This window comes from Candidatus Protochlamydia phocaeensis, from assembly GCF_001545115.1.
Classification (GTDB): Bacteria; Chlamydiota; Chlamydiia; order Chlamydiales; family Parachlamydiaceae; genus Protochlamydia_A; species Protochlamydia_A phocaeensis.
The window spans coordinates 57,672-115,342 of sequence record NZ_FCNU01000031.1 but is presented as its reverse complement, the minus strand read 5'-3'; the positions used below and the strand labels follow the sequence as shown (position 1 = coordinate 115,342).

General features: G+C 41.7%; 53 protein-coding genes and 1 riboswitch (2 of these 54 cut by a window edge). Of the genes, 26 read left to right on the top strand and 27 right to left on the bottom strand.

All coding sequences use genetic code 11. The features are described 5' to 3' along the window. Positions 1–90: the 5' portion of a lipase maturation factor family protein gene (locus BN3769_RS12205; protein ID WP_068470995.1), read on the bottom strand. 1,323 nt of this gene lie to the left of the window's left edge; only the first 90 of its 1,413 coding nucleotides appear in the window; its start codon is at positions 88–90; the stop codon falls past the left edge of the window. Positions 91–175: 85 nt separating this feature from the next. Continuing rightward, a complete protein-coding gene (locus BN3769_RS12200; protein ID WP_068470993.1) occupies positions 176–1,081 on the bottom strand; it encodes an alpha/beta hydrolase in 906 nt (301 codons plus the stop codon). Between the two features lie 133 nt (positions 1,082–1,214). Here BN3769_RS12200 and BN3769_RS12195 point away from each other — a divergent pair, with 133 nt between their 5' ends. Together BN3769_RS12195 and BN3769_RS14825 are read left to right on the top strand one after the other, a co-directional pair. Beyond that, positions 1,215–2,060 carry an alpha/beta fold hydrolase gene (locus BN3769_RS12195; protein WP_195155581.1) on the top strand — a complete coding sequence of 282 codons (846 nt, stop codon included), beginning with the start codon at positions 1,215–1,217 and terminating at the stop codon, positions 2,058–2,060. Between the two features lie 599 nt (positions 2,061–2,659). Next, positions 2,660–2,848 carry a hypothetical protein gene (locus tag BN3769_RS14825; protein WP_154017911.1) on the top strand — a complete coding sequence of 63 codons (189 nt, stop codon included), beginning with the start codon at positions 2,660–2,662 and terminating at the stop codon, positions 2,846–2,848. A 765-nt stretch (positions 2,849–3,613) separates the two neighbouring features. Here the strand turns inward: BN3769_RS14825 and BN3769_RS12185 are convergent. After that, a complete protein-coding gene (locus BN3769_RS12185; protein ID WP_068470987.1) occupies positions 3,614–4,015 on the bottom strand; it encodes a hypothetical protein in 402 nt (133 codons plus the stop codon). 489 nt (positions 4,016–4,504) lie between these two features. Here BN3769_RS12185 and BN3769_RS12180 point away from each other — a divergent pair, with 489 nt between their 5' ends. Together BN3769_RS12180 and BN3769_RS12175 are read left to right on the top strand one after the other, a co-directional pair. Continuing rightward, the gene (locus BN3769_RS12180; protein ID WP_068470984.1) at positions 4,505–5,293 is read left to right on the top strand and encodes a hypothetical protein; all 789 of its coding nucleotides are present in this window, start codon (positions 4,505–4,507) and stop codon (positions 5,291–5,293) included. Between the two features lie 56 nt (positions 5,294–5,349). Next, the gene (locus BN3769_RS12175) at positions 5,350–6,096 is read left to right on the top strand and encodes a DUF8085 domain-containing protein (protein WP_068470982.1); all 747 of its coding nucleotides are present in this window, start codon (positions 5,350–5,352) and stop codon (positions 6,094–6,096) included. 194 nt (positions 6,097–6,290) lie between these two features. Here the strand turns inward: BN3769_RS12175 and BN3769_RS12170 are convergent, their stop codons facing one another. Both BN3769_RS12170 and BN3769_RS12165 read right to left on the bottom strand, forming a co-directional pair. Further along, complete coding sequence (locus BN3769_RS12170; protein WP_068470981.1) at positions 6,291–6,965, bottom strand: SOS response-associated peptidase; 675 nt, start codon at positions 6,963–6,965, stop codon at positions 6,291–6,293. Positions 6,966–7,076: 111 nt separating this feature from the next. Continuing rightward, positions 7,077–7,652 (bottom strand): lipocalin family protein, encoded by a 576-nt coding sequence (locus tag BN3769_RS12165; protein WP_068470978.1) that lies wholly within the window; start codon positions 7,650–7,652, stop codon positions 7,077–7,079. A 127-nt stretch (positions 7,653–7,779) separates the two neighbouring features. On the opposite strand from BN3769_RS12165, the gene BN3769_RS12160 reads away from it, so the two are divergent. The 4 genes from BN3769_RS12160 to BN3769_RS12145 all read left to right on the top strand — a co-directional run bounded on the left by BN3769_RS12160 (position 7,780) and on the right by BN3769_RS12145 (position 12,938). After that, the gene (locus tag BN3769_RS12160) at positions 7,780–9,216 is read left to right on the top strand and encodes an FAD/NAD(P)-binding protein (RefSeq protein WP_068470976.1); all 1,437 of its coding nucleotides are present in this window, start codon (positions 7,780–7,782) and stop codon (positions 9,214–9,216) included. An 84-nt stretch (positions 9,217–9,300) separates the two neighbouring features. Continuing rightward, positions 9,301–10,698, top strand: coding sequence for an MBL fold metallo-hydrolase (locus BN3769_RS12155; protein WP_068470973.1), 1,398 nt, complete (start codon positions 9,301–9,303; stop codon positions 10,696–10,698). 38 nt (positions 10,699–10,736) lie between these two features. Next, positions 10,737–11,408: a peroxiredoxin gene (locus BN3769_RS12150; RefSeq protein ID WP_068471110.1), complete on the top strand. Its 672-nt coding sequence runs from the start codon at positions 10,737–10,739 to the stop codon at positions 11,406–11,408. Between the two features lie 228 nt (positions 11,409–11,636). Continuing rightward, complete coding sequence (locus BN3769_RS12145; RefSeq protein ID WP_068470971.1) at positions 11,637–12,938, top strand: hypothetical protein; 1,302 nt, start codon at positions 11,637–11,639, stop codon at positions 12,936–12,938. Positions 12,939–13,017: 79 nt separating this feature from the next. Here the strand turns inward: BN3769_RS12145 and BN3769_RS12140 are convergent, their stop codons facing one another. The 4 genes from BN3769_RS12140 to BN3769_RS14535 all read right to left on the bottom strand — a co-directional run bounded on the left by BN3769_RS12140 (position 13,018) and on the right by BN3769_RS14535 (position 16,819). Further along, complete coding sequence (locus BN3769_RS12140) at positions 13,018–13,572, bottom strand: HdeD family acid-resistance protein (protein WP_068470969.1); 555 nt, start codon at positions 13,570–13,572, stop codon at positions 13,018–13,020. 87 nt (positions 13,573–13,659) lie between these two features. Then, complete coding sequence (locus tag BN3769_RS12135; RefSeq protein ID WP_068470967.1) at positions 13,660–14,955, bottom strand: SLC13 family permease; 1,296 nt, start codon at positions 14,953–14,955, stop codon at positions 13,660–13,662. Between the two features lie 59 nt (positions 14,956–15,014). Next, positions 15,015–15,965 (bottom strand): ABC transporter substrate-binding protein, encoded by a 951-nt coding sequence (locus BN3769_RS12130; RefSeq protein WP_068470965.1) that lies wholly within the window; start codon positions 15,963–15,965, stop codon positions 15,015–15,017. Further along, the gene (locus BN3769_RS14535; RefSeq protein ID WP_079989560.1) at positions 15,962–16,819 is read right to left on the bottom strand and encodes an MC/SLC25 family protein; all 858 of its coding nucleotides are present in this window, start codon (positions 16,817–16,819) and stop codon (positions 15,962–15,964) included. Before BN3769_RS14535 ends, BN3769_RS12130 begins: the two co-directional genes overlap by 4 nt. Before the next feature lie 118 nt (positions 16,820–16,937). Then, positions 16,938–17,057, bottom strand: a riboswitch (TPP riboswitch). A 123-nt stretch (positions 17,058–17,180) separates the two neighbouring features. Here BN3769_RS14535 and BN3769_RS12125 point away from each other — a divergent pair. Then, complete coding sequence (locus tag BN3769_RS12125; protein WP_068470963.1) at positions 17,181–17,903, top strand: SDR family oxidoreductase; 723 nt, start codon at positions 17,181–17,183, stop codon at positions 17,901–17,903. A 158-nt stretch (positions 17,904–18,061) separates the two neighbouring features. On the opposite strand, the gene BN3769_RS12120 is transcribed toward BN3769_RS12125, so the two are convergent. Beyond that, positions 18,062–19,588: a serine hydrolase gene (locus tag BN3769_RS12120; protein WP_068470961.1), complete on the bottom strand. Its 1,527-nt coding sequence runs from the start codon at positions 19,586–19,588 to the stop codon at positions 18,062–18,064. A 251-nt stretch (positions 19,589–19,839) separates the two neighbouring features. Here BN3769_RS12120 and BN3769_RS12115 point away from each other — a divergent pair, with 251 nt between their 5' ends. Continuing rightward, positions 19,840–20,745 carry an NAD(P)-dependent oxidoreductase gene (locus BN3769_RS12115; protein WP_068470959.1) on the top strand — a complete coding sequence of 302 codons (906 nt, stop codon included), beginning with the start codon at positions 19,840–19,842 and terminating at the stop codon, positions 20,743–20,745. Between the two features lie 94 nt (positions 20,746–20,839). Here the strand turns inward: BN3769_RS12115 and BN3769_RS12110 are convergent, their stop codons facing one another. Next, on the bottom strand, positions 20,840–23,098 hold the full coding sequence (locus BN3769_RS12110; protein ID WP_228840693.1) for a nitric-oxide reductase large subunit: 2,259 nt from the start codon (positions 23,096–23,098) through the stop codon (positions 20,840–20,842). 407 nt (positions 23,099–23,505) lie between these two features. On the opposite strand from BN3769_RS12110, the gene BN3769_RS12105 reads away from it, so the two are divergent. The 3 genes from BN3769_RS12105 to BN3769_RS12095 are packed head-to-tail and all read left to right on the top strand — an operon-like array spanning position 23,506 to position 26,203. Continuing rightward, positions 23,506–24,507 (top strand): ROK family protein, encoded by a 1,002-nt coding sequence (locus BN3769_RS12105; protein WP_228840692.1) that lies wholly within the window; start codon positions 23,506–23,508, stop codon positions 24,505–24,507. 9 nt (positions 24,508–24,516) lie between these two features. After that, positions 24,517–25,143, top strand: a complete 627-nt coding sequence (locus BN3769_RS12100) for an HAD family hydrolase (protein WP_068470953.1) — start codon at positions 24,517–24,519, stop codon at positions 25,141–25,143. 7 nt (positions 25,144–25,150) lie between these two features. Continuing rightward, a complete protein-coding gene (locus tag BN3769_RS12095) occupies positions 25,151–26,203 on the top strand; it encodes a class I fructose-bisphosphate aldolase (protein ID WP_068470951.1) in 1,053 nt (350 codons plus the stop codon). Between the two features lie 234 nt (positions 26,204–26,437). Here BN3769_RS12095 and BN3769_RS14820 read toward each other — a convergent pair whose 3' ends face one another. Beyond that, positions 26,438–26,575 carry a hypothetical protein gene (locus tag BN3769_RS14820; RefSeq protein WP_154017910.1) on the bottom strand — a complete coding sequence of 46 codons (138 nt, stop codon included), beginning with the start codon at positions 26,573–26,575 and terminating at the stop codon, positions 26,438–26,440. 137 nt (positions 26,576–26,712) lie between these two features. On the opposite strand from BN3769_RS14820, the gene BN3769_RS12090 reads away from it, so the two are divergent. The 3 genes from BN3769_RS12090 to BN3769_RS12080 are packed head-to-tail and all read left to right on the top strand — an operon-like array spanning position 26,713 to position 29,251. Further along, positions 26,713–27,696 carry an ABC transporter substrate-binding protein gene (locus tag BN3769_RS12090; RefSeq protein WP_068470949.1) on the top strand — a complete coding sequence of 328 codons (984 nt, stop codon included), beginning with the start codon at positions 26,713–26,715 and terminating at the stop codon, positions 27,694–27,696. Beyond that, on the top strand, positions 27,693–28,559 hold the full coding sequence (locus tag BN3769_RS12085; RefSeq protein ID WP_068470947.1) for an ABC transporter permease subunit: 867 nt from the start codon (positions 27,693–27,695) through the stop codon (positions 28,557–28,559). The genes BN3769_RS12090 and BN3769_RS12085 overlap by 4 nt, the downstream gene beginning before the upstream one ends. Further along, complete coding sequence (locus BN3769_RS12080) at positions 28,553–29,251, top strand: ATP-binding cassette domain-containing protein (RefSeq protein ID WP_068470946.1); 699 nt, start codon at positions 28,553–28,555, stop codon at positions 29,249–29,251. Before BN3769_RS12085 ends, BN3769_RS12080 begins: the two co-directional genes overlap by 7 nt. Before the next feature lie 140 nt (positions 29,252–29,391). Here BN3769_RS12080 and BN3769_RS12075 read toward each other — a convergent pair whose 3' ends face one another. Further along, complete coding sequence (locus tag BN3769_RS12075; RefSeq protein WP_068470944.1) at positions 29,392–29,871, bottom strand: YkgJ family cysteine cluster protein; 480 nt, start codon at positions 29,869–29,871, stop codon at positions 29,392–29,394. A gap of 211 nt (positions 29,872–30,082) precedes the next feature. Next, entirely contained in the window at positions 30,083–30,664 is a 582-nt protein-coding gene (locus BN3769_RS12070) for a GNAT family N-acetyltransferase (RefSeq protein WP_068470942.1), read from the bottom strand. Positions 30,665–31,076: 412 nt separating this feature from the next. Between BN3769_RS12070 and BN3769_RS12065 the strand changes: the two genes are divergently transcribed. From BN3769_RS12065 to BN3769_RS12055, 3 genes are all read left to right on the top strand, one after another. Continuing rightward, on the top strand, positions 31,077–31,832 hold the full coding sequence (locus BN3769_RS12065; protein WP_068470940.1) for a gamma-glutamyl-gamma-aminobutyrate hydrolase family protein: 756 nt from the start codon (positions 31,077–31,079) through the stop codon (positions 31,830–31,832). Continuing rightward, complete coding sequence (locus BN3769_RS12060) at positions 31,829–33,142, top strand: APC family permease (protein ID WP_068470938.1); 1,314 nt, start codon at positions 31,829–31,831, stop codon at positions 33,140–33,142. Before BN3769_RS12065 ends, BN3769_RS12060 begins: the two co-directional genes overlap by 4 nt. A gap of 249 nt (positions 33,143–33,391) precedes the next feature. Further along, positions 33,392–33,874, top strand: coding sequence for a cupin domain-containing protein (locus BN3769_RS12055; RefSeq protein ID WP_068470937.1), 483 nt, complete (start codon positions 33,392–33,394; stop codon positions 33,872–33,874). Positions 33,875–34,021: 147 nt separating this feature from the next. Here BN3769_RS12055 and BN3769_RS12050 read toward each other — a convergent pair whose 3' ends face one another. Beyond that, positions 34,022–34,987, bottom strand: a complete 966-nt coding sequence (locus BN3769_RS12050; protein WP_068470935.1) for a deoxyhypusine synthase family protein — start codon at positions 34,985–34,987, stop codon at positions 34,022–34,024. Between the two features lie 155 nt (positions 34,988–35,142). Further along, positions 35,143–37,035: a biosynthetic arginine decarboxylase gene (gene speA, locus BN3769_RS12045; protein ID WP_068470933.1), complete on the bottom strand. Its 1,893-nt coding sequence runs from the start codon at positions 37,033–37,035 to the stop codon at positions 35,143–35,145. A gap of 534 nt (positions 37,036–37,569) precedes the next feature. Here speA and BN3769_RS12040 point away from each other — a divergent pair. The 5 genes from BN3769_RS12040 (at position 37,570) to BN3769_RS12020 (ending at position 40,095) form a co-directional block, all read left to right on the top strand. Further along, complete coding sequence (locus BN3769_RS12040) at positions 37,570–37,998, top strand: hypothetical protein (protein WP_068470931.1); 429 nt, start codon at positions 37,570–37,572, stop codon at positions 37,996–37,998. Between the two features lie 37 nt (positions 37,999–38,035). Next, positions 38,036–38,476: a hypothetical protein gene (locus BN3769_RS12035; RefSeq protein ID WP_154017909.1), complete on the top strand. Its 441-nt coding sequence runs from the start codon at positions 38,036–38,038 to the stop codon at positions 38,474–38,476. Positions 38,477–38,589: 113 nt separating this feature from the next. Beyond that, complete coding sequence (locus BN3769_RS12030; protein WP_068470926.1) at positions 38,590–39,003, top strand: hypothetical protein; 414 nt, start codon at positions 38,590–38,592, stop codon at positions 39,001–39,003. Between the two features lie 39 nt (positions 39,004–39,042). After that, positions 39,043–39,549, top strand: coding sequence for a hypothetical protein (locus BN3769_RS12025; protein WP_068470924.1), 507 nt, complete (start codon positions 39,043–39,045; stop codon positions 39,547–39,549). Between the two features lie 192 nt (positions 39,550–39,741). Continuing rightward, the gene (locus BN3769_RS12020; protein ID WP_068470922.1) at positions 39,742–40,095 is read left to right on the top strand and encodes a hypothetical protein; all 354 of its coding nucleotides are present in this window, start codon (positions 39,742–39,744) and stop codon (positions 40,093–40,095) included. Between the two features lie 64 nt (positions 40,096–40,159). Here BN3769_RS12020 and BN3769_RS12015 read toward each other — a convergent pair whose 3' ends face one another. From BN3769_RS12015 to BN3769_RS11985, 7 genes are all read right to left on the bottom strand, one after another. Continuing rightward, positions 40,160–41,056 (bottom strand): DUF2156 domain-containing protein, encoded by an 897-nt coding sequence (locus BN3769_RS12015; protein WP_068470920.1) that lies wholly within the window; start codon positions 41,054–41,056, stop codon positions 40,160–40,162. Positions 41,057–41,089: 33 nt separating this feature from the next. Beyond that, positions 41,090–42,613 (bottom strand): hypothetical protein, encoded by a 1,524-nt coding sequence (locus BN3769_RS12010; RefSeq protein ID WP_068470918.1) that lies wholly within the window; start codon positions 42,611–42,613, stop codon positions 41,090–41,092. Between the two features lie 48 nt (positions 42,614–42,661). Then, complete coding sequence (locus BN3769_RS12005; RefSeq protein WP_068470916.1) at positions 42,662–43,099, bottom strand: host attachment protein; 438 nt, start codon at positions 43,097–43,099, stop codon at positions 42,662–42,664. 609 nt (positions 43,100–43,708) lie between these two features. Beyond that, the gene (cheB, locus tag BN3769_RS12000) at positions 43,709–44,761 is read right to left on the bottom strand and encodes a chemotaxis-specific protein-glutamate methyltransferase CheB (protein ID WP_079989551.1); all 1,053 of its coding nucleotides are present in this window, start codon (positions 44,759–44,761) and stop codon (positions 43,709–43,711) included. Positions 44,762–44,777: 16 nt separating this feature from the next. Next, on the bottom strand, positions 44,778–47,060 hold the full coding sequence (locus tag BN3769_RS11995; protein ID WP_068470913.1) for a hybrid sensor histidine kinase/response regulator: 2,283 nt from the start codon (positions 47,058–47,060) through the stop codon (positions 44,778–44,780). Further along, positions 47,061–48,899 carry a methyl-accepting chemotaxis protein gene (locus BN3769_RS11990; RefSeq protein WP_068470911.1) on the bottom strand — a complete coding sequence of 613 codons (1,839 nt, stop codon included), beginning with the start codon at positions 48,897–48,899 and terminating at the stop codon, positions 47,061–47,063. Between the two features lie 136 nt (positions 48,900–49,035). Beyond that, complete coding sequence (locus tag BN3769_RS11985) at positions 49,036–49,539, bottom strand: chemotaxis protein CheW (RefSeq protein WP_068470909.1); 504 nt, start codon at positions 49,537–49,539, stop codon at positions 49,036–49,038. A 514-nt stretch (positions 49,540–50,053) separates the two neighbouring features. On the opposite strand from BN3769_RS11985, the gene BN3769_RS15310 reads away from it, so the two are divergent. Then, a complete protein-coding gene (locus BN3769_RS15310; protein WP_068471108.1) occupies positions 50,054–50,581 on the top strand; it encodes an HD domain-containing protein in 528 nt (175 codons plus the stop codon). 125 nt (positions 50,582–50,706) lie between these two features. Here BN3769_RS15310 and BN3769_RS11975 read toward each other — a convergent pair whose 3' ends face one another. Continuing rightward, on the bottom strand, positions 50,707–50,985 hold the full coding sequence (locus tag BN3769_RS11975; RefSeq protein WP_068470907.1) for a translation initiation factor: 279 nt from the start codon (positions 50,983–50,985) through the stop codon (positions 50,707–50,709). A gap of 327 nt (positions 50,986–51,312) precedes the next feature. Here BN3769_RS11975 and BN3769_RS11970 point away from each other — a divergent pair, with 327 nt between their 5' ends. After that, positions 51,313–51,660, top strand: a complete 348-nt coding sequence (locus BN3769_RS11970) for a two pore domain potassium channel family protein (protein ID WP_068470905.1) — start codon at positions 51,313–51,315, stop codon at positions 51,658–51,660. Positions 51,661–51,704: 44 nt separating this feature from the next. On the opposite strand, the gene treS is transcribed toward BN3769_RS11970, so the two are convergent. From treS to BN3769_RS11955, 3 genes are all read right to left on the bottom strand, one after another. After that, on the bottom strand, positions 51,705–55,028 hold the full coding sequence (treS, locus tag BN3769_RS11965; protein ID WP_068470903.1) for a maltose alpha-D-glucosyltransferase: 3,324 nt from the start codon (positions 55,026–55,028) through the stop codon (positions 51,705–51,707). A gap of 6 nt (positions 55,029–55,034) precedes the next feature. Further along, positions 55,035–57,014, bottom strand: coding sequence for an alpha-1,4-glucan--maltose-1-phosphate maltosyltransferase (locus BN3769_RS11960; RefSeq protein ID WP_068470901.1), 1,980 nt, complete (start codon positions 57,012–57,014; stop codon positions 55,035–55,037). 174 nt (positions 57,015–57,188) lie between these two features. After that, on the bottom strand, positions 57,189–57,671 hold the 3' portion of the coding sequence (locus tag BN3769_RS11955) for a class I SAM-dependent methyltransferase (protein WP_068470899.1). 144 nt of this gene lie beyond the right edge of the window; only the last 483 of its 627 coding nucleotides appear in the window; its start codon lies beyond the right edge, outside the window; its stop codon occupies positions 57,189–57,191.

The following is a 57,671-nucleotide window of genomic DNA, read 5'->3' as shown; positions in this document are numbered from 1 at the left end:
GAAAAAAGCGCCAATGGCCCAAAAATAAACAAAACCAAGCAGGCGGGGAAATAGGGATGAAATGATAGTATAGGATGATGGATCAAGCATGCGCATGTCCCTTAAATGATTTTATTGCCATCAAAAAATGTTTTAAGATTTTTGACAAGCCTTCAATCGGCAAAGCGTAAGCGGATTAATTTTTCTCCCTTCCATCGTTTAAAGATCGCGAGAAAAGGCGCGTAAGAGCGATCAGGCCTTTGGGCAAGGTCTGCCGCCAGCATTCGTACTCATGCCCTCCTTCAAATTCTGCGTATGAAACAGAATATCCGCGCTCTTGCAAGAGATCGCGTATGCGGCGATTAATAGAAACCATGCTTATTCCATCTTTGTCCATACCGGTTTCTCGATTGCCGACATCCATATAAAAGCGAATGGGAAGACGCGGGTTGGCGGTTAATTGCTGGACAAGCCAGGGCTCTTTTGTGTCCTTGATTGTCCAATAGAAGGCTCCCGATTGCGAAAGGACATTTCCAAATAAATGAGGATAGTTGACAGCTGCATAAGCTGCAGCAAGCCCGCCATAGCTGGACCCTGCTAGAATCATTTCAGCTGACCGATCAGTGACTGCATAGTTTTTTTTTACCCAAGGCAGTAATTCTTTAGCTAAAAAGGCTGCAAAAGGGGCATGGCAAGGCAATTCGCGATTGCGGGAAGGTTGATCAATACTGCTCACGAAGACAGCGATAAGAGAGGGAACGGCTTTATTCGCAATTAAATTGTCTAAAATGGTGGGGGTAGGAATCAGATCGCTTACATAAGCTTGGCCATCAAAAACAATCAGCAAAGGATAAGTGCGTTCTTGAGGAGAATAAGCAGCAGGCGTATAGACCCAGATGTCCCGTTTATTTTTTAAGAACCGGCTTTTTATTTGATAACGCGCCAGCCGGCCTTGCGGAATGCCTGTTCTTTGCAGGCTCCAATCAGAGGGTTGCGAAGGGTCTATTTGAGCGAACAGAAAAGCTGAATGAAGAGAAAAAAGAGAGGAAACAAGGAGCCATAAACTGAAGAATGGACAAAACAGGCTAGGGATTTTTCGCATAAAAACTTAAAACAAGCATAAAAGAATAATTTAAAAATATAGGCAAGCTGAAGCATTATCTAGCTTTATATATGAGTAAATTAAAAAATTGCAAATACCCTGGTTTATGCTGAATTCTTTTGAAGAGAAACTTTTGCGTAAAGGACGCTCTTTTTGGGAGTGGCCAGCTTCTTTTGGCAAACAAGCCATTCATTATATCGAACAAGGCGAAGGTGAGAAGCATATCCTTCTCCTTCATGGCTTTGCTTCCCATACTTATACATGGAGATATCAAATTCCATTTTTAGCTGCCGAAGGCTATCATGTCTGGGCTTTGGATTACATGGGCCATGGGCTAAGCGATAAACCTGCGATTTCTTATCAATTTAAGCACTTTTTGGAATTGATCAAATCCTTTATGCAGGCGCAAGGGATTTCTAAAGTCCATGCTATCGGCAATTCAATGGGGGGCAGTCTAGCCTTAGCCCTGGCAGCAAACTATCCTCAAATGGTCTGTTCATTAACTTTGCTCGATGCAGTCGCCTATCCGTTCAATATGCCTTTTATAGCCCATGTTGGAAAAATAGGAGGAAAGCTCCTCTTTCCTTTTATTAATGAGACCGCCATCCGCTTATTCTTACGGCAAATCGTCTCTGATCCTTCTCATATTACTCAAGAGCAAGTACAAGCCTACTTGCTTCCCTTTCATCTCAAGGGGGGAAAAGAAGCCCTGATTGAAATGATCAAACATTTTGACTTCCAAACCATGATGCAGCTCTATCGCAGGTTTTCCCTTGTTGTCCAGCCACTTCTTGTTATATGGGGAAAAGATGATGCTTTTATTCCACTTTCGCATTTTCACCGCTTCGGAGAAGATTTTCCATATGCCCAATCGCAGCTTATCGCTCAGGCAGGGCATATTCCTCAAGAAGAACAGCCTAAACGTGTTAATGAAATTCTTGGCGAGTTTTTAAATTCCTGTAATAAGGGACTGCCCTAAGAATATACCCTAGGTTATCAGTGGGGCTAATTCCTCTTTAAAAGGAAGGAAAGATTGGGTCAAAGTCCATTTTTTATTTGGGAAAAATAGTAACTTTGGTGAATCGGTAGATTTTTTAATGGATTTAAATTCCTAAAAATAAATAGTTTGCGGTTTTTGAAATTCTTATTTCAATGCTTGAAGGATACTATTTTATTATTCAATTCATTGATTTTTAATTGATTATGAAAAAATGGATGAGTGTTTTTGTAGGGGCGGGAATTTGCTTTAGGATGAAAGGACGAATTTTATTTAGCGGGAATTGACTGTAGAATTATCTCGTCTATTTGCAGTTTTTGATCATAAAGTAAAGATTTTTTTTGATAAAAATTCAAAAAAAATTCAGATTAAAGTTAAAGGAATTTTTTTAAGCATGGGTTGGGTTTGCTAATCCAATGTGAAAAATAATGATCCTTACGATAGCGGCCATATTGGCTTTCTATTCTGACCATTAGCGATGGCCTCTATCAAAGTTTGATCCAAACCGCACTGAAAGGAGGTTGTTATGAGAAAGATGTGTTTATTCTTTTCTCTCATATTGTGTTGTTTTGTGACTTCTTATGGATTTGCCCAGCCATATGAAGGTGGCTACGGTGGACCAGAATATGGTGGTGAGTATGCAGGCGGCGGCTACGGCGGCGGCTATGGTGGTGGTGAGTATGCAGGTGGTGGCTACGGCGGCGGCTATGATGGAAATTGTGGCCAACCATGCGAGCAACCATGCGCACAACCATGTGAAAAGCCTCTAAACGACTGCTACTGCTTATATTGCAAGTATTGCCCTCAATACTATAACAAGTGGCACTGCCACTATGAACCAAAGTACTGCTATAAGAAGTGCTGCCGTTATGTTCCTCAGTACTATGAAAAGTGCTGCTGCCGTTATGTTCCCCAGTACTACTCAAAAACATGCTGCCGTCAAGTTCCTCAGTACTACTATACTTGCCAATGCCACTATGTGCCTAAGTATACATGTGAGCGTTGCTGCAAATGGGTACCAAAGTACTACTACAAGCATACATGCCAACCAACATGTACACAAGATTCTTGCGTAGAAACACGCTAAGATCAATTTTTAGACAGGTAGGGCTCTCTCTCTACCTGTCTTTTTTTTCCAGCAACGCTACACATCTAATTTAGCAAAATTCGTGCCAATTTCTTTGAAAATAATTCGAATAGGGATGCATCGGTTAGTAGACGGCATGCTCTAGAGATTAAAGAAAATGAGGCATGTAGAATTTATGGAGAGTGGCGAGGCTTTTCAGCCTCGGCTGGTAATGCCTCCTGCTTGCTCTATTCAAAAAAACAAGCCGTTAATTGCTTGCGGCTATGGAGTTTCCTGTCATTTATTTGACAATCAAAATTGAGAGCAGAGGCCATCGGATAGGAATTAGCGGATGGTCGGCTAACAGAGGTTCTAAGAGGGGAAGCGAAATTCATAATGCCTATATTCAAGATTGTTTCTCAGTCAGGACCTTTCTCTTCTTATTCCTTATCTGAGGATAGATATTTTCCTAGATTCTTTCGTTAAACCTTTCCTCCATTCGAATGGGAATAGGACTAGGAGGGGTGACGGGAAAGAAATGTCGAATCGCATATCTGATAATGCGCTCGCATAGATCATAAATTATCCCTGCCAATAAAGCTGCTGAAAGGCGCACAGCCCAAGCTGAATACCATTGGACGGTGGGCATGGCAGCCCCTACGCCTATATATCCAACAAAATAGCGTAAAATGCGAATAGCAATTCTGTCGATTGCTGCCATGAGCCCAATATCATAAGCAAATCCTAAGCTGTACAATCCAGCTACGCCAGCCACAACAGCTCTGGGCGTCCAATGCAAAATAAAATGGGAAAAATTATCACAGGAACAAAATTGATTATTGAGGCTTTGCAGGGAAGAAGAGGGGCTCATATTGTGTTTCTCTTGGAAAATTTTTTGTTAATAATTATTAACCTGAGCGTTGCGTTTTTCTGTCTTTCGGACTGATGCGAACGCTCTCTCTGACTTGCCTTTTTATTCCTATTCCAGGCTTTGGCAGAGGTGCAAGGGCAAAAGCTCGATGCTCAAGTTATTGGTTTTAAAATACGCTATCTTAAGAATTGAATGAATAAAATGTATCCATTTCTGTGTTTTTGCTTATTCCTCCATTAATCCTAGCTGTTAGCGGTGAGGAAGAGAAGGGGGATGGCTAAAATAAGGGGAATGCCTCTTTCCAATTTCTCGAATTTCTTTCTCAAATAGTTGATTGACAATTAATAATCTCTTGTCAAAACTGCAATATCTTGGCTAACAAATCGAATTTTAGATGGTCTGAGTTGGAATTTATAGCAGATTGTAAATCAGATGAAAATGACTTCGTAAGAATACTTATTAGAACGAACTTAAACATGGCTGACATTTATGAAAGGATTTTGGCTCTCTTGCTTGATTTATGTGGGTGTTTTGCTAGGAAGTTGTCCCCTTCAAGCCAGCTTCTTATGGATGACTGGAGGAAACCAGGTCTTTGTCGGACCGGAAATTTACCATGTAAAAAGAACAAAAGAAGGAGGCGCTGCACAGCATGGCTATCTTTATGGCGTACGAGTGGGCTATGAACGAGTCAAAAGATATAAAGTCTATTGGGGCTTAGATGGACTATATGCGACAGGGTCATTGAAAGGCAAGTTAGATGGGCAGCACTTAAAATCTAATCTAACAGATATCAATTTAGAAGAGAGGGTGGGCTATACTTTCCAAGCAAAATGTGACTGGAGACCCTCTTTAACGCCATTTATTGGGATTGGGTATTTTTGGGAGAAGAATAACTATAAGCATCCGTCTGACATGCAGATTCATTTTCATAATCGGTTTTCTTATATTCCTGTCGGATTCCTGTCTTCCGTACAGTTTGGACCTTATTTCTCCATGGGGGTTAACTTTAAGGCAAGAATCATTTTAGAGGGCAAGAATGAGGTGTCCAATGATCCTAAATTTGATGATGTTACTCAAAATTATGAGGAAAAAATCCACTATCGGATTGAGCTCCCTTTTACTTATGAAAGATGTTACTGGGGAAAAGAACTAGGAATCAGCTTGGTTCCTTTTTATGAATATCGCCAGTATGGGCATCGTCCAAATTTTCCTTTTGATTTTCTGGAAACAAAGTTCAAGTTGTATGGAGTTACTCTTAAGTTCCTCTATTTCTTCTAAAGGAAGAAGGCAGAAAAGAATTGAGTCGATGAGAGCTATAAAGGAGATAAATATTTATGTCAAAGTGGATCAATATTGTTTTTGGAGCGCTTGCCATTTTCAGCAGCGTTCCTCATTTTGGATTTAGCGCTAACTTAACGCTAATTGATGCGTCGGGGCAATCAACGGAAGTTTATATAGACCCATCCGATCGTTTTCAAGATGTGATGCAATTCGTAGGAAATTATTTTCAAGAGGGCGTCGAATCGGATGAGGAAGTTGCTCTTCCTATCTGCTACACAGGGTTAAATCAAGAACCCACCGCGCTGACCTTTATTGTATCAAATTCGGATATTACAATCCGAAAGAAGTCGGCGGGACGCAATTATTCTCAACCAGTCTCTAAGCAAGAGAAAAAAGACATCGCTTATATCGTCAATACGCTTGCTAAAGAGTCTTTAATCAGTATAGCCAATGCAAAATCGTCTTTAAAAAAAGCTGGTGAGCGCATTGATCATGTTCATCCTCTTCGTTTTCTCATGACGATTTTTACCGATGAGGAGCTAAAGGCTGGCGTACACGCGATTCGAGGCCGCACGTCTTGGATTGCCGATGAGTTTTTTTCTGGCATTGTAGGAAGCTTAAGTGAAGAGGCGTCTAAACAGAACCTTAAGCCTGAGTTTATTCAAGACTTTGCTGGGCAAGTCAATATTTCTACAGCATTGATTTTACCGCCTATTCAACAAGCGAGATGGAAAGATTTTGTAAATGTTCTGATTGATAATATTCCCAGAAGCAATGATCCCAACCGCTACAATATGTAATTCAACTATTTCCATTTTGCCCGCTTGAAGAAGCGGGCAATGATGGCTAGTCCTCCTCTATACTCTTTAAGCTAAAAGAAACGATTTCTTTGCATTCTACGAGAGGGATTGGAAAGAAATGCCAGATGAGAAAATGTGGGCTTTTTGCAAAATTGCCGTCAACCTATGCTGACAGATAAAGGCCATCCTTCTTTTTAATTCGCTTTGGGTTCAATGCACTCAGGAGTGTCGTTCTTCCAGGAGTTGACCTTAGGAGAGACTTCATAGACTTCCATGCGCTTGGCTGGATAAGGATGCAATAAAGGCTGCAAATGAGCGCCCACTTGAATGGAGGGATCCAGCCATTTATCTTCTTCATCGGGAAGCAATATAACTGGCATACGATCGTGGATAGGGCGAAGCAAGTCGTTGGCTTCTGTTGTCAAAATAGTGAAGCAATAGGCCTTGCTGCCATCTGGTTGCGTGATAAAATCCCATAGGCCGGCAAAAGCAAAAATAGGCTCTTTTTTAACAATAGCTCGATAAGGAATTTTTTTTGTTCCCGCTTTTTTCCATTCAAAGAAGCCATCGGCTGGGACTAAGCAGCGTTGGTGTTCGAAATAGCGCTTGAATAGAGGCTTTTCCGTCAAGCTTTCGCTTCTAATATTGATGAGGGTGTAGCTTGATTTGGCCGATTTATTCCAATGAGGAACGAGTCCCCAAAGCATGGGGATGAGCTGCCTTTTCCCTTGAACATGCGCGACAGTTAATAAAGGCTGGGCCGGAGCAATATTATAGCGTGGTTGAACGGATGTATCAGGAAGCGGGACATGAAAGCGCAGGGCTAAATCTTCAATATCATCAATCGCAAGTGAAAAGCGACCGCACATCTTCCACCTCCTTCCGATTCGATTTTCCTTATAACAAATTTTAGGATTATCCGCCTGTCCGTTCGCATGGCTTAAAATGATTTGTTGCGCCTACACCCATGCCAGCGTCCTCTATCTAGAATCCAGGGGATCTTGCTGGGTTTTCAATAAATTCAGAATATTGAGATTAGGCATTTGCAAAACCAATTTGTCTAAGATGTTCTGGTAGACATCTTCTGATAGAAAGGGAGTGCGGCTCAAAATGACCACGTGGGTCTGAGTCGGTTCGCTTACGACAGCATAGCTGTAATCATCGGCCAGTTGAATGATCCAATACTCTCCGCTAAATACCCAGTTAAAACGCTGAAAAGGAGGAAAAATCAGCTTTAGTTTAGCATTCGACGCTTGATCCATCACGACAGCCGATCCTTCCGCTCTTTCTACTTCATGAGGACTATTGCCTGTTTGGCATTGAGTGACAATGTGAATGGACCCATCTGCTTTTAAGGTATAAATAGACAGGGTATTGTGCGCGCATGCCCATTTCCAAGGATCACGCAAGCGGGCAATTTCATACCATGTGCCCATATAACGATGTAAGTCGACATGGGCGACAGTGTCTAAATGGGGCGTGTCCGATCCCGATACTTGTCCGCAAATGAGCAGGCAAAGAAAAGTAAAGGAAAGTAGAAGCTGCTTAGCGAGCATAAACCTATTCCTGTTTTTATGTGAGGGTTGAATTATCCTGTGAAATTCACCATAGCCCCTGTTTTAAGTTGAATCAAGAAAATTTTTATAGTAAATCTTAAATAATTTCTAAATCAAATGGCCATTCATGTTCACACGCGGACATCGACCTTCTATTGCAATTATCGGCGGCGGATTTTCCGGCCTGCTTGTTTTGGATAACTTGATTAGGTTAGCTTATCAAGCTTTTGATATTTTCTGGATTGAGAAGACAGAAAATTGGGCGCGAGGAGTTGCCTATTGTACGCAAGAAAGCTGCCATCTTCTTAATGTTTCAGCAGCTCAGATGGGTGCTTATGCTCATCAATCCTATGATTTTTATAAATGGGTGATCGAACATGAAAAAGAGTGGCGCCTTGACCCAACTTTAGAGTCTGTTCACTTATCACAACAAGCTTATTTGCCGCGCAAGTTATATGGCCTTTATTTAAATGATATCTTTGCCAAAGCCCGCCAACAGGCAAAGAAAAAGGGCATTATTGTCCATTGCTTGCAAGGGGAGGCTTGCAATTTAGAAGAGCTTGGCAATAGGCAAATGAGTTTAGCATTAACAAACGGACAAAAAATTACTTGTGATATTCTTGTATTGGCAATAGGCGCGCCAACGGCTAAGCAACCAAATTTTCTTAAAAATTTACCGGTTGATCATCCTTTTTACCTAGCAGATATTTGGTCAAAACATGCATTCGATCAGCTCCTCTCCGTAGAGAATAGGCGATTGCTTAATTCTCAAGCCTCTATTCTCATTTTAGGAACGGGCTTAACAATGGTGGATGCTTGCCTGAGTTTATTTACTCGGCATTTTCCAGGCCGAGTCTTTGCTTTATCTTCTAGTGGTCTCTTGCCCGAAGTGCATCAAGAAGCCCTCTCCTTGTATCCAATTCCTCATTTTTGGAAGCGCGGCTCATTGACGCTGTTAAGCTTACTTAAAGAGATAAGAAAGGAAATTAAGGCAGCCGCTCAGATTGGATATAATTGGCGAGCCGTCATTGATGCTCTGCGTCCGGCTATCCCGCATGTGTGGCATCATCTTTCGTTAAAAGAACGTTCGAAATTCCTGCGTCACTTGTTTAGTACTTGGAATAAACATCGGCATCGCATGGCTCCTAGTTGCGGAGAGTTAGTGGAAAATCAGCAAAAGCAAGGAAATTTGATTGTATTATCCGGCAATATTCAATCCATTGTTTATCAAACCGACCAAACTTTCTTAGTAAACTATAAAACGGGAAATGAATCCCATATTTTAACTGTACAAGCCCTCTTAAACTGCTTAGGGCCAGAACTGAATATTAGCCAAAACACGAATGAAATTCTAAGAAATTTGCAAGCCAAAGGATACATCAAATTTGATGGTCTAAATAAAGGGCTTGAAGTCAATGCTTCTTATCAATTGAAAGGTCTTCTAGAAGACCGCTTATATGGAATAGGCAATTTATTGTTTGGGGAAAGGTTAGAGACTACGGCTGTACCAGAACTGCGCTCCCAAGCAGATGAGATTGCGCGCCATATTTTAAAAATTATTTGATAAAATCATCTTTGCTTTATTTTAAAAACCTTCTATTACTGTTAACCATGCTATTCATTGATTAAGATCGTTATAAGGAACAGTATGTTTTTTCAAAGAATTTTTACGCCTGGATTGTCCATTTATTCCTATCTCATTGGAGACGAGAAGACCAAACGCTGCGCAGTTTTGGATCCTACGCGATTGGTCGCACCTTATATTTTAGCTGCAGAAAATGCTGGTTTAACCATTACGGATATTATGGAAACGCATGTTCATGCGGATTTTGTATCGGGAGCCAAAGAGCTCAAAGATCAATTAAATGGCAAGCCTTGCATTCACGCCTCAGGTCTAGGGGGGAAGGAATGGATTCCGGCCTATGCCGATCATATTGTTGCTCAAGGAGATCAGGTTAAATTAGGAAGCATCCGCTTATCTGTTTTGCATACTCCTGGGCATACACCCGAGCATATCATGTGGACTGTATATGATGACACACGAAGCGCAATCGTGCCTTGGTTTACTTTTTCGGGAGATTGCCTATTTGTAGGAAGCGTTGGACGTCCGGACTTGCTAGGACCGGAGCATTTCAATACGCTTGCAAAACAGCAGTATCATAGCTTATTTAAAACCTTAGCCCCTTTGCCCGATTTTATGGAGATTTTTCCTTCCCATGGGGCGGGATCGCTCTGTGGAAAGTCATTGAGCGGATTTGCTACTTCCACTCTTGGCTATGAACGAAAATGCAATCCGTATTTGCAACGGCAATCAGAAGAGCAGTGGGTACAAACGGTGAAAAGTGAAGCTCTTCCCATCCCTCCTTATTTTAAGCGTTTAAAGAAAATTAATGTAGAAGGCCCGTCTTTGCTGCGGGATTTGACGGTGAAAGCCGTGAAAGAGCAGAAGGAATTGGAAGGAATGTTTTTATTGGATGTTCGTCATCCTGAGCACTTTGCCCGCTGTTATTTAGAAGGCGCAATCAATATTCCGTTAACCTCTTCTTTTTGCCAATGGGCTGGATGGCTCGTTCCTGAGGCTGTACCCTTGGCTATTATTACGGGAAGGGAAAATCGCATTTCGGAAGTCATCGATCAGTTGCGCCTAATTGGTTTTGATCAACCGATTTACACGTTTGCCATGAAGGAAGAAGAGGAATGTACTGCCCAGCATCTCTCTTGTTTTGCTTATATTTCGGCTGAAGACCTGATGCAAAGACAAAAGGAAAATGAAGCCAATGTGTATATCTTAGATGTGCGTACTCCTGCCGAGTGGAATGCCGGACATATTCCCACTGCTCATCATATTGAGTTAAATAAGCTTTATGAATGTATGCATCATATTCCGCACGATTGTCTTGTTGTCGCTCTTTGCCGCACTGGGTTTCGGGCTTCGACTGCCGCTTCCCTATTAAAAAAATATGGATTTAGTCAAGTCGCAAATGTAAAAGGCGGAATGCAAGCTTGGGAACAAATGAAATTTCCCATGCTGCCGGCGGAAAAATAATAGAAAATGCCTTTTTAACCATTAACAAAGGATTATATATGAATGCGGATACGCAAACTCCATCCCTTCACTTGGGAGATATCGCTCCTGATTTTGTCGCTGATACGACGGAAGGGAAATTTGATTTTCATGAATGGTTAGGCAATTCTTGGTGTGTATTTTTTTCGCATCCGAAGGACTTTACACCTGTTTGCACAACAGAGCTTGGGATGGCTGCTCGCTTAAAAACCGAATTTGATAAGCGGAATGCCAAGCTGATCGCTTTAAGCGTAGAAAGCGTCTCTTCCCATAAAGAATGGATAAAAGATATTAATGAAATTCAACGAACTAATCTCAACTTTCCCATTATTGGAGATGAAAACAGCTACATTGCCCATCTTTATGGAATGATCCATCCCCGGGCTAATGATACCTTTACAGTCCGTACTGTCTTCATCATTGATCCAAATAAGAAAATCCGCATGATGATGACTTATCCCGCTGCAACAGGCAGAAATTTTGATGAAATTCTTCGGGTATTGGATGCCATTCAACTCACGGATCAATATAGCGTGGCCACTCCTGCTAATTGGAATCAGGGGCAAGACTGCGTCATTCTTCCAAGCATTACCGATGCTGCAACGTTGACTAAATTGTTTCCCAAGGGATACCGCGAAGTCAAACCCTATTTACGCTTTACTCCACAGCCAGGATCAAATCCTTCCAAATAAGAGAACTGAAGAGGGATTTCCCTCTTCATTTTTTAACACACCTTTCAACTCGTCTTCGCTCGATTTCTTGCAGAGAAAAATTAAAAAAATGCAAGCAACTTTATAGAAAATTAACTTGAAATTAATAGATAAATGAATTATTTTTTTAAATCTATGGGGATATTGTTTTTTGCTTTATAATATAATTAAATAGATTTGATATAATAAGGTTATCTTAAAGAGGTTATTATGGGCCTGGAACGACCTAGTTTCTTTGAAAGTATTATGATGTCAGCCGCTTATGCAAGAATTGACACAAAACTCGGAGAAAAGAAACCTAAAGATTTATCTTTACGTCAAAAAATTACAAATTTGGTTGATACTATTTTAGCTAAACTATCTTCCAGCTATGCCAATCGCCGAACGGAAATTGCTCATCTCGTCATGCAGGAGCATGCCCAGAAACACTATCCGGTTATTAAAGCAGCTAATGACATTTTAAAGCCTACTCCTTCTAGTCCGATCAATCCGCCTCCTGTGATCAGCCAAGAACCACCTGTTGTTGAAAATGAAAAGCAATCGTCAGAGACCGAGCAGCTTTTTGAAGAAAAAGAAGGTGATTTGGGCACTATAGCTAAAGAGGAGAAAAGCCAGGATCCCATCGAGCAGACTCTTTCACAGCCAGCTCAAGAAACAGACGCTGTTGTCGATTTAGAAGAGAAGAAGGTCGAAGAGAAGAAAACGGAAGAAGAACCCATTCCTCTCCCTCCCGTAGTGGAACATAAAGATTTGCCTCCACCTCCGAGTGATAAAGAATTAGAAGCCTTAGCAGAAACCGAAAAAAAAGCAGCGGCTCCCCATCCCGCTCCTCTTTATCTGCAGAAAGAAGAAAAGATTACTGTTATAGAAGAGACGCCAGACCATATCATCATTGATATTCCAGACATTCCAATTACGGAAGAAGAAATTATGGAAATAATGGAGGATATTTGGAGTTTTGATCAGGAAAAACTGGAAGAGACAGATAGATATAAGATGAAGCAATTTGTTGAATATCTATACGAAAATCCGGGCGCTTATTTGGCTCTCATTGTAGGCCTTCAATATCGGCTAGCCTTAATACAGCAACTTCAGGAGCTTTTGCCAGAAGCTGCAAATGAATTAGATCTCGTGGAGGGCAAGCTGGAAAATATCTTAAAAGATGCGGAAGGTTTGGATGAAGAAGGTATTGATATGCAACGCTTATTCCAAGAAGGGGCAGAAGATACTGAGATAGAGGAAGCCGCAGATAATAAAGAAGAAGTGCGCCAACAAGAGGAAATGTTAAAAGAAGAAGCGCTGCAAAAAGACGAGCAGAAGCCGGCAGGCATGATGGCTCAAGCGCAGAATTTCTTGAGTTCCCTCTCTAATTACTTGGGTGTCTTTTCTGGATTTGCCAGTATTTTTCAAGCTGAAGCCAATGTGGGTAAACTGCCCAAGGAAGAACAAACGGAAGGGCGGCTGGCACAAGAAATCGGCAAAATTGATGAGGATCTTCGTCAAATTCTATAATTTCAAATAAAAAGCCTATATTGCAAAAATCGATATAGGCTTTTTTTATTTTAAGGTTTTACATTTCCGTTAAGAACTGTTATGAACCTGTTTTGACTTTGGGAATTCCCAAGGCCAAGAAAACAAGGGAAATTCCAAAAAAGATCATATTAATTCCCACTAGCAAGCCAAGTGCCCAGAAAGCGGTACCCGGCCATCCCGCCCATATAATCACAGCCATTGCCAGGGCTAGCACGCCATTTAGAATAAACCATCCCCATCTTCTGAAGGGCTTTAATTGAAAACCCAAGATAATTTTAGCTATTCCTTCTAAGGCAAAGAAAAAAATCAGCAAGAGGGTGAGGGAAATAATTCCCGCAACCGGAAAAATCACCATCAACAAGCCGAAGATAATATACAGAATGCTTGTTAGAAGCGAACCCCAAAAGCCTGGCGCTTGCCGTGCTATAAAAGTGCGATAAGCTTGAAAAATTCCTCCAAATAAAATTAACCATCCAATAAAAAGTTCTGTACTCAAAGTCGAAATGCCAGGCATCGCCACGGCTAAAAAGCCGAGCAGAGCAAAAAGAATTCCTTCAATTAATAATAAATTGCGGCTCTTTTGCAATAAATCAATGGGTGTGTCTTCTTCCACCGTGTGCTCCTTGTTAGGATTTTTTTTAATTTGTTATATAAAGCCTTTGATTTGTTGTAAAATAGCAAGTTTTATTTAATGAATGCTTTAAGCGCTAACGGCTGGATGGAATAAGCTGCGCATCATGAAATAGATTAGTATTCCAAAAGCATAAGTAGCTAAGGCTTTCCAGGTTATATAACGAAGATACCATCCAAAAGTGGCTCTTTCTAATGCCATTAAAGCAACGCCGGCAGCAGATCCGATGATGAGAATGCTACCGCCTGTTCCTGCGCAATAGGACATCAATTGCCAGAATTCAGAATCTGTTCCGAAGGTTTTTAAAGAATACATTCCAAGCGTTGCAGCAACAAGCGAAACGTTATCGACCAGAGCTGAGGCTAGTCCGATGGCTATTACAATAATGAAGGGATTGGCGATATGGCTATTGAGCCAGAGAGCTAAAGCCTGTAAGAGGCCTGCACTTTCTAGGGCCATAATGGAAAGCAGCAAACCTAAGTAAAAAAGGATGATGGAGACATCGATGTGTGGAAGGACATTGGTGACGCGTGGAAGAGAAAGCTGCGGCTTAATTGCCGCTAAGAAATCAGTGACAAGCCATAGCATGGCTACCGTCAGCATCATGCCGATAAAGGGAGGCAAGTCTGTCATGATTTTATAAATGGGAACAAAGATTAATCCCAAAACGCCCAAGATTAAGACGAGGACTCCATAAGGTTTAGGGGACGGTAGGGACTCCTTAGGGGTAGCCAGGCTTCCGCGAAGGGCAAATTGATTTAAAAATAGAAAAAAAATCAGGCTAAGGAAGCAGGGAAGGAAAAGATCTCTTACAAGCGGCACTGTTGTGACGCGCTCTCCAATCCATAAGACGGTAGTTGAGACGTCGCCAATAGGAGTCCAGGCCCCTCCGGCATTGGCTGCTATCACAACTGCGCCGCCTATTAGTAGGCGATCTTCATGCTTGTCCAAGAGCTTTTGAATAATTGAAAGCATAACGATTGTTGTCGTCAAATTATCCAAAACACTCGAAAGAAAGAATGCTAGGATGCCGGCCATCCACAATAAAAGAATTTTAGACTGGACGAGCAAGTAGCGAGAAATGATTAAAAAGCCGCCATAGGCATTGACCGTTTCAACGGTAATTAAAGCCCCCCAAAGGAAGAATAAGACTTGGCAGACTTTGAACATTTGTATTTGCAACAAATCTAAGTGCTGGCTAGTCGTTTCTCCGGGCTCCAAAAAGAGAATAGTCCAGCAAGCGACAGCCATGAAAAGAGCGGTTGTCGTCTTATTAATATGAATGATCTCTTCTAAAACAATACTGGCATAGCCCAGAAGGAAAAGGGTTAGGATCCAATGGGCATGAGGAGTCAAGGCGTCCATTCAGATATCCTCTGTTTGTCTTCTGCTATAGCGCAGTTAAAAGCAGAGGCAAAATAAAGTCAATTCTCCTTTTTTGGCATTAGTTCGAGAAGCAAATTGAGCGTGTGGGCGTCTTTAATTAAACCTTCTGCCTTCATCCATTCCATAAACCCGTGCCATTTTTCGCGTTTAATGACTTGTTCGGAGGCAAAAAGAAGATGGGTCTGTTTCCAAGACGCTTCTTGCCAAGGCTCTTTTTCCTGCAAAGCGGAAAATAAAGAGCTGTAAATGTCAAAAGCAAGCCCGGGATGCTCTCGACAAAAGGCTAAGCTTTTCTGTAAGGCTGCCTGAAAACGATAAGCGAAGCCAGATCTGGATTCAATCCAGTCGCTACAGCAAATAAAGACTAGTTCATCGTAGCTAGGCCCTGCACAATCGGCAAGTTTAATGAAGCGCATGGGAAATCCTTGATGGACATATTGAATAGGTTCGATATTCCAAAATACGCCCAATACAGCATCAACTTTCTCAGCTGAGAGATCTGCCAAGGTTGAATGTTTAATAAGCGTAATTTCTTTAAATTGAATGCCTTGTTTGGCTAAAAGGGATGAAACATAATGAGTGGTCAGGCCATGATGTGGGACTCCTAAACGCTTCTGATGCAAGTCGCAAAGTGTATAGATTGGACTTTCTTCTTTAAAGAGAATGGCTCGTAAAGGTTGATCGACCAATAGGCCGATAATTTGGATATCGCCGTGCGCGCTTTCCCGGATGACATTTGGCATATAAGAAAGAGCAATGTCTATCTTCTTCTCTCGGAGGGCTGTAAGGGTATTGATTTTCTCTGCATTCTCTTGGATAGCAAGATCAATGCCTTGTTCCAGAAAAAATCCCTGTTGCTGTCCAACATAAAGAGGAAGATGGAGAGGATTGCGCGTCCAATCAAGCAGAAGAGAGGCTGATTCGTCTGCATAAGTAAAAAAGGGAATAGTCAAACCCCAAAAAAAAGCCATAATAAAATAAAGATTCATTCATTTACTCCTTCGTTTGCCTGTTTAAAAAATAGATCGACACGATAGAGGATGGTTTGGGTTAACGCTCCGGCAAGCAAAAGGCGAGGCAGGTTGACTTGAAAAAGGCCGCGGATTAGGCTGCTTGGCCCTTCTTGTTTAATCATATTTAAAGCAATGCGGTAAAAAGTGTAACGAGAGGTGCTGCATCTTTGCCTCTTTGCAATGACATCAAGCGGATAGCTAACAGACGTGGCGGCCAATCCGCCTAGACTACCCGAACAAGCCGCCGCCAGTGTGCTTGCATGAGTGGAAGAAGAAAAATGCTTCTCAAGATGATTTTGGGCAGTTTCAGATACGAGAAAAAAGGTGGGCCAATAAGCCGCATATTTAAAGGCCGTTACTGAAGACCCTGAGAATAAGGCAGATAGCTTTTGACCTCTCGGAATAGATAAAAGAACAGCCCGGATGGTTTTCTCTTCTTGTGTATAAAGCCTTGCTTTCAAGACTTGTAAAGGGGAAAGAACATAGCTCATCGCAGCCGCCGAGCAGATAGTTGCCGTTAGTTTGGAGAATTGAGCGTCCGCTATGCATGAATCGGTCAGCTTGCGGAAAAAGGGGATGAATCCAAACAGGCAGACATTTTTGGACAGTCCGTTTGCAATAGAAACGCTAACGCCTTTAAAGGGGGTCACCCTAATCGCTTTTATCACCTTTAATTTGTTGGTTGGGCTAACTTGAATTTGCGTATTTATTTTCTCTAATGGATTGAGAACAATCGGAACGATCGTTCCGACCAAAAAGCCTTTTAGAAGACTTTGAGGCCATTCCGGAGTGCTTTGCATAAACGAGTGAAAAGAATGTGAAATTCCCATAAGGCTCCCGAGGTAAATAATGATGAGAGAAAAGGGAATAGCGCGGCGAGGAAAAAAACAAGCAGCAATCAAAGAATGGCAAAGGCTGGCAGAAGGCAGTCTTTGATGTCTCTGAATTTTGATTGCGTGATGACATCCCTACGCTGGTATAACCCAGATCAGGTAATGCGGGTATCATTTCAGCCTGAAATAAATCTTGAAGACAAGCGTTTATGTTCAAGCACCCCGTGCCATTACTTGGCTTGAATCATAAAGTGAGAATAAAATAATGTCAAACCTCTGCTTTCAAAAAGGAAAAGGCCTGGCCAGATAAGCAAAAGGAATATATAAGAAGGTTAAGAGATAACAACTAGGAGCAGAGATGAAAGAAAAACGTTTAGCTTTAGTGACAGGAGGAAATCGAGGGTTAGGCTTGGGAACATGCCGTGAGCTTGCGCAGGCTGGTTATCAGGTTATTTTAGCTAGTCGGGATGAGGAAAAAGGACGGATCAAAGCCCAAGAATTAAATCGAGGGGGATTGTCTGTAGAGGCAATGCTTCTGGACATATCCAATTCGGACAGCATCGCTTCTTTGCATCGGCAAATCGAACAGCGATGGGGACGTCTAGACGTTCTTGTGAATAATGCAGCCATTCTGATTGATAAAGACGATGCCCATCAAGCAGAAGAAGACGCATTTAAGCAAAGACGGCGCGTTTTGGAAGAGACGTTGAATGTTAATGTGGCGGGAGCGTACGATCTGTGCAATCGTTTTGTGCCTTTAATGTTAAAAAATGGCTATGGACGAATTGTGAATGTCTCCAGCGGCCTTGGCCAGCTTAGCGATCCGCATAGCAATTTTGCTGCTTATAGTATTTCCAAAACAGCCCTCAACATGGTGACGTGCATATTTGCCGCTCAAACCAAAGGATCCAACGTTCTTGTCAATTCTGTTTGCCCAGGTTGGGTTAAAACGGATATGGGGGGAGAGCAAGCTCCACGCTCTATTGAAGAGGGAATAAGCGGAATTGTCTGGGCTTCTACTCTGCCCGATCATGGACCAAGCGGGGGGTTCTTCCGCGATGGCAAACCGATTGATTGGTAGCCGAAAAAGAAAAAGAGTAAGGCAGCCCATTTGCCTTCTCTTTTTTAGAAGATGCCTTAAACTGCTAATGGCCTAGATTTGAGGCTTTTCTCTTTTGGATTTTTAAAAATCCTCTAAGCAATCGATGTCGGATCAATGTTTTGAACGCATGGAGACATTTATAAGCGCTTGAAAGCTTCCCCTTCCATTAAAAGGGGAATGCTCAATTGATCGGCATATCCTTTTGAATCTATGCAAAAGTTTACAAAAATCGTTTCCGATTCTTTGAGAGCCGGCCATATTAATTCAAAGGTATCCCTGTTCCAGTGTTCTAGATTAAAGCGCACACGGTCCGGGCCTATTGTAATGATTAGCTGCTGGTTAACTGATTCGACTTCAACTTTCCCAAATAGCTCATGAAAATAAATGCCTGTATAGTGGTCTAGAGGAAGCGCTGGTTTCGGTTCACTGGGCGGTTGGAGCGCTTTAGCTTTCTGGCTTTCGGCTAGAATGTGTTTTTCCAATAGCTCGGTATTCCAGTTTTTTTGGGACTTATTAAAATACAAATCAAAGAACTGCCAAGCAAGCGCATGACTGAGACTTGTCCCGCTTGTGTTGGTTAAAATGACAATCCCTATATTGGCCTCGGGAATAAAGGCGACAATATTGGCAACCCCTGCAGTGACGCCATCATGCCAAATAATGGGATAAGGCGCATAATCTCTGATGGCCCAGCCAAGGCCATAATAATTTTCCGCTTCATGAAATCGGCCAACATAGATATAGCGGCGAAAAGTACGGGAGAGATTAGAGGAGCTAATTAAGGGTGCTCCATTGAAAGATCCCTCATTGATGAGCAGTTTTAGCCAATTGGCCATATCTATCGCTGTGGAATTAATTCCTCCTGCAGGGCCAAAAAGGGTATAGATATAGCGATAAGGAAGATCTTCCGATAATTTTTCGACTTTTCCCTCTAAACGTTTGTGCAGGGCGCTGGCATTTTTAGATGCCTTATATTTTTCGATAGAGGTGCTGCTATCTTTCATGCCTAAAGGCGCAAAAATGCGCTGTTGGATCAGCTGTTCCCACGATAGACCGGTAATAATCTCGAGCATTTCGCCTGCGACCAAAAAGAAAGAATTCTGATAAGCATAGGCAGAGCGAAAGCTGCTAATTGGTTTAATATAGCGCAAATTATGAATCATCTGCTGGCGTGTAAAGCCAAAATAGGCTTGTGTATCTCCGGCATGCGAAGGCAATCCGCTACGCTGGGACATAAGGTCTTGAATTTGAAATTCACGTGTGACCCACGGGTCATAAAGCACGAATTCGGGCATATATTTAATAACAGAATCTTCCCAAGTTAATCTCCCTTCATCGATCATAATGGCCATCAGGGCCGAGGTAAAAGATTTAGAAAGCGAACCTATTTCAAAGAGCGTGTGAGGGGTGACTGGCTGGTTTCCCATCAACTCCGTTACGCCAAATCCCTTAGAATAAATCGTCTTGTCGCCTTTGACAATGGCGATCGCCATTCCCGGCACATTCCATGCTTGGAGGGTTTTTTTGGCTTCAGATTCAAAAGCCGTCAGTGTAGCGGCAAGTGAGGATGAGGACGTTTCAGGAATCTCATCCAATTTTTCGGCTTGAAGAGGAAAAAAGGCGAGGCTTAAACAGTAAAAATAAACAAACTCTTTTAGTCGCATAAGCTGCCTAGGTTGGTAAACAAATAAAGACTTCTAATCCATGTGTTATAGCGGCTTCAGATAATTTTACGCTATTTATAAACAATAAATTTTAAACGCTTTTAAATTCGCCTTGTTAAGTCTAGAGATTAGAGGATAAAGAAAAGGTTGAAAGCAAGGTGCCCAGAATTTCTCTTTTGATAGATATCCTTAATTGTATAAATTAAAATTTTGAATAATTTGTGCAAGATGCACGAATCAAAGGAGCAAATATGAAAGAGAGCGTATCTTTTATTGGCCTTGGGAAAATGGGGTTCCCTATGGCGCACAATTTATTAAAAGCCGGTTTTCCCTTAAAAGTATATAACCGCTCAATTCATAAGGCTGATCCTCTTTTAAAAGAAGGAGCGCAGTTGCTTAACTCTCCTAAAGAAGCCTTTGAAACATCTTCTCTTTTAATGACAATGTTGGCCAATGACGATGCTGTTGAAGAAATTGTCTATGGCCCTCAAGGAATCGGTGAACGCCTAAAAGAAGGGTGCATCCATCTTTCCATGAGTACAATTTCTCCGGAAACAAGCCGAAAGCTTCAAGAGTTCCATCAAAAAAAAGGGGCCATTTACCTTGCCGCTCCTGTTCTAGGACGCCCGGAAGCTGCAGAAGCTAAAAAGCTTTGGATAATAGTGGCGGGAGAAGAGCAGGCGAAAACGCGCGTTCGGCCTCTCCTTGATTGCCTAGGTCAAGGGGTGTTAGATTTTGGAGAAGATCCAAGCCAAGCCAATATTGTTAAATTGCTCTGCAATTTTCTCATTTTTTCAACCATTGAAGCGTTAGCTGAAATATCTGCCCTGGCTAAAAAAAATCAAATTTCCCAAGAGCCTCTCTGGGATCTTATTTCAAATAAGCTCTTTGCCTGCCCGGTCTATCAGACGTATGGAAAAATCATTGCTTCTCAAAATTTCGCGACAGGGGATTTTAAAATGAAGTTGGGCCTCAAAGATATGCGTTTAGTGCAAGACTTGGCGAAAGCAAGTCAAGCTCCCATGCCATTGGCCAGCTTATTGTGTGATAGATTACTAGTGGGACTGGCCAAAGGAAGAGAGTCATTGGATTCTTCCGGGCTTGCTTTGGTTGCATGGGAAGAAGCGGGCCTTCTACAGGAAAAGGAAACGATCTGAAAAAAAGCCAGCCTATTCCCCATCTATTAACCGGAGTTTGGCAGAAGATAGGGGTGTGAAAAAATAGCGCGCTTAGAATGTAATTTCTTATCCTTTACCTTAAGGAGGCTGGCTGCTTTTCTAGTTTATTGAATGAGAATCCTTGAGGAAGGAAAGTAATAAAAATAGCAGATACGATGGGAATGACTCCAACCAAGATAAAAATTAAATCTCCAATGAGGCGGATCCATTCGAGAGTATGGAAAGTTCCGGACATTAAATAGGACAGTTCTCTTGCGTGCCAATATCCATTCTCAATTGCATCCCATAGTTGAAGCACTCCTGCTGGAAATAGATCTAAAATGACCATGAGCGCCATTCCAATATTTAATCCAAAAAAGCCGACTTTGATAAGCGTCTTTGTACGTCTCCATAACGCTTCATTTTGCATAGCACGCATGCAGAACATGACGACTCCAAGCGCAAGCATTCCAAATACGCCGAACATGGCCGCATGCCCATGATTGGGCGTCAAATTTGTTCCGACTTCGAAGTAGGAAATAATCGGGAGATTAATTAAAAAACCAAATATTCCAGCCCCAACGAAGTTCCATATGCCAACTGCAATGAGAAAATAAATTGTCCATTGTTGCTTTTCTGCTAAATAGTGGCCGCATTTGGTGCATTTTGTTTGTGAAACGCGAATGAAATCGCGCGCTTCCATTGTTAAAAGTGTTAGAGGAACGACTTCCATAGCGGAAAAGCAAGCCGCCAAGGCCATGTTGACATTGGTTTGCCCTGTGAAATACCAATGATGTCCCGTGCCTACCACTCCTCCTGCTAAATAGAGAATGGCATCCAAATAAATAATGCGTAATGCTGTAATGGCTCTAATAATTCCCATTTGTACGGAAATAATGGCCACGAGGACTGTAGAGAAAACTTCAAAAAATCCTTCGACCCAAAGATGAATGATCCAAAATCGCCAGTTATCAATCAAGGTAAAATGGGTATCATGATTATAGAAAACGGCCGGGACATAAAAGATAGGAATTGTCGCAGCCGTCAAAAAAAATAAAATAGACAGCTCACGCCTAGCTGGCCTACGAAAAGCGGGCTTTAAGGCTTGAAAAAGAAGAAATAGCCAGAAAGCAAATCCCGCTATAAGCAAATACTGCCAGAAGCGTCCTAAATCTAAATACTCGGATCCTTGATTGCCGATCCAAAACCACCAGTCATCTTGAAAAAAGTTTTTACTGCTTAAATATTCTCCTGCCATGCTTCCTACTACAACAAAGAGGAGGGCTCCAAAAAGACTATTGACTCCAAGCTTTTGGTAGCGCCACTCATTCTGGCTAAGTAAAGGGGCGATAAATAGCCCGCCTGCAACCCAAGCTGTAGCAATCCAAAAAATGGCTAATTGCAGATGCCATGTTCGCAGAAGATTGTAAGGAAAATAATCGATAATAGGCAGCCCATAAAAAGAGGATTCGACCCGGTAATGGGCCAATGCTCCGCCAGTTAAACTTTGCAAGAGAAATAAAAGAGCCGTGATGACTAAGTATTTCGCAATGGCTTTTTGACTTGCTGTAAGAGGCGGAAGGGTTAAATGGGTTTCGCAGACATGCCTTTGCCCGCTTCCACCCCAGCCTAGGCCAAATTTGCTGACGATAAAAAGCACAAGGCCTGTTGCGCCTATAATAAAGACTAAGCTTAAAGCGCTCCATAAATAAGCATCAGCGCTTGGATAATTGCCGGCAAGAGGATCGTAAGGGAAATTGTTTGTGTAGGTGAATTCTTCACCCGGGCGATTTGTTACAGCTGCCCAAGCTGCCCATGCGAAAAAAGAGGTGAGCGCACTTAAATCTTCCGGATCAGAAATATAATTTTTAGGCAATCCCGGAGCCTCTCCCGAGGTAAAATAATTTTTCCAAAAATCAAGGCTGTGCTCATAGGCTTTGCTTTCTTCATCTGTAAGAGTCAGAATGCCTGTTTTAGCGTCATAGCGATTATGTTTTAAAATTTTGATGACTTCTTGCAAAATAGATCCTTGCTCAAATTCTGTTAGTTGAGCAAAAGGCTTTCCATAAATTTTAGTGGCCAAAAGTCTTTGCATGGTCAAGGTTTGTTCATGAAGATGCGAGGCGCTGTAATCAGGGCCTAGATAAGCGCCATGGCCCCATAGCGTTCCATGCTCCATTAAATTGTTTTTCAGGAAAACTTTTTGTCCGTGGGCAACTTGTTTTCCAGTGAAGAGGACTCTTCCTGTTGGGCTAATAACTTGTTCTGGAATAGGAGGGATATTATCATAGGCAAGGCGTGTCACTAATCCTAAAATACTAAAGCCTATAACCATGATGAGAATAGTGGTCATTCTCCATATAGGTGAAAGCTTTTCATTTTTCTCAAGGTCAAAAGACATAGGGAAGGGGTTTATTTAAGTTGTAGGAAGTCATACCCTGCTAAATTTTTTTAAAGAGACTGCCCTCGAATTCATAATAGCCTAGCTTCGTCTTTCCTACGGGAAGAACGTGAATCTAGGTCATTAGTAGTTTTAATACATCCTTTAAAAGGCAATATAAGGCGGCCATGCTTTAAGGGTGGCTTGATTTTTTTCGCTTAATAAATTTTTTTTTGTTTTTTTAGTCAAGGAGTAAATACTTTTTGCCAAAGCCGGACTCCTTCTGCAATTTCATTTATGTCGCTTAAAAAACATTGAAAGATTATATATCTTTTTAAATTAATCTTTTGATCTCTAATATTTTTGGCAGTGATAAAAAAATGATAGTTTCAAATCACATGCATACGATTGGAATCGATTTAGGCGGCACTAAAATTGAAGCGGGCCTTGTTCATTCTTCCGGAGTAATTAAAGACCATATCCGTTTGGCGACTAATGCGGCAGGCGGACCGGCAGCCGTTGAGAAACAACTATTGGAAGCAATCGATGCCTTGCGCAATAAAGAAAATCTTCCTATAGCCGGAATCGGCATTGGTGTCGCAGGACAAATTGATGCACAATCTGGAACGGTCTATTTCGCTCCTAACTTGCCAGGATGGCGTAATGTTCCTCTACAGGAAAATCTTCAAAGAATTCTGGGGATACCCGTCAAAATCATCAACGATGTACGCGCCATTACTTGGGGGGAATGGGTTTATGGCGCTGGCAAGGGGTGCAAAGATTTGATTTGCGTCTTTATTGGCACGGGAATCGGCGGGGGGATCATAAGTGGGGGCAAGCTTTTAACTGGATCTAGCAACACCTGCGGTGAAATCGGACACATGACAATCGATTTTCACGGTCCGCTTTGCACCTGTGGAAATAAAGGATGTTGGGAAGCTTTTGCCGGGGGATGGGCAATAGCTAAATATGCGAAAGAATTGATTCAAACACATGGCCCAGAAGGCGTGCGTTTGTTGGAATTAGCTGATAATCAATTGGATGCTGTAACCGCCAAAACTGTTTTGCAGGCCTATAAGGAAGGAGATGTGCTTGCGACATCTATTGTCGAAAGAATCAAGCAGGCTTTAATTGCCGGGTGCATCAATTTAATTAATGCCTTAAATCCTTCACGCATGATTATAGGGGGAGGGATTGTGGACGGTTGGCCTGAAATTATTTCATTTATTAATGCTGGAGTAAGGGAAAAAGCATTAAAAGTCGCGACGCGGGATTTACAAATTGTTCCTGCTAAGCTTGGCAAGGAAGTCGGGGTTATTGGATCAGCCGCGATGGTTTTAGATTTTTTAAATAGCCAAAAGACCAAAACCAATTCAGATTAATGGAGAGGAATGAGCGTGAATATTAAGGCTTTATTTTTAGATATCGGTGGGGTTTTGCTGACCAATGGCTGGGATCATCGTATGCGTGAAAAAGCGGCTCATATTTTTGATTTAGACTTTCTAGAAATGAATACTCGGCATGCTCTTACTTTCGATACTTATGAAATTGGCAAACTATCATTGGATGAATATCTTAAGCGCGTGGTTTTTTATGAACCTAGGAGCTTTTCTCTTGAAAATTTTAAAGATTTTATGTTTTCACAGTCGCAGCCGTTAGGAACGATGCTGGAATTGATGAAAAATATCAAAAAAGAGCATGGATTGAAAGTGGTAGGCATCAGCAATGAAGGACGCGAACTGATGTTAAACCGCATTGAAAAATTTAAGCTGAAAGAGCTGTTCGATATGTTTGTTTGTTCTTGTTTTGTGCATCTGCGCAAGCCGGATCTTGAGATTTATCACATGGCTCTAGACCTAGCGCAAGTAAAACCCGGCCAGATCATTTATATAGATGATCGCTCCATGCTAGTCGAAATTGGCCAGCAATTGGGGATGCAGGCTTTTCAACACATCAATGAAGACAGGACAAAACAGACGCTAGAAGATCTATTAAAAGTTACCATGACAAAAGGATAGTTTATTTATGAGTTCGTCCATTCAATCTTTACTTGGCGATGAAGCCCAATCCTTGCTTGGGCATCAATGTAAAACAATTTCTAAAGATAAGATTTATTTACCGGGACCAGATTTCATTGACCGCGTAGTCAGCCAAACTGATCGACGTCCTACCGTTTTACGCAGCCTCGCGCAAATTTTTAATTTTGGACGGCTTAGCGGGACAGGATATCTTTCTATCCTTCCGGTCGATCAAGGCATCGAACACTCTGCTGGCGCAAGCTTTGCCATCAATCCTGATTATTTTGATCCTGAAGGAATTGTCAAGTTGGCGATTGAAGGAGGATGTAATGCGGTTGCTTCGACATTGGGCGTGTTAGGTGCTGTTGCCCGTCGCTATTCGCATAAAATTCCCTTTATCGTGAAACTTAATCACAATGAATTGCTTAGCTATCCCAATAGTTATGATCAAATTTATTTCGGGCAAGTTGAACAAGCGTGGGAAATGGGGGCTGTTGCAATTGGGGCGACCATTTATTTTGGCTCAGAGGAATCGCATCGCCAAATTCAGGAGACAAGCAAAGCTTTCCAACGCGCTCATGAGCTGGGAATGGCTACTTTCCTGTGGTGCTATTTGCGCAATTCAGCTTTTAAAAAAGATAAAGATTACTCTTTAAGCGCAGATTTGACAGGTCAAGCGAATCATTTGGGGGTCACAATTGAAGCAGATATTATCAAACAAAAGCAGCCTGTCAATAATGGAGGCTATAAGGCAATTCCTAACTTCGGAAAAACTAGCGATTTGGTTTATGAAAAATTGACGACCGACCATCCCATTGATCTCACTCGCTATCAAGTTGCCAATTGCTATATGGGAAGAGCCGGGCTTATTAATTCTGGCGGAGAATCCGGTAAAAATGATTTAGCAGAAGCCGTGAAAACTGCCATTATCAATAAACGCGCAGGCGGAACGGGCGTTATTTCCGGAAGAAAAGCCTTTCAGAAGCCATTCAAGGAAGGTGTTGAACTTTTGAACGCCATCCAAGACGTCTATTTAGATCGATCCATTACAATCGCTTGACGAGGGCAATAGATTAAATCATCTCGTGTATTCAATTTAAGGATGCACGAGATGGTTTTTAATGCCTTTCCAACATGATCTATCAAGCTTCAATCAATTAAAAGTAGAGAAGGCATAGGAAGAAAAATTGATAAGAGACTGTCGTCGAATGTATAATGGCTTGGTTTAAAGCAACGGCCTTATCTCAAGAATTGCGCCTTATCTGAAATAATGGATTAAAAAGCTTGAATTTTTTTATTTCTCATTTATAAAATAAAGAGAAATCCAAATTAATTGAAAAATCATGAACGCAGGAAAGCCTCTTTCACTTTCTTTTGCTTTATCCAACAGCCTTGCTGTTGCGCCTGCGCCTGCCTGCCAATCTTTTTCCAACTATTATTACTGCTATTATTACCTTGACAGCTGGGGATGACCCTACCTGCTAACGGATGGTAGTGGCTTGACGTTTAAGCCCCAGCTGAGATTCAGCTGGGGCTTTTTTTTTGCTCAAAATTTTTTATGGAGAATGTATGTTAGAAAATTGGATCACACGGATGAAAAAGGTAGGAGCTTTTCTGTTGCTTGCTGCTTTAGCAAGCTGCTCCTCCTCTCAAGAACAGTCTTCTGTTTTGACAATCGGCATTTTGCAAACAGCTTCGCATCCAGCCCTTGATCAGGCTCGCGAAGGATTTATGCAAGAATTAAATGCTCAGCTGGATGGCAAAGTGCGCTTTGTCGTGCAAAATGCAGAGGGATCGATCGCACAAGCGCGCAGCATTGCGCAGCGATTTCATGCCGATAGCCACATAGACGGCATTTTTGCCATTGCCACTCCCGCCGCACAGGCCGCAGCTTCTGTTGAGAGGCAAAAGCCAATTTTTTTTGCAGCCGTCACCGACCCGGAAAAAGCCGGCCTTAAACAAGCCAATCACTGTGGAACAAGCGACATGATTAATGTGCCAAACGAGATCGAATTGCTTATTGATCTTGTCCCTCAAGCAAAACGGGTGGCAATTCTATTTAATCCCAGTGAAATCAATTCGGTAACAGTTAAAGACAAAATGAAAGATGAACTGGAAAAGCGGGGCATGCAAGTGATTTTAGTCGGTGTTTCCCAAGAATCGGAAATGGCGATGGCGGCCACGTCGGCTATGCAAAAAAGCGATGCCATTTTAACTCCAATTGATAATACGGTCGCCATGGCATTGCCGACATTGGCCAAGATTTCTCGTGCGCATCATAGGCCCCTAATCGTAAGCGACAATTTATTAGTCGAAAAAGGAGCGTTAGCGGCAAGGGGAGTGGATTACTTTCAGTCGGGGGAAAAAGCGGCTGCTTTAGCGGTGGAAGTTTTTGTAAAAGGGAAAAAGCCCGGCGATCTTGCACTTGCCCAATCATCCTCTTCGCTTGCCGTTATCAATCAAGAAGTTCTAAAAGAGCTAGGATTATCCATGCCTGAAAAATGGATTGGAGAAGCTATAATTGTTAACCAACAAGCAGGAAAAAAACCATGAATATGCTACTAGAAATGATTCAAGAGGCCGGCTTGCAAGGTTTGATTTTTGGATTTGTCGTCATAGGGGTCTATTTAACTTCCCGTGTGATTCGATGCGATGATCTGTCCATTGAGGGGAGCTTCGGTTTCGGCGGAGCGCTTGTCGCTGCCGGCCTGCTTGCCGGTTTCCATCCCATATGGAGCATCCCAGCCGCCCTGGTGGCGGGCGCTCTTGCAGGATGTTTGACGGGTTTGCTGCATACCAAACTTCACATGCATCACCTCATTGCCGGAATTGTCGTGACAACCGCCCTTTACTCTATCAATCTTAAGATGGCTGGAGCAAATGTGTCTTTAATGACCACCGCATCTTTATTCGATTGGATGCCTTTTTCTCATCCAGCAATGAATCAATTGATCTTGCTTGCCGGCTTGGCCAGCCTAATCTTTTGGCTTCTTAAAAAGTTGTTGGCTACAGAAGTGGGTATCTTAATTCGAGCGGCCGGATGCAACCCGCATTTATTAGCTAGTTTGGGAAAAAGCGTCAATTTTTACAAAGTTTTAGGATTTAGCTTGGCCGGCGCTTGCTCAGGCCTGGCCGGGGGGTTGTTCGTTCAGCTGACGGCTTTTTATTCCATTACTGGCAGCATGGGAATGATGATGATGGGGCTGACAGGCCTTATTATTGCCGAAATGATGACAGCACGTTTCAGTTTGATTTTAGTTTTGGGAGCAATGATTTGCCAAGCTTTTTTTGCCATGACAATTGCTCTGGGGGTTGATCCTTCCTGGAATTATTTAATCAAAGGTATCTTGATTGTCTTTTTTCTGCAATTGAGCCGCTCTCCGCTTTTAGCTGCAGAAAGGAGGGTGGCATGCTAGCCGATCCTGTATTGCAAATCGAACAATTAACGGTTGAAAGGCAAGAAAAAGCTATTCTAAAACATTTGTCATGCCAAGCATATCCCGGAGAATTAGTCATTCTGAAAGGAGTGAATGGTTCAGGAAAAAGCACTTTGCTAGATGCCATTGTAGGCCGCATTCAACCCCAAGAAGGGCGCATCAGCTTAAAAGGGGAAAATATGGTCGGTCGGACAGAAAAGGAGCGTTCGCGCTGGATCAGCCGCATGTCGCAAAATACTCTTGCAGGCTGCTTTCCTTCTTTAACTGTGCAAGAAAACCTTGCCATTGCTTCTTTAAAAGGTCAAAAGGCAACTTTGAAGAATTCCCATGCCCGTTTTTTGAGGCAAGCGTTAACCGATCAGCTGGCTTCTGTGGATATTGATTTAGATCCGCTTTTGCATCGGCCAATGGGATGCTTGTCAGGGGGGCAGCGCCAGATTCTAACATTTGTCATGGCTACATTGATGCATCCGGCACTGCTGCTGCTAGACGAGCCAACAGCTGCACTAGATCCGGATTCCGCATCAAAATTAGTCCATCTGATGTTAGATTTTATCAAGCGCACGCAAGCAGCCACCATCATGATCACGCACGATATGACCTTGGCTAACCAGCTGAAGGGTAGGCAATGGTATATGTTCCAAGGGCAGATTGTAGAAGAGAGCGGTTAATTCCAGAGGGAAATTTAAATCGGCATTTGGATAGTAACAAAGCCCTGCGTTAAACGATCGTAAGCGGGTCCGTATATGGGGTCGCTTACGATCATTTAATCGCAGGAGCTTTCGCACTAGTCGAAATGTTAGTTTAATTTTTAGGTATAATTGGCTTCTGGAGAGGCTGGCACATAGTGCTCATTTTGGTCGCTGATCTGTTGCTTAAGTTGTTCTTGAATAGATTCAAAAGAGATCAAAGGAGCCTCAGGACAAATGCCCTCGCAGGTTTGAGCAGCTTCTTCCCAGCTTTGAGGCGAAAGAAGATTTTCTTTCCAAAATGGGTATGTCCGGCATTGGCTTGGCCGCGCTTGATAAACCTGGCATTTGCGGTCTTTATAAAAGACACAATCATGGTTTTGAGATTTTTTCTCTACCAGCAAGTAACGGTTATGAAGGCGCCTGACATACAGGCGCTTAAAGTCTTTTATGGAAATTTTCAGGAACTGCGCCATTTCAGCCATTTCTTGCTCGCTGACCCAGACAAAGCCCGGAGACCCCGTGCAGCATTTTCCGCATTGCGTGCAACTGAAATGCAAACCGTCTTTATACCAAGGAAAGGAGGGATGAGATTGAGTCATAAAAAATTGATTTTTTTATCTTTAATTTTAATACTTTGTTTAAAATGGATCAATAAACAAAATAAGATTTTTCTATTAAAAATAGAAATTATTTAAAAAGGAACTAGGAAATGCAGAGTCATTGAATTAGATTCAAAATCATCTTGAATATAAGTAATTCGACGCTTTCTGAAGAATGAGATTGTAAAGGAATACGCGTATACGGCTCCTCTTAGGGGTGCCAATTGACATTTGTCAAAGAAGCGAGTACATGATCTTGCCAGCATCCATCGATTAAGAGGTAATTTTTGGCATAGCCTTCAATGACAAAATGAAGGCGATCCAAAAGCTTGGCGCTTCGTGTATTGGAGGGGATATAATTGGCCATGATGCGATGAAGATTCAAAGTGGTAAATACATATCCTATAGAAGCCCGAAGAGCCTCAAACATGAGTCCTTGCCCTTGGAAATGTTGATCCAGCTTGTAGCCGAGATAGCAGGCTTGAAAAGCTCCTCTAAAAATTTGCGTAAAATGGCAAGAGCCAATCATAAAATCGGGATTTTGCTCTTGAAAGAATAAAAAACGCAGCGAAAGGCCTTGTTGCTGCTCTTGCTCCCAGAGGCAAAGCTTTTTTTGCCAGGCTTCAAGTGAAAAGACATCTTCTCCTGTAGAAGAGGCCCAAGGCCTTAAATAAGCTTGATTGCGCAGCTCAAAATTTGTTAAAGGCAAAGCATCAAGTGCTTGAGGAGTCCTTAAAAAAAGCCTCTCAGTTTTAAGGCAAATCAGAGTGGGAAGAGAAAAAGGGGAATCCATTTATTAAACCTACTATTATAACCATAATGAATAACTTATTATTAATAAAGTTGTCAAACTGGATTCTAGAATTTTCTAATGAATGTTAATTTATTTATTGCAGAAAAATATAATTTTTCTTATCATTGAATTAATCATTAAATAACATGTCTAACTATGGGCAACAATTCTTTCATTCTATCACTTCAAGGTTCTGTGCTTACGCTATCTTTGCAGAGTGGTTGTCCCTATGGTTGTCCGGTATAGCCGGATATTCTTATTCTTCCCCAAAACGTTTATTTTTAGATTGCTAAATAGCTGACAAGAGCATTGGTTTGTCAATCTCTTAGCGATCAAAGCGATCAGATCCTATGATGGATTTGTAAATATAATTTTTTGTTTATTTATCTAACTATTTAATTTTGTCGGTATTATGAAAACACATGTCATTAAAAGACCGGTCATCGGAATTTCTGCCAGTTTATTGACAATTGAGACAGGATGTTTTAGGGGAAGAGAACGCGCTTATGTTGGACAAGACTATATCAAAGCGATTCATCAGGCAGGCGCCATTCCGATGATTTTGCCCATTATTTCCGGAAATGAAGCGATTTGGCAACAGTTAACCTTAATTGATGGTCTTTTATTATCTGGCGGGTACGATGTCCATCCTCATTTTTATGGCGAAGAACCGGATCGGTTATTGCAAGATATTTATCCGGCTCGGGATGAATATGAAATTAAATTAGTCCATTATGCTGATCAAATGGGCAAGCCTATTTTGGGAATTTGCCGGGGGCTTCAATTGCTTAATGTCGCTTTTGGCGGTTCGCTTTATCAAGACGTTTCTTATTACACCTCCTCTGTTCTAAAACACTCGCAGCAAGCAGGTGTAGAGGTATCCTCTCATAGTGTAGAAATTTTAGAGGGAACAAAATTAAAAACAATTTTAGAAAAGCCCGCTATTTTAACTAATAGCTTTCATCACCAAGCGATTAAACAGCTTGCACCTGGCTGGCAAATGAATGCCCGAACAAAGGATGGGTTGATAGAAGGCGCAGAGAAAATGGGCGATTCTTTTGTATTAGGCGTCCAATGGCATCCGGAGTTAATGATTGAAAAACGGTCTGATATCTTTAGACTCTTTCTTTATTTTGTGGCAAGAGCCGCAGAAAGGATGGAAAGATGAAGTCGAATGACAGTAAAAAAATGGGGCTGATCAGTATTATTTTGCTGGGAATTAACGGCATTATCGGTTCGGGGATTTTCCTCTTACCGGGCAAAGTCTCATCGCTTGTTGGAAGTGCAAGTTTGTTTGTTTATGGCTTTGTGACCCTGCTTGTCTTAGCGATTGCCTGGTGTTTTGCTCAATGCTCCGCTCTTTTCAATCGCAGTGGAGGGGCTTATATCTACGCTAAAGAGGCTTTTGGAGAATTTATTGGTTTTGAAATCGGCCTTATGCGATGGATCATTGGTGTAACCGCTTGGGCCTCCCTAATCGTCGGCTTTATTACGGCTTTGAGTTCTATTTGGCCGGACGTTTTGCAAGAGCCTGTCCGTAGTTTGCTTATTTTAGGAATAGCAGGAAGCTTAGGGATATTAAATATTATAGGCGGTGTGCGCATTCTTAAATATTTGAATAATATGATTACAGTTGCCAAGCTTTTGCCATTAGTATTCTTCGTAGTAGTGGGCGTTTTTTATATGGATCAGGCAAATTTTGCCTCTCTTTCCTCTTTAGAATGGGAAACAGGCGCATTTGGCGCGTCTGCTTTGGTTATTTTTTATGCATTTGGCGGTTTCGAGACATTGGTCGTTGCTGCGGGGGAAATGAAAAATCCCAAGAAAAACTTGCCTATTGCCGTTATGGTTGTGATTGGCTTTTGTTCCTTACTTTATATTCTTGTGCAAATGATCTCTATAGGTATATTAGGTTCCGCATTAGATGATAATCCCACTCCCATTGCCCATGCCGCCAATGAAATTGTTGGATCAACGGGACAATGGATTGTCATGTCTGCCATGTTAGTCTCAATTGGAGGGGTCAATATCTCAGCCTCTTTTATTACGCCAAGGAGCGGAGTGGCTTTGGCAGAAGATGGGATGATTCCGCGCTGGATTGCCTATAAGGGAGGTTTTGATACGCCTATTTGGGCCATTCTTTTAACTTTGGGAATGACGGCAGTGATCGCTTTGTCTGGAAGTTTTACTCAGTTAGTGACAATCAGTGTTGTCTCTCGTTTTGCTCAGTATGCATCGACTTGCCTGGCTGTCATTGTTTTTTATAAGAGAGGATGGCTGCCTTCTTCTTCTGTGAAGAAAGTCCTCTATATAGCCATTCCGTTAGTTGCCTTGACTGGAATTTTTTGGCTGCTTTTGCATGCGACGGCTTTTCAAATCGTATGGGGGCTTGGAGCCTTATTTTTTGGGGTGCCTTTATACTTTTTGCGAACAAAGTTCAATCCAAGTGAAGTGGCTCAATCAGTCGTTTCTCTTTAAAAGGAGGAGATTTCCTCTTTTCAGGAATCATTAGGAAAGTTATACAAGTGAATTCGAGTCGAGTTCACTTGTTTATAATAACCTGAGTTTGGAGCTTTTCCTCTAGCAGTTTTAAGAAACACTCTTATCATTTGTTCCTATTTGAGGCCTCGGTGCAGTTGGGAAGGCAAAAAAACAAAATTCAAGTTGCAAGGTCGGCCGAGAAGTCTGATTGCCCTAACTTCTTTTGTAGCAGCGGGGAAATAGTCTATGAAGGCCTTTGATAATCCTCAATCTGTTGTTCTCAAAGCCGGCGAAGGGCCTATCTTTTCGACGCAGCAAAATACTTATCAAATTAAATTGATGGCTGCGCATACGGATGGAGAGTGGGCTTTTATTGAGCAAACTATCGAGCCCGGCTGTCCTCCTCCTCCTATCCATTTGCACCAGACTTTTAGCGAGTCCTTTTATATTTTAGAAGGAAAGCTAGATGTTTTCTTTAACGATCAATGGTTGCAAGCGGGGCCTGGAACGTTTATTCTCGTGCCCCCTAATGTTTATCATACTTTGGCTAACAAGGGGCAAGAAAGAACGAAAATATTGATTTTTTATCATCCGGCAGGATTTGAAAATTTTTATGAGGAATGGGTAAAATTGCGCAACCGCTACCCAAACTGGCCGCCTGAAGATAAAGAGGTTCTTAAGTCATTTTTTGAGCAGTTTGATGTGACGCTTCTGCCTTCAGAAAACTAGAATGCGACGTCAATAGAGAATGGCCATATGCGAAATTATTTTTTCTTAGGGAAAAAAACTCGGATCTAGGCTGTTAGCGCTAAGCGGCTCTTTCATTCGATTGAAAGTTCAAACAGTCAAAAGAGAAAGAACCGCTTCGCATGGCCTTTACTTGCCTAGCACATAATTAAAGATTAAGGGGGCAACAATCGATGCATCGGATTCAATCAAGAAGCTAGGCGTCTTGGCATCCAATTTTCCCCATGTAATTTTTTCATTGGGAACCGCTCCACTATACGAGCCAAAAGAAGTGGTGCTGTCGCTAATTTGACAGAAGTATCCCCAAAGAGGAACCTTTTCTTGAAGGTCTTGCCTAATAAGAGGAACGACACAAATAGGGAAATCTCCCGCGATTCCTCCCCCGATTTGGAAAAACCCAATCGAAGAGGTGGGGCATGTTTGTTTATACCAGTCGACTAATGTTCCCATTTGCTCGGCACCTGATTTGACAATGGAATAATTGCTAAGATCTCCCGAGATGACATGTGAGACAAAAATATTGCCCAACGTCGAATCTTCCCAGCCGGGCGTCCAAATAGGCAGATTTTTTTCCTTGGCAGCCATTAGCCAGGAATCTTTTGGATCAATTTCATAGTAACGCTCTAGCTGGCCTGAATCAAGCAGCTGGTACATGAATTCATAGGGAAAATAGCGCTGTTTAGTTTCATCGGCTTTTTTCCATAAGTCTAATACTTCATTTTCAATGCGGCGAATGGCTGTGTCTTCGGGTATGCAAGTATCGGTGACACGATTCATTCCTTTCTTGAGAAGTGCAAGCTCATCTTCTGCCGTCAAATAGCGATAATGCGGAACTCTTTCATAGTGCGTATGAGCGACTAAATTAAAAATATCCTCTTCAAGGTTCGCTCCTGTGCAAGAGATGGCATGGACTTTATCTTGCCTGATCATTTCGGCTAAAGAAATGCCAAGCTCTGCCGTGCTCATCGCCCCTGCTAAAGTGACCAGCATTTTGCCGCCTTTATCTAAATGCGCCATCCACCCTTCTGCGGCATCAACGCAGACAGCTGCATTAAAGTGTCTAAAATTGCGACGCATAAATTCACGAATGCTCATGATAAACCTAATTGTTAAGAATTATAGTCGAAATATTGAGATTGGTTTCTATTCCATATTTGTAAATGATATCTTCTCTTTAAGAGAAGAATTTTCCGGCAAAGCCTTGTTTCGTTTCAAAGCTTTGCCGGTCTTCCCGCCAGTCGGGGGTAGATTTATACAATAAGATAAGTATAGCTTTCCAAAGACTCCTTGAAGCGTTTTTGAAGCTTAGCGGATTCTTCATTTGAAAGGCGTCCGGCGCGCAGGGCTTTTTCAATCAAATTGCGCAATTGCTTAATCAATTGTTCAGGGTTATATTGAACATAGCGAAGCACCTCTTCTATGGAGTCCCCCTCGACGACATGTTTAACTTCCCATTGGCCTTCTGAGTCCAACCCAACATGCACGGCATTGGCATCGCCGAATAAATTATGCAGACCGCCTAAAATTTCTTGATAGGCCCCCGTCAGAAAAATGCCTACATAATAAGGCTCGTTTTTAAATTCATGTAGGGGAATATAATGCTTAGGCCCTCTTCGGCTGACGAAACGATCGATTTTTCCATCGCTATCGCAGCTAAGGTCTGCCAAAATGGCGCGCCTTTTAGGCTCTTCTTTCAGACGATGGATCGGCATGATGGGGAAAAGCTGCTCAATCGCCCACGAATCTGGAAGAGATTGAAAGACCGAGAAATTGCAAAAATAAGTATCGAATAAAATTTGGTCTAAATTCTCAATATCTTCCGGCACATAAGGAAGCTCTTTTGCAAGAAAATGAATTTTAGCAATTAAATGACGGTAAATTTTTTCAGCATATGCTCTTTCCATCAAATTAACATTTCCATGCATAAAGCTTTCCAGCATGGCTTCTTTCAACTCATTGGCATCATGCAAGGCTTCCTGGCATCCTTCAGGCGAAAGATTGTGATAAAGCTGGTATAAATTAGCTAAGATTTCATGATCTGTCGGGGGTGTCGGAATGGATTCGTGCGGATTTAGCATAGGAGCAACATCAATGACTTCTGTGATCAAAACAGCATGATGGGCAACTAAAGCACGTCCTGATTCGGTAATAATTGTCGGATGAGGCAGTTCGGCCTTCTGGCAGGCTTCTCCAATGGCTGAAACGACATCTCTAGCATATTCTTCAACGGAATAATTCATCGAAGAGTCCGATGTCGTTTTAGAACCGTCATAATCGACTCCAAGCCCTCCTCCCGCATCAAAAAAGCTTAATGAGGGGCACACTTGTGCCAATTCTGTATACATCCTCGCAGCTTCATTTAACGCCTTCTTGATTGATTCAATAGAGGTGATTTGACTGCCGATGTGAAAATGCAAAAGCTTCAGCCAAGAAGTCTTTTGGGCTTGTTGCAGCTGCTCCAGGCACAAAACGATCTCATGGGTATTTAAGCCGAATTTTGCCAAGTCTCCGCCGGATGTTTTCCAGCGGCCGCTGCCTTTGGTCGAAAGCTTCATGCGAAAGCCTAATTCAGCTTCAACATTTAAGCGTTTAGCAATGTCTAGGACAAGAGGAAGTTCGTAAGGCTGCTCAATAATAATAATTGAACGCCTGCCAAGTTTTCTTGCAAGTAAGGCAAGCTCAATATATTCAGCATCTTTATATCCATTGCAAAGCAAAAGGGCTTCTAAATTGTTATTAAATGTCAGAACGGAGATAAGCTCTGGCTTGCTGCCCACTTCCAAACCTAAGTGGTTCGGACGTCCCGCTTGTTCAATTAATTCCACAACATGGCATTGTGGGTTGACCTTAATGGGATAAGCAATTCGATACGAGTTTTGATAATTGAACTCTTCTATTGCTGAATCAAATGCTGCTTGGAGATAACGGATTCTATCGCGAATAATATCGTCGAAACGTATAAGAATAGGAGCTTCAATGCCGCGTTGAACAAGCGACTTGACCAATTCGAATAAATCGCCTTCTTGGCCGTCGGAATGAGGCTTAACGACAACATGGCCATTCTCGTTAATGCTAAAATAGGGCTGTCCCCACGTATGAGTCCAATAAACATTTTGATTTTGAGCTAAATTCCAACCGTTCACTTCATGCCACTTCCTTTTTTAGGGTTATCAACTAAATACACTTCCTATTTCATCTAAGCATTTGCTGAATCAATTAGAAGGTAAACAAATTATAAAATTCAAACGAATAACGCATCTAAATTGTTTATAAAGATTGCGCTTTGCTTAATCATCCAATGCGACTTCAGTTCCGAATAAAAGAGCTTAAAGTACGCTATTCGATAGCACAATGTCGAGGATAAAAATATAAGGGAATTTATAGACACGCGCGCTTGCGTCACAATGATCGACACATTCAAGAAGGGAAATTTCGCACGGTATCGTTCTCCATAGGAATAGAAAATTAGACCTATTATATCTGCATAATTTTTTATGTCGAGTAAAAAATCAAATAACAGTCGGATACTTGAAGGTAAAAATAACCTTGAAAAAATAAAATATTAAAACGGAATATAGTTTCGGTTAAAATTCTTTATTGAAATTAATTAATTAACTGTCTAAAATTTGAGAGTTTAATTCGCATTGCCTTTGTAAAACCTAGCCAAGGACGTTGACGTGGATATTCATCTCAATCTTGTCAAAACCTACTTTAGCGGTTTTTACGACCATGTAGCGGAACAATTAGGAAAGCTTGGACAGCATGCCGTGAAATTGCACAGCGTCATTTCCGAACGGTTGCAAGATCCTCGATTAGCTTGCGGTGCAGTTGTGGTTTCCAATATAGCTTTTGTCAACATCGGTTTAAAAGTTTATCGTTTAGCCGATAGCATTTTGAAAAAGTTATCCCTTTCCGACGAGAGCTTAGGCGATACAGGAAGGATAATTAAAAACTTAGGGCTGCAAGGGCTTTTGATTGGTGTTATAGTAGGATTGAATATCGCATTTGCGCAGGGATTGAATCTCCCTTTATCGCCTCAATTGATCACAGCTTTGGGCGTAGCAACTTGCGTTTCCTATATTTTGGCGCGTTTAACGTGCTCTTAAAAGCTTTTCAGTTAAGATCATAAAGAGAAGGATGAGAGTGAATATTAGTGTTGATGTACTAAGAGGAAGTCTTTCCGATTATTATGAAACGATATTAAGATGTATTGGACAATTAGCCAATCATACCGTCAAGTGGCTTAATATTGCTTCTGGATATCTTCAAGATAAAAGATTGGCGGCTGCAACTGTCATAGTGGCTAATTTTGCTTTTTGTGAAATAGCTGTTGCTGTTGCTAAATTATATGCTAAATGTCTTGACCATTTTACTGTCCCTATGAGTAGTCTCCCAGAAGGTCCTGTACGGTCTTTTAGAATTGTGCAATTATTTGGGGTCTTTTCTGCCACGGTGGTTGGGTGTAATTATGCTTTCTATCGCGGTTTTAATTTATCTTTAGCGCCACTGATAATGACAGCTTTGAGCATTGGAAGTTGTGCTGCCTATTTGTTTTTTAGAACGGGGTATTTATCGAACTATTAACAAGAAGCAATTGGAAAAAATAAGCTTAAAGGGTGTTTAGAGATTGCCGTCGAATTGCTGACAGCGCTTTCGGCTTAGTATTATTGCATAGCTTATTCAAATAAGGAATTAAAATGGTTGAGATTAATATGACTCAGATTGGATTGAGGTCCAATTTGGAATGTACTTATCAACGAACGGGGAATTTTGCAGGTCGTTTGATTACTATCTTGCAATCTTTGCGAGACTCTATCAAGCAAAGCTCTACGACTGCTTATGCTTCTCTGATTATTGCCAATTTAATTGCTTATGAAGTTGCAAAATTAGGAGCGAGAATCGTTCACAATATTTTGGCAACAAACGGTACGCCTCAGCGCAAAGCTGTTGCAGAAGGCGTTGCAAGTGCGCTTGGGGCTGGCTTATTAACTGTCAGCATAATTGTATTTGCTAAGGCGGCCGAGCTTCCCCTTAGCCCTCTGGTTGTTTTGGGGGTGAGTGTGGCGACTTTATCTATCCGAGTTTTATTTGGCCAACTTTTGAAAAATTAATTTCGATGATACAATATTAACATTAGAGGATATCATATTATGAATTTAGAAATAACTTTTAACGCTTTCAAACACGGTGTAGTTAAAGCTTACGGTGTAGCAGCTGAAAAAGCGGGCCAAGCAGCTGGAAAAGTAAGTGAATGGGCAGGTCGGGTATGGACAGTTTTAAAATCAGGTGCTGAAAAAACTCTTCCTTATTTGAAAGACGTGCGCATTGCGGCAATTTCTCTTTTTGCTGTTAACCTTCTCTTTATTGAAATTGGCGATCTAGTGGCGCGCGGAGTAAACTGGATGCTTCCTTCAAGAACAGAGACTCAATTGAAATTTAAAGCCGTTGTTCCTGCATTAGCAGGCTTTGCAACTTGGGTGGGAGGCGTCGCAGCTTTCTCGGCTTACGCTCAGATTCCTGCAACTTTTGCAGCTAATGCGCCCGCATTCGCAGCTAGCTTACCAAGCTGGGTTACAGCTGCTGTCGCAATTGTCGGTATCAGCCTTGCAGCTGCTTTGGTGCGTCAATGCTTTTATCATCCCGCTCCACACGCTTAATAGCTTAGTTTAAGTTATTTTTAATTGAAAAGGCATTTTAAGTTAAAACTTAAAATGCCTTTTTATTTTAAAAAAATATTGACGTTGATAAGGTTTTACTTACACTAGGCTTTAAAAAATCCTCTGAAAGACTGTATTAAAACCGCTAATGAGTTTTAGTACACCTTCTTAAATCTAACAAGAGAGGGATCTATGAATAAATGGGGGACGGGAATTTTAATCGGAGCAATTCTGATTGCATCAAGTTGCTCACGAGAGGCTGCTGATCGAGCAGACCGTAAAATGGATGAAAATGCAGATAAGATCAGCAAAAAACTAGAGGAAGCAACGGATAGAGCAATTAAAAAAATCGATGCAGCCGCAGATAATGCGATCAAAAAGCTTGACGCTGCCTCTGAACGCATTAATAAGAAAACCGATGAAGCGGTAGAGCGAGCTAACAAGAAAACAGAAAAGGAAGAAGAAAACCTTAATAAAAAGACCGATGAAGCCGTAAATCGAGCGGATAAGAAGGTTTCTGATAGTGTCGATCGTTTGGATTTCTAATTAAATTCCCTAACTCGCCAATTAACTAAATGGGCAAAGTGGAAAGCATCGGGAATGCGCTTGGCTAAAATTGAATGTTTTTAATCGATGCCGTTTTTCTTGCTTCGTGAGGGAAAAGTTGGACACGCATTTTATGGGCAAGTCTATCAGGTTGATAGGAATGCTTCGCTTGCCGAATAGTTGACGATCCCAAGTCTTGCTCTAAATTGATCCATGAGAATGGAGAAGCAAGGGAATTCGCCAATTCTTGATAAAGATATTGATAAATACCCTTAAATTGCTTAAGAGCTTTGGTGAAATGGACAGTGTAGCAACTTGCACTAAGGGGTTCGCCAATGAAAAATCCGCTTGGCTGTTGATCGGCGTAGGTGAGGCCGCCATTGAGGCCAAGCAATTCTAATTTCTCAATAGCCTCTTGGCAGGCTGTATAGTCTGTTTCTTCTTGGCCAGCCTGCTGCTCGTCTTGCCATCTTTTAAGGATGGCTAAAGCGTCATTTTTATTCTCGGTGGTTAGGGGACGGGTCTCAACGACATATTGAGAGCAAAATTGTTTGACAAGGTTGCGTTTCTTGCTTAAATGCCTCCCTGGATAAGAAGCTAATTTAGACTTTTGGAACAGATAATCGCTATCTTCCTCCTTAAACGAGGCCTGAGAAAGGATGGGGTAAAAAACGTTCATCCATATTTCAGGAATGGGAAATAAAAAATCAGCCTGCTCTAGCTGTTCTTTTAGGAAAGGAATCGATTGCTGCGTAGGGATAAAGGTCGGCATTATATAGCGGAATCCATCTCTTGTATATCCTTGAATAATAATTTCTTCGCCAAAGATAACTTCATAGCGATGAAGCTGCCTGAATAGATAAAGATTGGCAAATGTGTATTCGGCTAAATCGACTTGAAGAGAGCGAAACTTAGCAGAAAGAAGAGGCTGATGGGATAGATCTAATGATTCTTTGCGCATAATTCTCTTAAAATTTGAAAAACACTTATTAAGCTAGGGCGATTTGATTTGTTCAACCCTCTTGATCCCGATTTTATCCATTACTACGCGGAATTTTTTTATTTCGATTTTAACCGTTGAATCGGATGCTAAGTAGGTATTTCGAATGATCATGTTGAGATGGTAGACTTTGGGAAGAAGGCGCTCATTGATTTCTTGCGTATAGGTATCCAAATCCAAATGTGGTTGAAGAGCATTGCTGGCTTTTTTTAAGAAATATTGAATGTTGAGACGGAAAATCGTTGTTAATTCGCGGCGCCTTTCTTCCGATATATGGCGATGTTGAAAAAGCGTTACTTCGCGCTTATATTGAATAATGGTCTCATGCCGGTTCAAAGCTTGTAGTTCTTCGTGAAAATGGTAATTGCGTATTTTTAAAAAACCGAGAGGCAATTGGGAGGGATCAATGAAGGCTAGGCTTTCTTTTAGATAGCCGACTTTATAGCCTTTGGGGCTTTGAATCTCAGTTGAATAATCTGGAAACCATCGATAAGCTTGTCGAAAATAAATATTTTTCAACCCTTCTTTGATTCGATCTTTTAAAATATAAAATACAACCGCAAAAAAAATGAAAGGAAATGAATTGATGACAAAATCAGAGGCTTTCCATGCAAACAAGACCATATAAATGAACATCGCTATGCCTGCTGCAGTGGCTCCTAAGATATTGCGATGCTTCTCTTCTAAAGAATAGCGATAGCTTTTAAGAAGCAAGGCCTCTCGCATGAATTGATTGAGCAGCCCACGCCGATAAAGAATAGATTCATTCGAAAAAATATGGCCTCGCAATGTCTTGGGGCCTAAATAATTTCGCTTACGATAAAGCTTCTCCCTTAAAATAATTTGGCAAAGCTGCTTTTCGCTAGATATATAATGCCTATGCTCTAAATGGCGCAATTGTTGCAGCAAAGCAAGAAAGTAAGTGTCAATTGTATCGCTAATAAATTCATCCACGTAGCGGAAATGCCTCTTCAAAGCATGAGAATGATTAGTTGTTATTTGGGACCTTATACGGCGAAATAACTCGCACATCGCTGTTACATCTGTGCATAGTTCGGAAATTGCCTGAGGAGCGTTCTGCAGCTCATTTATCGATGCGTCTTTAAAGACTAGCTCGATCTGTAGCATACGCTCTCGCAAAGCGGCTTTAAATACGTTCCCAAAAAGCTTGAGCTCATCGAAAACAACCGGCAACTGAGTAAGAGGATCATTAGCGCTAAGAAAATGCTGAAGACGTATAAGCGGAGAGGGATGATAAGAGGGATTGATTAAATCCTTCAAACTGATCTGCGGCGTTTTATAGCGGAATAAGTTCGTTTGGTCTAAATAAAACTGTTCTTTTGAATAAGTTTGCTTGTTAATATTTAAAGAGTTGGGAATAAACAAGAAAAATTCTTGTTTATACACGTTTTGTTTAGCTGTAGGATTGATGAAGAATTCTGATTTTAGCTCAAATTGCAGATTATCCCGGACATGAATGTCGCCTTCATGCAGGTCCGCCCAGAAATCTTCATTCATTGCTTGATCTTTATTAGAAATAATTTGCCTCTACAGACAAGCTACAGGCTAAAAAAGAAAGGGCAAATGATTTGCAATTTCATCGGGCTTCATCTGAGTCATATCTTTGTCTAATTCTCCGCTAATCGTTTTCTGGGTTGAGGGGTGAAGCGCTCTCCTTAATAGGCCTAATAAATTAGGGCTTGCGGAGATATAGAGGCGCTCAAATTCTCCTTTATTTAAAGCATTATCTAAATAATGGGCAATGTGCTTGGCAAAATTATTAAATTCTTGTTCTTTCGGAGTTGAATGTGGCTCTAAACTATGGCGTGCAAATCCTGTGCTTTCAAAATCTCGCCCAGGCTTGTCCGATGTAAGATCTCGATTATGCAAACGGCTCTCAGGATGTTCCAGGACTTCCATTTCTACTAAAGCATGCTTTTTCTCTATTTTGAAAATACGGGCTAAGCTGCTATTTGCGACAATCAACCATGAATCTTTTTTCATTTTCAGACTCCTTATCTAATCGTTTGTCTGTTTATTGGAATGGGAAGCAGTATACCAATTGCGATCCATCAACTCCGTTTTTTACCAAGTTTTTATTTAAGCATTTGCAAAAAAAAAATGATATGAAATTTTAAAATATTCTTTTAAGGAGAAACTCGCTTCGAAGGTAAGTTTTATTTTAAGGATTTGAAAATGAATTTATTAGATTGTATTTTGAAAAATGAGTCTATAGGAATGGCGTTGAGTATGTTAAAAGATGGCCGTATGGAATGAGGCGAATTAGAGAGGAAAATAAAAATTGAAGAGAATGAGCGAGGCTATTTCTGAGAGTTTGTTTTCTCCTCAGGAGTCTTAAATCGGCAACATGTCTAGCAATCCAAATAGGCAAGCGTTTTGCCTGGTGAATGCAAGCGAAGTTTCTTAAGCTGCACCACTCGCGTGGTTAAAGAGAGTTTTTACATGTGGTCCGCGGGTTTCGACTGCGCCTCCACCCACGGCTACTACCCAGGCGCCACTCGTATAGCTTGTTTAGTCTCGCAAAGCTTTCTCTTATCCTTGCTATTTAGATTTTAGTTTTAATACAGAAACTGTCTCGTAAAAACGTTTAATCTATTTTATTTTAATAAGAGATTCTAAAGTCGTAGCAATTTGCTGTAGGGGGACGACTTGATTGGCTGCGCCTGCTTGAATGGCCTGCTGCGGTTTATCGAACATCAAGCTGCTTTCCTCGTCTTGGATAATAGATACGCCACCCGCTTTTTTAATATCGAGAACCCCTTCCACACCGTCATTTCCTGAGCCCGATAAAAGCACCCCGATAGATTTAGCGCCCATGTGTTTTGCCATTGACTTGAATAAACGGTTAATGGACGGGCATGCGTCTTCCTGAGTGGATGGCTTAATAAGCTTGATGCCTTTGTGTTCATCGATCTCTAAATGGCAATCATGTGGGCAAATATAGACTGTTCCGGGAGTTAATTTTTCTCCTTCTTCAGGTAGCTTGATGTTAAGATTGCAAGAAGAGGCTAGCCAATCGGCCAACCCTTGATTAAAATCTGTTGAAAGCTGCTGCAATGCTATGATGGGAACGGGAAAGTTAGAAGGCAAAGAAGAGAGAATAGTAGATAAAGCTTGAGGGCCTCCGATAGAAGCGCCAATTCCAATCGCATGAAAGGAGGACACCGATGGTTGCATGAAAAGCGAAGGAGTTGCCGGGGAAGCCATAGAGAGCGATGTCAAGGGCGGACGTTTAATTTTAACGTTTGCCAAAACTTTAATGGCTTGTATAAGCGAATGGGAAATTTCAGCATACTTCGGATCTCGCAACCCTGCCGGTTTTCCTAAAATGGCGAGCGCTCCGGCACTAAGGGCGCGATAGCCTTGTTTGACTTCTTTGGGATTATAAAGACCTGTGACAATAACAATTGGGAGAGGAGAGCGTTCCATGATTTTTCGTGTGGCTTCAAAGCCATCCATTTTGGGCATGACAATGTCCATCAAAACAATATCGGGGTTTCGCTTCTCAATAAATTGGAGCGCTTCCTCGCCGTTTTCTGCTTTTCCTATGACTTCTAGGGAAGGATCCGATTCAATGATATGGGCAAGCAAATCTCTAGACACTGCAGAATCGTCGACAATCAAAACCTGAATAGGGGCCATCATTCATCCTAGTTGAGTGTTATTGAATCTCTAATAATTTTTTAATTGTATCTAATAAGGCATTCCTTTTTAAATCTTTTTTGAAAAAATAAGCGTTTGCTCCTATTGCTAGTCCATAATCATAATCAGTTTGATTGGTTAAAGACGTACATAAGATGATAGGCAAATATTTAAAAAGCGGCGCATTTCTTATATGCTTGACGAGTTCAAATCCATTTAGGACAGGCATTTCTATATCAGAAATCAATAAGTCAATGAATTGGCTATTTAGCTTTTCGATGGCTTCGCGGCCATCTTTAGCTAAGACCACGCGATAGCCCGCTGATTCCAATTCTCTTTTTAAGAGTTCGCACATCGTAGGCGAGTCGTCGGCAACTAAAATGGTAGCCGAATGAGGGGAAGATAAAGGGGAATGAGCGTCCTTAAGAATAGATTTAGTTAGCTCAAAGGGATCTAAAATGAGAATGACTTGACCGGATTCGTCAATTGTAGAAGCTGCAATGTGTTGAACATGTAAAAGCTGCTTCCCCAAATCTCTTATTAATATTTCTTTTTCATTCAGCACATCCTCAACTCCAATGGCGGCAAGCATATGCGCGGACTGAATGATAAGAATAAATGGCAGCGCTTGATCGATGGAAGAAGCGTTGTCAAGCCCTAGGATGCGGGCTAAAGAAGCATAAGGAATGTTTTGATCTTCAAAAGCGAATAATGAGTGCCCTTCAATAAAATTCCTCTTCTGGGAGGCAAAAGGAAGGACTTTGGCGACGTATTGAGTAGGCAAAATAAAATCTTGTTTACCTGCTTGAATATGGAGGCCTCTAAAAGTTGCTAATGTAAGAGGAAAAACCATGCGAAAAGCAGTGCCTTTGTCTTTGGCTGTTTCAATTGATAGCTGGCCTCCCAATCGCTCAATTTTTTCTATAATAATGCTCATGCCTATTCCCCGCCCCGATAGCTCAGAGATGCGCGGGCTTGTCGATAATCCTGATTGAAAGATCAAATTTATGACCTGCTGTTCGTCCAAACGCTGTGCCTCCTTCTGGGTCAAGGAGCCTTGCTTTAAAGCTGATTGCTTGACTTTTTCCAAATCGATTCCACCGCCATCGTCCGCCAAAACAATCTCAACTTGTTGGCTGCTAATGGAAGAAATATCGATTCGAATAGTTCCTGAAGAAGATTTACCTTTCTTTATCCGTTCTTCGGGCTGTTCGATTCCGTGGTCAAGGCTGTTGCGGATAAGATGAATAAATGGCTCCTTTAATTCTTCTAAGATTCGCTTGTCGATTTCAATGTCTTTTCCTGTACACTCCAAAATCGCTTCTTTCTTCAAAGATCGGGCGATTTCTCTGACCATTTTTGGAAAGGGCGCTAGCATGGTTGAAAAAGGCTGCATTAAGATTTGTTTGGTCTCATCCAATAAGCGATCGACTAAGGCGCTGACGGTAAAATGGTCTTGTTCCATTTGCTTGAGGCTCTGATCAAGCTGGCGGTTCATTTCTTTAAAAAAACATTCAAAGCCGCCTTCCAAATCCTTGAAAAGTAATTCTTTTGCTTTCCAAGACTGAGCTTGAGCATTAGAAAGCCCCTTGATGTTTTCCTGATTTAGCCTCCACTCTTTTTCCCATATGTCGAGATTTTGCTTAAGTGCTTGGAGGGATAGAATATGCTGATCTGAAATAAATTTCACAGAAAGTATCTCTTCCACCTGTCTAAGCAGAAGCGTCAATTTTAAGGAAGAGACGCGAATTGTTGAATCTGAAATGGGCTTCCATTCTTCTTGTAAAGGGCTGAGCGAAGAGGGATGGGCTGTTTCTTCAGGAATTTGAATAGGCGTTTCTTTTATAGGGACGAAAACTTGATCTTCTGAAGGAGCGGGCGAAGGAGGGGCGGGCTTTTCTATATGCTGTTTGAGCTGATGGATAAGCGTTTCTATTTTTTTGGGATCTTCTGCCTTTTCAACACTATTTGCCTCTTGGATGGCTTGGCTAATCCAATCCACTGTTGTATGTAAAGTATCAAATAAGGATGAAGTCGCTTTGATTTCTCCTTGCTTCCAAGCTCCCAAGACATCTTCCATTGATTGGCAAACCTTTTCAATTTGATAAAAGTCAACCGCGCGTGATGACCCCTTTAAGCTGTGGGCCTCGCGGAAAATAGCGTCTATCAAAGCGCTGTCTTCTCGGCCAGGATGACTTTCAAGGGCTAGTAGATGATCTGTCAGCTGTTTAATAAGATCTTGGCTTTCAATTTTATAAGTCTTTAAGAGCTTGGCTAAAAACTCTTCTTCGCTTTTGTCCATTTAAAGCCTATATTCATGGGATAAATCTTTTAGATTATTTCCCACTTCATTTAATTGTCTTATTCCAAGCTCAATATGCTGCATTTTGGCAACTTGCTGATGGCTGGCTTTTTTGATTTGATTCATGGCTACTGTGACTTCTTCTACACCAATGAGTTGTTGCTGACTTGAGTGGGCGATTTGATTGGCGGCTTGGGCGACATTTGTAATTTTTTCAAATAAAGACCGGATGGATTGATTGGTTTGAGAAGACTGGTTCATTCCGTTGGCAACGAGTAAGGAGCCTTGTTCGGCAGCCGTCACTGCCGCATGAATATCTCGCTGGATATCATGAAGAATGTTCCTGACTTGTCCTGTTGCTTGCTTTGATTGCTGAGCTAGATTTCGCATTTCTTGAGCGACCACCGTAAATCCTTTGCCTTGTTCTCCTGCTTTAGCAGCTTCAATGGCTGCATTGACGGCTAAAAGATGCGATTGCTCGGATATATCATTGACCGAGCCGATAATATTTCCAATAATTTGGCTATGGTCGCTTAATTTAGTAATACTGTTAGAAACTGTCTGCATTCCCTCTTGAATTCTGTTCATTCCTTGTATCGTCTCATTAATTGCTTTTTCACTATCTTGTAAGACTTTCAACGACTGATCGGATACTTGAGAGACATGGTCAGCTTTTCCAGCCGACGCTTGGGCTGTTTGTTTAAGCCTCTCAACAATATCTGTTGTATAGGCTACAGAAGAGGCTGCTTCTTGGGTAATAGCAGAAGTATCCTTGACATCGGAAAATATCTCTTGTCCGGAAGAGGTCAATAGATTGACTTCTTCTTGAAGCCGTTGAGCAAGCAATCCCAGGTTTTTAAACAAAAAATAGAGGGTAATGCCTAAAGTCAAAAGGGCAATCGTCAAGACAAGGATGATATTCCTTTCTTTATTCGCTTTGCGCAGCTGTATGTCATGAATGCGCTCTTTTTGCAGTCTTGTTTCCACTTCCCGCAGTTTGTTCACTTTTTCTGTCTGGGCCTCCCACCAGCGAGTGGCGTTTAAATGAAGAGGGGTATTAGGCCCCTGTGCAATGGCCATTTCTTCCATGTGCGAGGCATCCTGGATGAGCGGAGTGCTCATGACCGTTTGATAGATCTCTTCCTGCATGGGAGTTGCTACTCCAAAAAAGGCCTTTTTAAAAGCGACTTGCTGGCCGATCGCATCGATTAAGCGAATATATTGATCTACGGTCAAACGTTCTTTTAAAAGACTTACAAATACAAGCCGTTTCTCTTGATTGGCCATCCACTTCTCGTAAATTAAATTGATATAGGCGAATAAAGCCTTGGCTAATTCGGCGTCAGTAGAGGCGGTGGCAATATTGGAAATGTGGACAATTAACTCTTCTGTCAGATTTTGAATGGATTGGGTGAAATCTTGAAGAGAAAGGATGCCGGAAAAAAGCTGCTGGCGTTTTTGATTAAGTGCATCTAATTTCTCAAAAGTTTCTTGAAATGTGAGGGGAAGGAATGAATGCGTTTCTTCGAAAGAATGCTGATTGACAAGCTTTTTAATCGTTGAGAAGCGAGCATCCGTCTGCTGTTGAGTCTCTTGTAAATGCTGATTATAGGTTGAATCTTTTTCCAAAAGATTTAAGTGAGTGAAGGTCAATTCCTCTTGCAACGAATCAATAAGTAGGCTGATTTGGTTGCCAAGCGTTGATAAGCGAATGACTTGGTTCATTTCCTGTACGTCTTCATAGTCCGAATACAAAAATTGAATAAGGAGTCCCATTAAAACAAAAAAGGGCAACAAAATTAAAAAAAGGAGACGATATTTCATTCTCAATGGATTCATGCCTTCATCCTCAATTCTTGTCTCACTATGTAAACAAATTCATAAAAATAATCAGCCAAAAAAATTGAAAGGGATCGAAAGAAAATAAGAGCGTGTCAATTAACCAATGGCTCTATACGCGAATCCAAGCTAGTGGCTATTGACGATGCGTTCCAATAAGCAAGCGCGCATCTTTAAGAAATTTTTTTCCATCTAAAATGAGAATAGCGTCTTGTGTTGTTGCCATAATAAATTCTTGCAAAAGGCCCTTGCCCTCCTCTCTATTGGAAGAAAGCGCAAGAGATTGAATGCCTTCTGCTTGATCAATAAGAAGAGCCAATTCCCGATTTTGATAGTTCAGCACAAGGAGGTAAGATTGAGCAAGAGGGGAAAGATTGAGCGGCAAATCTAGAAAAATAGGCAAATCTACAACGCATAAAATTTTGCGCCTCAACTGGACTAATCCTTTAATGAAGGGCGGAACGGCAGGCACAGGAGTCAATTGTTTTAAAATGCAAACTTCTTGTACATAGGGTAGTTCAATTCCAAACCTGCGCTCATTTATTTGAAAAACAAAGGCCTCTATTTTTTTACTTTCGCTAAAATCTCCTAAATGAGAATGGCTGTTCTCCGAGAGTGAAAAAAGCTCTTGATCGGACATGGCTCTTGCCTCTTAGAGGGTATATTAAAGCTCCTAATAGTCTATATTCGCGTTCTTTTTCCAAGGAGAAGGGCTGGGACAGAGGCTATCTGACTTCATATCTTCCTCTATCTTAGGCTTGCTTCTAAATGGAAAATAATCTCAAACATTAGCAGTTTTAATACACCCTTTAAAGAATTTTTAGAAAAGAGGAAAGATGAATAAAAGGCAAAAAATCGTTTGTCTTTTGCAAGAAGAAAATGCAAAGGTGTATAAGATATTTGATAGGCGGAATGATTTTTTTATGTCTGCGAATGGGCATTCAACAGCCCCACAAGACAAAATAATAGAGGATCGATCCATGTTTCCAGCAAAGGCCCGGATTGAACAGCATTTAATGGAGTGCCGTCTCTCTATTCAAGAGCATGCAGAAAATAACAGAGAAGCCGTTTTAGCCCATTATGATGAATTGTCTGCTCATTTACTTCGCTGCTACTTAAATGGGGAAGGATGGATAGAGCAAGATGTCCATCGCATGATTGACGCCATTGCTTTTGCCGCAGATAAGCATCGCAATCAACAACGGAAGGACCTCAATCAAACTCCTTATATTATCCATCCTATAGAAGTCGCTGATCAGCTTTTAGTGATAGGCCAAGTGAGGGATTCGGATATCATCATCGCTGCTTTGCTTCATGACACTATTGAAGATACAAATACTTCTTATCAGGAAATTACTCAAAAATTTGGAAGGCGAGTCGCGGATTTTGTTCAAGAAGTGACGGATGATAAGAGTCTCCCAAAAGAAGAGAGAAAGCGTTTGCAGATTGTCGATGCTCCTCATAAATCAGCGGGAGCAGCCCAAATTAAATTGTCAGATAAACTCTGTAATTTAAAAGATCTCATTAGAAGTCCCCCTGTAGGTTGGCCTATGGAAAGGATAAAAGCTTATTTTGAGTGGGCCGAACAAGTGATCGATCGGCTGCCTTGGGTAAATGCAGCTCTTAAGCAAGCGGTTGACGATGCCATCTCAGCTTACAAACGCAAAGCTGACGAGCCTTGAAATTAACGTTTTATGCCAAGATCTGTTTCCTTGCAATTGAAGGAATGGAAGAAAACAGACTGAAATAAAGAAAGGGATGTAGGAAATCAAGCCTTTCTGATCTGAAGCGGGCGGCTATCATTCGCTTAAGAAACTTTCATTCCCTGCGTCTTAAGATAATCTTTGGCTGCTTGGACTTTGTCCCCTTGCAGTTCAATGTGGTTCTCTTTAACCGCTCCTCCACAGCCCAATCGCTGTTTGAGGGTGGAGCACAAGTGTTTAAGGTCTTCGATTTCCAAGGGGAGATTAAGAAGAAGGGTGACTAAGGAAGATCCCCTTTTTTCCTTAACGACCTTAATCGGATGTTTGGGTTTAGAAGGAGGAAGATTCTCGGGAATCCATTCTCCACCAATTGTAAAGGGCATACGACACTCTGTTTTATTTTAAGTTAATTGATTTGAGAGATAAATAACCTAAGTTCTGTTTTTTCCCTCTCGACTGCATCGAAGCTCCGCATATAAATAAATGGCAGGCAGGCCAAGATTAAAAATTATGGGCTTATCATTTTCCCTTGAGAGAGCTTTCTCATCGGTTTAAAAGGCAAAAAAAAAACAAAAATCGAGTTAATGGACTATCTGGATAAAGCCTATGAAAAAACGATTTTCTTTAGAAGGTTTATTCATTAGAGTGTAGATGTCTATTAATTATTTACTGATTTAGGCTGCCCAGTCCCTAGTCCTTAAGCAGGTCATATGTCTGAAAATCACCGCTCTCTTGTATTAGTAAAAAGATCTTTTGCTAAGCGTCTGATGCATAGCATTTTAATTGGTTTCTTGATTGTTTTGCTCTCCTTGCTAATAGGAATGGCCGGTTATCATCATTTTGAACAAATGAGTTGGCTTGATGCCTATCTCAATGCGGCTATGATTCTTTCTGGAATGGGACCTGTCGCTGATCCCCAAACTGTAGGCGGAAAAATTTTTGCCGGAACCTATGCGCTATTTAGCGGTGTGATTTTCTTGATTGTCGTCGGTCTTATCTTTGCACCGCTTTTTCATCGCCTATTGCACCAATTTAACGTTGAAGAAGACAAAAAATAAGGTAAAGCGAAAAAAGCTAGGCTATGAGTTATTGCAATAGAGTTCTATGCAGGCTTTAATACCGGCTGCACTGTATTCCTTAAGCCGTATAAGATGCCTTTGCAAGGAATAATCATCCATTCTGGGCGAGTGTGCAGTTCGTAGGAGAGTTCATAGACAGCTTTATTAAGCAAATAAATATCCAGTAAGAGAACACTTTCATTGGGATCTTTGCCTATCAAAGGCAGATGGCCTGCTTGTATGAATTGCTTATAAGAGTCTAAAAAGACTGCGCTGACATGTTCATACCATAAAATAGCCCATGGTTCTAGCTTGGAAATAATTTCAGGCCTGATAAACGTTGATGTTAGCAATACTTTATACGCCGCATAATGGAAAGAGCGGAGCATGCCTGCAACATCTCTCAAAGGGGAGCGTTTAAAGCGCCGTTGGCTGAGGGGTTGCAGAGGCTCGCCTTCGAAGTCGATAATATAGAAATCTTTTCCTGTATAAAGCACTTGTCCTAAATGATAATCTCCGTGAATGCGCATCCTCATCCCCGTCAGCTTGGTTTGAAAGATTCTACGGTAGCTAGTGAGCAGTAAAGCCTCGCTTTTTAGGACTTCTTCTGCAACTTCGCGTTGATCGCTTGGAATTTTTTCCAAGCTTTTTTTTAGAAGCTGATAGGCTGTACGCGCGTTGCTGCGCATGGTCTGATAGAGAGAACGCTGATAGAGGAGGGTAAAAGGCTCAGGCCTAAAGGCTGGATTTTCCGGGTGAGAGGCAAGGGCTAAATGCATTTCAGCTGTTCGTTGCCCAAGCAACCGTGTTGCTTCAAGAAATCTTCCGCCAATTAAATCCTCTAAGCGCGGCTTAATGTCATTTTTTTCTGTGGGCGGAAGCTCGATATTCCTATCTTTAAAAGCTAATAAGCCCTCATAATAGCGTGTTAAGGCATCAAGCGTAAAATCCCATCCCGTTCCTTCATTGCCTACGACCGATTCTAAAATTGCAATGGCAGTCGGTTCTTTATTCGGGCGCATCCATTCTATTTTGCCTTCGAAAGAGGGAATAGGAGTAAATTTCGCCACCTCTGAAAGAAATCGTTGCGTTTCAACTTCGGGATTAATTCCCTCTTCTAGTTTGCGATAGAGTTTTAAGAAGAACTTATTGCCATATAGGACGGAGGAATTGGTTTGTTCTCCTTTCATGACCAAAGATGGAATTCCATCTATTAAGTGCACATCCTCTTTTTTGATATCTTCACCGGGAGAGGCCACCAGCTCTTGACTGTCTAAGCGGGCTTTTTTGCGCTTTAAAATTAATTCGAGCAAGGCATTGCGCAGCTGATCGGAATAAATGCCGTCATAGAGGATGCCCTCTTGATTATCAACTGTCAGGGTCGCTATTACGCTATTAGGGGTATGGATTAAAATTTGATCGGACTCAGGCTTGGGTGCAAATGCAATGGGCAGCAAATATGTGTCGACATCATCTGTTTCTAAATAACGGATTTCCAAAAAGCATAGCCGGGTATTTCCAATCTCAAGGCATAAAATGAGCTTGACTTGCTGGATGGTTGCTAGTTTTTTTTCAAACCAACGGGCTCTTTTTATAAAATAAGGAAAAATATTTTTCTCAAGAAAGCGCTTATGCGATGAATCAAAGACATGTTCCCAGTTCTTTTCCACTGCCATCTTTGGAATCGTGCTTTGATGGATCAATTTGCTCAGCTTTTCGCTAGGCCGTAGCAAAAGCCAAAAATAGCTATGCGCTCCCATTGTCACATGATAGCCCTTTTCTTTAACAAGGGGAAAATGGTTGTGATGAAAAAGCTCGATGGGAACATAACCGACATATTTACCTAGATCAAGCTCGGCAGCTTGTGGGAAATGCGACATATTGGCAATGACAAGGATAATTTCATCGTCATAAGAACGGGTAAAGGCCAAAATTTTGGGATTATCCGAAGTAATGAATTCAAGCGAGCCGAATCCAAATGCTTTATGTCTTTTACGTACTTGAAGCGTACGCCTGATCCACCATAAGAGCGAAGAGGGATTACGTTCTTGGTTTTCGACGTTGATCACTTCATAATGGTAGGACGGATCGATAATGACAGGCAGATAAAGCTTTTGAGGATTGGCAGAGGAGAAGCCGGCATTGCGGTCGGGGCTCCATTGCATAGGGGTGCGGACGCCGTTGCGGTCTCCTAAATAATAATTGTCCCCCATGCCGATTTCATCGCCATAATAAATGACAGGTGTGCCGGGGAGAGAAAAAAGAAGGGTATACATTAGCTCGATTTTAGCTCGATCGTTATCAAGCAAAGGGGCTAAGCGGCGGCGGATGCCCAGATTGATTCTGGCTTTGGGATCTTTGGCATAAATGCGATACATATAATCCCTTTCTTCATCGGAAACCATTTCAAGCGTGAGCTCGTCATGGTTCCTTAAGAACATGACCCATTGGCATCTTGTAGGGGGAAGGGGAGTCTGTTCCAGAATATCAATGATGGGAAAGCGGTCTTCCATATGGATGGCCATAAAAAGCCTCGGCATGACAGGGAAGTGAAAAGCCATATGGCATTCATCTCCTTGCCCAAAATAAGCAACGGCGTCTTCCGGCCACTGATTAGCCTCAGCAATGAATACGCGATCTTGATATTTGGCATCGACATGTTGGCGGAGTTTCTTAATGAATTCATGGGTGGTAGGCAAATTTTCACAGTTGGTCCCTTCCTTCTCAAATAAATAAGGAATGGCATCCAACCGCAGTCCATCGACTCCCATGTCAAACCAAAAGTCTAAAGCGCGGAAGACTTCTTTTTGTACATGCGGGCTTTCAAAATTTAAATCAGGCTGATGGGAATAGAAGCGATGCCAATAATAGGCTTTTGCAACCGGATCCCATGACCAATTGGACGGTTCAAAGTCTTGAAAAATGATGCGTGCATCTTTGTATTTTTCTGGCGTATCGCTCCATACATAAAAGTCCCGCCAAACGGATCCTGAAGGCGATCGACGGGCACGCTGAAACCACGGGTGTTGATCGGAAGTGTGGTTAATGACAAGCTCTGTAATGATCCGAATCCCTCTGCGATGGGCTTCTTTAAGAAAACGCCGGAAGTCGCTTAATTTGCCATAAGTGGAATTGACATCATAATAATCGGAAATGTCATAGCCATCGTCTTTTAAAGGAGAAGGATAAAAAGGTAAAAGCCAAATGGCCGTAATCCCCAAAGATTCTAAATAATCAAGCTTCTGTCTCAGGCCCTCAAAATCGCCTATTCCATCCCCATTGTGGTCATAGAATCCTTTGACATGGACTTGATAAATAATGGCTTGCTTGTACCAAAGCGGATCTGTTGCCGCGTCTTCGTTTTCCATTGTCCCTCACAGAAAATACTCAAAATCAATTTCTCTTCTAATTTTACTTTGAATGCTAAATAGGCATGCAGGAGCTTGAGAATCCAAAGTGATAGATTGCATCTCGCCCTCCCAAATAAAATAGCGGTCGGAAAGCAACTCATGCACTTTATAAGATCCTTTTGAAGGCAGACCCAATTCAGCAAGAGGCACTTTAATGAGGCAGGATTGGGAATTTATTGGATCTAGATTGACAAGGATTAGCAAAGCATCTCGTGGATTTGAGCTGAACTTGCCGTAATACAAAATTTGGTCATTATCTATGTCATAAAATTTGAGATTAGAGGTGCATTGCAAACACGGATGCTTTCTTCTGATCGCATTAAGATTGGCGATCATGGGCGCCAAACTTTTATTGTCTGCTTTATTCCAATGCCTGAGTTGGTACTTCTCCGAATGCAGATATTCCTCTGTCCCCGGTATTGCGTCTTGTTCTATTAATTCAAAAGCGGGGCCGTACATGCCATAATTAGAGGAAAGGGTAGCAGCCAGGATTAAGCGGGTTAAAAAAAGCGGCCGGCTGCCTCTTTGCAGCTGTTCTGTCAAAATATCTGGCGTATTTGTCCAAAAATTTGGCCTGAAATATTCTGCAATATCGCTTAGAGCTATTTCTTTTACATAATCTGTCAATTCACGCTTTGTGTGGCGCCATGTAAAATACGTATAAGACTGACTAAAGCCTATCTTGGCCAGCCAATACATCACTTTGGGACGCGTAAAAGCCTCTGCCAAGAAAATCACTTCGGGATACTCTTGCTTAATTGTCCGAATGATCCATTCCCATAAGGGAAAGGGCTTGGTGTGAGGATTATCTACTCGGAAAATGCGCACGCCTTTTTTTATCCAAAATAGAAAGATGCTTCTCAATTCTTTCCATAAATTTTCCCAATCTTCTGTTTCAAAGCAGAAGGGAACAATATCTTCATATTTTTTAGGAGGGTTTTCGGCATATTGAATACTTCCATCGGGGCGCCATCGAAACCAATCTGGATGTTCTTTAAGATAAGGATGGTCAAGCGAACACTGGAAGGCAATGTCCATCGCAATGTCAATGCCTTGCTCTCTAGCAACCTTTATAAGCTTTTCAAAATCTTCCATGGTTCCCAATTCGGGATGGATGGCTTTATGCCCTCCTTCATGCGATCCGATAGCCCATGGACTGCCCGGATCGTGTTTTTGCGCTTCCGGACTATTTTTTTTCCCTTTACGCTTTGAATAGCCGATTGGATGAATAGGGGGAAAATATAAGACATCGAATCCCATCTGGGCAATTTCGGGAATCAGGGCTAAGCAATCTTTAAAGGTGCCATGTTTTCCGGGTGTAGGATTAAAAGAACGAGGAAATATTTCGTACCAAGCGCTGAAGCGGGCCTTGGGTGGGTCGACGATCACAGACAACGTCCTTTCCATCTCCGAGATCCAATGCTTATTCGGATAGCAATCCCGCATCAATAGCGTCAGACGCTCGTCTATCGCTAAACGAACACGCTCTTCTTCGTGTTTGGCATTTTCAATCGCTGTCAAAAAACGCTTAAGCTCGGCATTCCGTTTCTTGCTTAGCGCTTCTTTGATCATTTTTAATCCCATCTCAATTTCTGAGGGGACGTGAATGCCTGCTTTGAATTTTTTTTCGAGCTCTTGCTGCCAGGTCCTGAAGTAATCTACCCAGGCTTGGATGGTATAAAAATAGACTCCCAGTTTTTCTACTTTGAATTGTCCGGTCCATCGGTCATTGCCCACGTTGTTCATGGGAGTTTCTTGCCATTTTGCTTGATCGTTTGCGCGAAATAAGAGGTTGGCTGACACCAAACTATGCCCATCTGTAAAAATATCTGCGCTAACGCTTACCTCATCCCCCATAATCCGCTTGATGGCGAAACGGCCTTCTTCAATTTGCGGGCTGATTTGCGAAATAGCAGCCCTTTTTCGTCCATCTTCAAGCTTCATTGAACTGGCTCCTGCAGTTGTAAATCTGATTTGATAACCTTTATTTAAATAAAAAAATAATTATATTGAAGCTTTAACTTTAAGTTTCTGAACGGTGAAAAAGAAAGGGGAATATTTCCTACGCAAATTCAAAAATAGGTTCCAAAGCCTACCTGTTTTGGAGCAAAAGGAATTTCAAGCCCCCGCTCGCTTTTTTAAAGCAAAAAGGAGATAATCGCTAGAAGGACCGGATACGGCTTTGAAATTTAGCACTTCAAATTTGGCTTCGGTCATCTGTTTGATTTCCGTACGCGTATAATGGGCAAAAAAGCGCGGATAGCCGCTGGCTCTTTCTTCCACGCCTTCTGTTCGGCCTTCAATAACAGCTAAAAGAAAGAACCCGTTCGGCTTTAAAAGGGCGGCAATCTTATCTAGCTGTTCTTGCCACTCTTTCTTTGGAACGTGGATAAGCGATAGGATGGCAAGCACGAGGCTGAAGGAAGCGGGTTTATCTTGATAAGATTGAACAGTCATTTGGAGGCAGGTTAGCCCTTTATCGCGGCACAATCGGCACATTTGAGGGGAAGGATCCAGGCAAAGGACCTCAAAGCCTTGATCTTGCAGCCATTTTGCGAGCCGGCCTGTCCCGCTTCCAATATCTAAAGCACGATCGCCCAA

Bases quoted from the DNA above. Each gene is read 5' to 3' on its own strand.
- BN3769_RS12200 (WP_068470993.1), bottom strand. From the start codon at position 1,081: ATGCGAAAAATCCCTAGCCTGTTTTGTCCATTCTTCAGTTTATGGCTC.
- BN3769_RS14825 (WP_154017911.1), top strand. From the start codon at position 2,660: ATGGATTTGCCCAGCCATATGAAGGTGGCTACGGTGGACCAGAATATG.
- BN3769_RS12185 (WP_068470987.1), bottom strand. From the start codon at position 4,015: ATGAGCCCCTCTTCTTCCCTGCAAAGCCTCAATAATCAATTTTGTTCC.
- BN3769_RS12180 (WP_068470984.1), top strand. From the start codon at position 4,505: ATGAAAGGATTTTGGCTCTCTTGCTTGATTTATGTGGGTGTTTTGCTA.
- BN3769_RS12175 (WP_068470982.1), top strand. From the start codon at position 5,350: ATGTCAAAGTGGATCAATATTGTTTTTGGAGCGCTTGCCATTTTCAGC.
- BN3769_RS12170 (WP_068470981.1), bottom strand. From the start codon at position 6,965: ATGTGCGGTCGCTTTTCACTTGCGATTGATGATATTGAAGATTTAGCC.
- BN3769_RS12165 (WP_068470978.1), bottom strand. From the start codon at position 7,652: ATGCTCGCTAAGCAGCTTCTACTTTCCTTTACTTTTCTTTGCCTGCTC.
- BN3769_RS12160 (WP_068470976.1), top strand. From the start codon at position 7,780: ATGTTCACACGCGGACATCGACCTTCTATTGCAATTATCGGCGGCGGA.
- BN3769_RS12155 (WP_068470973.1), top strand. From the start codon at position 9,301: ATGTTTTTTCAAAGAATTTTTACGCCTGGATTGTCCATTTATTCCTAT.
- BN3769_RS12150 (WP_068471110.1), top strand. From the start codon at position 10,737: ATGAATGCGGATACGCAAACTCCATCCCTTCACTTGGGAGATATCGCT.
- BN3769_RS12145 (WP_068470971.1), top strand. From the start codon at position 11,637: ATGGGCCTGGAACGACCTAGTTTCTTTGAAAGTATTATGATGTCAGCC.
- BN3769_RS12135 (WP_068470967.1), bottom strand. From the start codon at position 14,955: ATGGACGCCTTGACTCCTCATGCCCATTGGATCCTAACCCTTTTCCTT.
- BN3769_RS12130 (WP_068470965.1), bottom strand. From the start codon at position 15,965: ATGAATCTTTATTTTATTATGGCTTTTTTTTGGGGTTTGACTATTCCC.
- BN3769_RS14535 (WP_079989560.1), bottom strand. From the start codon at position 16,819: ATGGGAATTTCACATTCTTTTCACTCGTTTATGCAAAGCACTCCGGAA.
- BN3769_RS12125 (WP_068470963.1), top strand. From the start codon at position 17,181: ATGAAAGAAAAACGTTTAGCTTTAGTGACAGGAGGAAATCGAGGGTTA.
- BN3769_RS12120 (WP_068470961.1), bottom strand. From the start codon at position 19,588: ATGCGACTAAAAGAGTTTGTTTATTTTTACTGTTTAAGCCTCGCCTTT.
- BN3769_RS12115 (WP_068470959.1), top strand. From the start codon at position 19,840: ATGAAAGAGAGCGTATCTTTTATTGGCCTTGGGAAAATGGGGTTCCCT.
- BN3769_RS12110 (WP_228840693.1), bottom strand. From the start codon at position 23,098: ATGACCACTATTCTCATCATGGTTATAGGCTTTAGTATTTTAGGATTA.
- BN3769_RS12105 (WP_228840692.1), top strand. From the start codon at position 23,506: ATGATAGTTTCAAATCACATGCATACGATTGGAATCGATTTAGGCGGC.
- BN3769_RS12100 (WP_068470953.1), top strand. From the start codon at position 24,517: ATGAGCGTGAATATTAAGGCTTTATTTTTAGATATCGGTGGGGTTTTG.
- BN3769_RS12095 (WP_068470951.1), top strand. From the start codon at position 25,151: ATGAGTTCGTCCATTCAATCTTTACTTGGCGATGAAGCCCAATCCTTG.
- BN3769_RS12090 (WP_068470949.1), top strand. From the start codon at position 26,713: ATGTTAGAAAATTGGATCACACGGATGAAAAAGGTAGGAGCTTTTCTG.
- BN3769_RS12085 (WP_068470947.1), top strand. From the start codon at position 27,693: ATGAATATGCTACTAGAAATGATTCAAGAGGCCGGCTTGCAAGGTTTG.
- BN3769_RS12080 (WP_068470946.1), top strand. From the start codon at position 28,553: ATGCTAGCCGATCCTGTATTGCAAATCGAACAATTAACGGTTGAAAGG.
- BN3769_RS12075 (WP_068470944.1), bottom strand. From the start codon at position 29,871: ATGACTCAATCTCATCCCTCCTTTCCTTGGTATAAAGACGGTTTGCAT.
- BN3769_RS12070 (WP_068470942.1), bottom strand. From the start codon at position 30,664: ATGGATTCCCCTTTTTCTCTTCCCACTCTGATTTGCCTTAAAACTGAG.
- BN3769_RS12065 (WP_068470940.1), top strand. From the start codon at position 31,077: ATGAAAACACATGTCATTAAAAGACCGGTCATCGGAATTTCTGCCAGT.
- BN3769_RS12060 (WP_068470938.1), top strand. From the start codon at position 31,829: ATGAAGTCGAATGACAGTAAAAAAATGGGGCTGATCAGTATTATTTTG.
- BN3769_RS12055 (WP_068470937.1), top strand. From the start codon at position 33,392: ATGAAGGCCTTTGATAATCCTCAATCTGTTGTTCTCAAAGCCGGCGAA.
- BN3769_RS12050 (WP_068470935.1), bottom strand. From the start codon at position 34,987: ATGAGCATTCGTGAATTTATGCGTCGCAATTTTAGACACTTTAATGCA.
- BN3769_RS12030 (WP_068470926.1), top strand. From the start codon at position 38,590: ATGGTTGAGATTAATATGACTCAGATTGGATTGAGGTCCAATTTGGAA.
- BN3769_RS12025 (WP_068470924.1), top strand. From the start codon at position 39,043: ATGAATTTAGAAATAACTTTTAACGCTTTCAAACACGGTGTAGTTAAA.
- BN3769_RS12020 (WP_068470922.1), top strand. From the start codon at position 39,742: ATGAATAAATGGGGGACGGGAATTTTAATCGGAGCAATTCTGATTGCA.
- BN3769_RS12015 (WP_068470920.1), bottom strand. From the start codon at position 41,056: ATGCGCAAAGAATCATTAGATCTATCCCATCAGCCTCTTCTTTCTGCT.
- BN3769_RS12010 (WP_068470918.1), bottom strand. From the start codon at position 42,613: ATGAATGAAGATTTCTGGGCGGACCTGCATGAAGGCGACATTCATGTC.
- BN3769_RS12005 (WP_068470916.1), bottom strand. From the start codon at position 43,099: ATGAAAAAAGATTCATGGTTGATTGTCGCAAATAGCAGCTTAGCCCGT.
- cheB (WP_079989551.1), bottom strand. From the start codon at position 44,761: ATGATGGCCCCTATTCAGGTTTTGATTGTCGACGATTCTGCAGTGTCT.
- BN3769_RS11995 (WP_068470913.1), bottom strand. From the start codon at position 47,060: ATGGACAAAAGCGAAGAAGAGTTTTTAGCCAAGCTCTTAAAGACTTAT.
- BN3769_RS11990 (WP_068470911.1), bottom strand. From the start codon at position 48,899: ATGAATCCATTGAGAATGAAATATCGTCTCCTTTTTTTAATTTTGTTG.
- BN3769_RS11985 (WP_068470909.1), bottom strand. From the start codon at position 49,539: ATGTCCGATCAAGAGCTTTTTTCACTCTCGGAGAACAGCCATTCTCAT.
- BN3769_RS15310 (WP_068471108.1), top strand. From the start codon at position 50,054: ATGATTGACGCCATTGCTTTTGCCGCAGATAAGCATCGCAATCAACAA.
- BN3769_RS11975 (WP_068470907.1), bottom strand. From the start codon at position 50,985: ATGCCCTTTACAATTGGTGGAGAATGGATTCCCGAGAATCTTCCTCCT.
- BN3769_RS11970 (WP_068470905.1), top strand. From the start codon at position 51,313: ATGTCTGAAAATCACCGCTCTCTTGTATTAGTAAAAAGATCTTTTGCT.
- treS (WP_068470903.1), bottom strand. From the start codon at position 55,028: ATGGAAAACGAAGACGCGGCAACAGATCCGCTTTGGTACAAGCAAGCC.
- BN3769_RS11960 (WP_068470901.1), bottom strand. From the start codon at position 57,014: ATGAAGCTTGAAGATGGACGAAAAAGGGCTGCTATTTCGCAAATCAGC.